This window comes from Actinoplanes regularis (genome assembly GCF_900188005.1).
Lineage (GTDB): Bacteria > Actinomycetota > Actinomycetes > Mycobacteriales > Micromonosporaceae > Actinoplanes > Actinoplanes regularis.
Genome location: NZ_FZNR01000007.1, coordinates 113,344 through 171,014, shown reverse-complemented (window position 1 = coordinate 171,014; position 57,671 = coordinate 113,344). Strand labels below are relative to the sequence as shown.

The following is a 57,671-nucleotide window of genomic DNA, read 5'->3' as shown; positions in this document are numbered from 1 at the left end:
CGCGGAGCTGGTGGCCGAGGGCGTCCTGGAACGCAAGACCATCCTGGACCTGACCGTCGATCGCCTGGCCCGCGGCGGCAAGCCGCAGGACCTGCGCCCGTTCACCGCGCTGCACGAGGCGCTGAAACCGACCCTGGACGAGCTGTCCAGCCACGCCCTCGACTACGCGCGCCTGCTGCCCGGGGCGCCCGGAGCGGTGGCCACGCTCGCGCAGAAGGCGCTGCGCGAGGTCGACGACGCCGGCCGCCTGGAGCTGGAGACCCTGCTCGACGCCGGCGGCCCGACCCTGGTCCGTAAGGAGAAGAGTCTCGTCAAAGCCCAGCTGACCTGGCTGGAGAAGGTGTCTCGCCGGGAGCCCGCCCGGGCCGGCGAGATCCTCGAGACGGTCGCCGCCGCGTTCGGTCATCCCGCGCTGGACGTGCAGGAGCGCGCGCTGACCCTGATCGGCAGGCAGGTCGGCCGCCTCGACCCCGGCACCGTGACCCGGCTCGCCGACGCGGCCACCGTCCTCGCCGGCGACCTGCCCGACCGGGCCGCCGGGCTGTTCGGCACGGTCGCCTCGGCCGGTCCCACCGAGCTTGCCCCGATGCCACCGGCCGCCCCACCGGCCGAGATGCCGCCGCCGCTCACGACCGCCGCCGAACTGGCCGAGGAACTGGTCGCGCTGCGCCACGAGGAGACCGCGATCCGCTGGGAGCGGGTGCTGGCCGGGCTGGTCTCGCTCTACGCGGCCCTCGGCCCGGCCGGGCTGGCAGGCTCGTTGCAACCAGTGCTCGACCGCTATCCCGGCGACTTCACCGAGAACGCCTGGAATCGCGGCACCCCGCTGTTGCACCTGGGCACGGCGATCCGCTCCACGATCGACCCGGCCGGGCGAATCCTGCGGCGCTGGGTGGTCGACGCGGTACGCACCGCCTGGCAGACCGGCCGCCGCGGCGGCGAGGAGTCGATGCTGGCCGCCACCCCCGACGGTGTCCTCACGCTGCGGATCGCCGAGGCGGCGCTCCAGCTCGGTAGCACGATGATTCCGACGATCATGGCGACGCCGACGCACGTGACCGGCAGTCTGCACGCGGCGGTGCTGCTGGAACGGCTGCGCCGGGCGGAGGCCGAGGGCTGGCAGCCGTGGCCGGTCGACTTCGAGCAGGCGCTGCTGCGGCTGCCCCGGCAGACCGATCCGGCCGTCGTCGCCCGGGCCGCGGAGCTGACCTCCCCGGCCGGTCGGCAGTTCGCCGCCTGGCTCACCGGCGGGGGCCTGCCCGACCCGGTCAGCACCCGGTTCGAGCAGCGTCCGACGGCCGCGGACCGGCCCCGCGCGCCCGTCGCCCGACGGGTGGTGGCAGCGCTGCGGCCGGCCCGTGACGGCGGGCTGCGGCTGGAACGTCAGCTGCTCACCATCGACCCGGAGTCGTCCCCGCGGTTGTGGCCGGATGACTTCCGCTGGTGCGGTGACGTGCTCACCATGGTTCTGCCGCACCATCGCGAGGCGGTCGCGGCCTGGGCGCTGTCCGAGCTGGCGGCCACCGCCGACCAGGACCAGCGCGCGGGTTCTGCGATGTTGCCGCTGCTCGCCGAGGGTTCCGGGCCGGTCGGGCCGGCGCTGGCGCACGGGGTGGCGTACACCCTGGGCGCCCGTCACCAGGAGAGCCGGGTCGCCGCCGTCGACGCGTTCCTCACCCTGGCGTCCCGGCCGGAGCCGTTCGCTCCGGCGGTCGGCGCGGCCCTGGCCGATCTCTGCGCCGACGGGGCGGTGAAGCTGTCCCGAGTGGTCCCGGCGCTGGCCGACGCGCACCGGGCCGGTGCGTCGGTCGCGGTCTGGGAGGTTCTGGCCGTCGCGCTGCCGGCGCTGCTGCACGCTGAGCCGCGGGGGCTTCCCGATCTGCTGGAGCTGGCCACTCAGGTTGCTGGGGTGGTCCAGGCTCGTACGGAGGTCGATGGGCTCGAGGAGGCCGCTTCCCGTTCCGGCTCCACCCGCCTGATCAAGGAGGCCAAACGCCTGAGATCCGTCCTGACCCCGTGACCGCCCAGGGGTTTGCTCGGCCTCATGACCTTGGCGGCCTGTTCGGGCCTTCTGGCCCCTGACCGTTCGCCGGGTCTACCGGCCTTGACCGTTCACCCCGGTCTACCGGCCCTGACCGTTCACCCCGGTCTACCGGGACCTGGCCTCCGCCCGCTGGAACCAGCCGGCCTGTCCGCCGCTGTCCGTTCACCCGGGTCTGCCGGGACCTGGCCTCCGCCCGCTGGAACCAGCCGGCCTGTCCGACGCTGTCCGCGCCCGGAACCCGGCTGGTCACCAGGGTCAGGTCAGCGGCCTCGCGCGGGGATGCGAAAGCGCCGCCCGGGCTGGGGGACCCGGACGGCGCTTTCAGGGGGGAGTGAAGATCAGCCGAGCTTCACGTTGAAGATCGGGTTAGCGGCCAGCTTGCGGAAGGACGCGAGCGACTTCGCGGAGCTGTTGATGCTGATGTCGCGGTTGCCCTGGTCGTCCTTCTTCGTGTCGAAGTGCACGATCGCCTTGATCTCGGGACGCTTCTTCAGCTGGGCGACGACGTCGTTGTAGACGGCCGACTTGTCGGTCTTGCGGCCGACCTGGTGGTAAGCGCCCCACTCGGCGATCATGAGCGGCTTGCCGGCGTGCTTGGTCACGGCCCAGTCGTAGAAGCCCAGGGCGTTCTTGCCCTTGGCCTTACGGTCGAGCAGCGTCGCGAAGTCGCCGTAGTGGTAACCCTTCTCCACCGACGAGTACGAGTCGAGACCGATCCAGTCGACGACGTCATCGCCCGGGTAGAGGTCCTTCCACCAGGACTGCGCCATCCACTTCTCGTTCCCCATCAGGGCGACCACATTGATCACGTTGGTCGCGCCCTTGGCACGCAGGCGCTGGATGGTGTGCCGGTACATCGCCGCGTAATCCTTGGCCTCCATGCCGGAGCCGGCCCGCGGCTTCACGTCGTTCTCCGGCTCGTGGTTCAGCGCCAGGAAGAAGTCCTTCCCGTACGCCTTGGCCCGCGCCGCGAACGCGTCGATCCGCTTGTCCTGCTCGCCCCGGGCAACGGCGGCCCAGGTGGTGCCGTATTCGACCTTCCAGTTCGTCAGCAGCACCCGCGGGTTCGCCGACTCGTTGGTCATCGCGATCTCGGCCTTGGTCGGGAACGGCTCGTTCCCCTTGTGGTAGGTGTGGAAGATGGTGGCGGTGCGGCCACTGAGCTTCTCCCAGTTGCGGTGCTCGAGGTCGCGGGGCTTGCCGGTGAAGCCACCGGCGGCGCCGCCCCAGAGCACGCCACAGCTCGGCAACAGCTTCTTGCCGGTCACGCATCCCGCGTCGGCCTTCTGCGTAGCGGCCTGTGCCGGCGTGGCCACCGTCCCGGCGCCGATTCCGACGGCGACAGCGGTCAGCGTCAGTACGGTCTTGCGCAGCGTCGAACGCATCAGTTCTTGATCTCCCCCAAGATCAGTCCGGCGGCCGTGACCACCGGGCGGTCCAGCGACTGTCGGCCGCCGGGCAGATGTCCGGCGGCGGTCGTGGCCCGCCGGGCATGTGAAAGAGATTCCGGGAGGTTCGGTGCGCGACAAGTGCCCGTGCCGGTGCGGGCGAGTTGCGGGCCTACGGCCAGCTCAAACAACCCGGATTCCGCCCTGCGACACCCAGATATGGGCGGTTCATCCGCCTCGTTTCAGCGCGATTGCTTCCGCATCACCACGCAGGCATCCGGCCCGCTTCCGCACCACCACGCGGACGCCCGACCCGCACCCCGACCCCGCGCGAATATCCGACCGCTCCTGCACCACCACCCAGGCATCCCGGCCCGCCTCCGCACCACCACGCGGACGCCCGACCCGCACCCCGACCCCGCGCGAATGCCCGACCGCTCCTGCACCACCCCCCCGGCATCCCGGCCCGCCTCCGCACCACCACGCGGACGCCCGACCCGCACCCCGACCCCGCGCGAATATCCGACCGCTTCTACACCACCGCCCAGGCATCCCGGCCCGCTTCCGCACCGCGGTGCGGCTGTCTGGCTTGCTCCACACCGCCGCGCGGATGCCCGGCTGTTCTCGCACCACCGCCCAGGCATCCGACCCGCTTCCGCGCCGCCGAGCGGGTGTCTGACTTGCTTCCACACCGCCGTGCGGGTAGCCAGAAGCTATGTGGATCTTCGACGGGCACAACGACCTGGCGATGCGCCTGCGGGAGGCGCACGGATCGCGCGTCACGGGGCTCGACCGGGAGCGGCCTGAGCTGCACACCGACCTGCCGCGACTGCGCACCGGCGGAGTGGGTGGCCAGTTCTGGTCCGTCTACGTACCGTCCGACCTGCCCGAGCCGGAGGCGGTCACGCACACCATGGAGCAGATCGATATCGTGTACCGGCTGATCGCGGCGTACCCGGACACACTGGAGGCCGCGACCACCGCCGACGACGTGGAACGGATCGTCGCCGACGGTCGGATCGCCTCGCTGATCGGCATCGAGGGCGGGCACTGCCTGGCACGCTCACCCGGCGTGCTGCGCTCCTTCGCCCGCCTCGGCGTCCGTTACGTGACCCTCACCCATAACCACCACACGGCCTGGGCGGACTCGGCCGCAGCCTCGCCCGCGGTCGGCGGCCTGACGGCCGAAGGACTTGCGCTGGTACGGGAGATGCAGCGCCTCGGCGTCCTCGTCGACCTCTCACACGTCGCCCCGGAGACCATGCGCGCCGCGCTCGACGAAACCACCGCACCCGTGATCTTCAGCCACTCCGGGGCTCGAGCGGTCACCGACCACCCCCGGAACGTGCCCGACGACGTGCTGGAACGGCTCCCTGCCAACGGCGGCGTGGTGCAGGTGCCGTTCGTCGCGTACTTCGTCTCCTCGGCCGTGCTGGACTGGCACCAGGCCGCGGAGGCCGAATGGGCACGGCTCGGGCTGCCGCCGATCGACGAGGACTGGCCGCGCGGCCCGCGAGCCGGCGAGCTCGAACCACCGACCGCGCACCCCGCCGCTCCAGCGGCCGAACCGGCATTCCAGCCTTGGCTGGCGGCGAACCCGCGACCGGAGGCGACCGCCTCCGACGTAGCCGATCACGTCGAACACGCTCGCGCGGTCGCCGGCATCGACCACATCGGGCTGGGCGGAGACTTCGACGGAACGCCGGACGTCCCGGTCGACCTCGCCGACGTGGCCGGCTACCCGAACCTCTTCGCCGAGTTGCGGGCCCGCAGTTGGCCGGACGCCGACCTGCGCAAACTCGCACACCGGAACGTACTGCGGGTCATGCGTGAGGCGGAACGCTGCGCCACTTCCCCGCTCTGGCCCTCACGCTGAACAACCGCCCGCGGACGACCGGCCCGACGACCGGCGAACGGCCGCCGAGAGACCAGCGACGACCCGCCCTGAGACCGACAATGACCCGCCCATAGACCGATATCGACCCACCCAACGACCAGCGGAGACCGCCCGAAAGACAGGCGAACGGCCCACCAGAGACCAGCGACGACCCGCCCGGTCAGGTCGGTCAACTCGCCGGGGGCTTCTCCACCTCCTCGGACAGGGGGCCGGGAGCCGTAGCATCGGCAGCTCCGCCGTTCACGCGCTGCTCCGGGATCTCCTTCTCCGGCGACATCGTCACGCCGACGCTTCCGGACCGCTCCGCAGGCCCAGTTCCGGCGGCACTCTCGGCCTGCCCCGAAGGCTCAGCTTCACTCTCAGACCGCTCCGAAGGCCCAGCTCCAACTGCACCACCGGACCGCTCCGAAGGCCCAGCCTCCGCCTCACTCTCAGACCGCCCCGAAGGCCCAACTCCAGCCGCACCACCGGACCGATCCGAAGGCCCAGCCTCCGCTTCACTCTCAGACCGCTCCGAAGGTCCAGGTCCAGCCGCACCATCGGACCGCTGCGAAGGCCCAGCCTCCGCTTCACTCTCAGACCGCTCCGAAGGTCCAGCTCCGGCGGCACTCTCGGCCTGCCCCGAAGGCTCGGCTTCAGCGGCACTCTCAGACCGCCCGGACGGCCCAGCTCCAGCTGCACCAGCGGACCGCTCCGAGGGCCTCGTTTCGGCTGCGAGGTCGGAGTGCTCCGGGGGCAGGCCGGTGCCGATCGCCGCGTACACCCCGGGCCGGTCGCGGCGCAGGCGCCGGCCCCACCAGACGCCGCCGAGGTAGATCCCCAGGAACGCCGCAGGTGGCAGCCACACCTTGACCGCGTTGTCGGAGTCCATCAACTCGCCGAAGAACGCCACCGACAGCAGCAGCATGAGCGTCAGGAAGACCAACGCGATCCACGGCGCGACCGCGCGGCGCCAGCGTGACTCACCACGCGGGTCGCGCCGGAAGAACCGGACCACGGCGAGAGACGCGATAGTCATGAGCGCGAGGACACCGAGCCCGCCGGAGACGGTGCCGAAGAAGAACAGATCCGTCGTCGGGTTCAGCGCCAGGATTCCGAACACCACCAGGACCACGAAGGTCAGCCCGGACTGGGCGACCGAGGCGGCGACCGGCACGTCGTCGCGGGTACGGCCCAGCACCGGCGGCAGCACGCCCTCGCGGGCGACGGCGAGCGCGTACCGGGCGACCGTGTGATGGAACGCGAGCAGAGCGGCGAAGAGGCTGGTCGCGAAGAAGATCCGGGCCAGGTCGGTCACGGCGGTCGGCAGGTAAGGGTCGGGAAGTACGAAGAACAGATCGTTGAGGTACCGGGCGGCGACGTCGATGATCTGGTCGGGCCCGGCGACGACGGACATCGCCCAGGCGGATCCGCCGTACAGGATCGCCGCGACGCCCAGCGTCATGAAGATCGCCCGGGCCACCGTGCGCCGCGGATCGCGCGCCTCGGCCGCGTAGACCAGCGGCGCCTCGAATCCGACCATCCCGGCGACCGCGCCGACCAGCAGTGACACTCCGCCGGCGGTCGCGATCAGCGCCGGGTTCAGCGTGTCGAGGGCGACCGAACCGCCGGCCGGATGACCGACCATGACCGCGTCGAGGGTGAGCACGATCAACACCTCGGCACAGACCAGGACGGTCAGAATGCGGGCGTTGAAGTCGATCTGCCGCAGGCCGAGGAAGCTGACCAGGGCCCAGCCCAGCAGCGCCCAGACGATCCAGGACATCTTCCACCCGAAGATCGCCGCCGCGTTGTGGGCGGCCACGCCGAACGCGCCGTACAAACCGATCTGCATCGCGTTGTACGCGAGCAACGCCACGAAGGCCGTGCCGACGCCGGCCGGCTTGGTCAGGCCGCGCGCGGCGTAGGCATAGAAGGCACCGCTGTTGGAGACGTGCCGGGCCATCGCGGTGAGGCCGACCGTGAAGATCGCCAGCACCGCGGCCACCACGACGTAGGCAACCGGAATGCCTTTCTCTTTCACCTCCCCGTACCCGAGGGGAAGTGCCCCGGCCACAACGGTGAGTGGCGTCATCGCGGAGACCGCGATCACGAACACGGACCAGGTGCCGAGTTTGTGGGTTTTCTGCTCGGTTAGCCCCGTCTCCGACACGGCTTCTCCTGTCCACAGCGGATCAGTGCCAGACGCCGAAGATATCGAAGTTATACGATCTTGGGGCAGGTTGTTTCCGGTCCGCCCGACACGGGTAGATTCGCGTTTATGCCCATCGGCCCGCAACCTCATGGTCGCCGCGGCACGGTCGAGGAACCGTACAGCCCGCTCAACCTCCGGCTGATCCTGGCCGCGTTCGGTCTGGTGGTCTGCACCATCCTGTCGGTATTGCTGTTCCGGACCGGCTGGACCGTCCCGGGTTGGCTGCTGGCAGCATGGGCGGCGGTCGCTCTCATCGACATCGCGGTGATCCAGTTGCGCCGCCGCGCCCGCTTCCGCGCCGAGGGCAACCGGCACCACAGCCTTTTCGAGTAGCTCCCGCGACGACTCCGCCATCCGAGTCACGCCCGACCTCGATCCCCGGACCCGGGCCTCACCGACCGCCAGAGCGACCCATGCGCCGCCTCGCAAGCCGCCCGGCCCCGCCGAATGCCTCGGGCCCACTCTCCCGACCACCAGAACAGCCCATACCCCGAGTCGCGAACCAGCCGGTCTCGCCCACACCCCGAACTCGGCGTACTCCATGTCGCGACCCAGGCAGTCTCGCCCACACCCCGAACCCGGCGTACTCCATGTCGCGACCCAGCCGGTCCCGCCCACGCCCCATACCCGGCGTGGTCCATGTCGCGACCCAGGCAGTCCCGCCCACACCCCGAACCCGGCGTACTCCATGTCGCGACCCAGCCGGTCCCGCCCACGCCCCATACCCGGCGTGGTCCGCGTCGTAGACCAGGCAGTACCGCCGATACACCCCGGACCCGGCGTAATCCGCGTCGCAAAGCAGCCGAACCTGCCCACACACCCCCGGACCTGGCGTAATCCGCGTCGTAAACCACCCGTTACCGCCCACACACCCCGGGCCCGGCACACTTCGCGTCGCGAACCCGCCGGCACCGTCCACACACCGGACCGGGACCGCCGCCGGGCGCTGTCCCGGGCGGGAGCCCGATCTTGAAGATGCTCATCGCGAGCAGCGCAGGGATGCTTCATGATCGACTGCGCGTGTTGAGGATGTTGGCACCTTTAGGAAGGTAACGTCCGCTTCGTGAATCGCACCGGTTTTGCCAGCTTCACGGCAATCGTGATCATGATCCCGCTCGTCACCAGCCCGGCCGAGGCGCAGCACCGACGGCCGCCCGCCCCCGCCGCACACGGGGACGCCGGGGTCCTGCCGGTGACCGACAGCCGGGAGCTCACCCGTACCCATCTCAGCCTCGACGGCCAAGCCCTGCCGTCGGCGCGTTACCAGCCGCAGCCTTCCGCCCGCAGCGCGCCGGGAGCGACGCCGCCGGTCGGAACCGTGCGTAGCTGGGTAGGGCTGAACGACACCGACCACGACCTCTACCGCAAGGACTACACACTGCGGGCGGTCGGTAAACACATCGAGGTGTGGGTGGCCAAGGACCTCGCGTTCCCGGAGGGAGACTGCCGCAAGGACCCCGTCGAGGTGACCGACGCGCAGGTGGCGGACCTGGTCGACCAGTTCGACAACACCATCTACCCGCTGGAGACCGCGACGTTCAGCACCCCGCCGAACCGCTCGGGCGCCAAGCCGGGGATGGAGGGCGACTTCAGCGGCGACGGCGACAAGACGGTGACGCTGGTCGACAACGTCCGCGACGACAACTTCTACCACTTCCCGGAGCGGCCGACCTACATCGCCGGCTTCTTCTCCGCGCAGCTCAACGAGCTGTTCGACCGCAACGTGATGACCATCGACGCCTACGACTGGAAGCACCGGCTCGGCGCCGACCCGAAGAACGAGCCGACCGACGACCTCTGCACCAGCCGCCCGGCCCGTCCCCGGATGTACGAGGGCACCTTCGCCCACGAATGGCAGCACCTGCTGGAGTACTACATCGACCCGAACGAGGCGGACTGGCTCAACGAGGGGCTGTCCGATTACGCACAGACCCTGACCGGGTACGCGGACGCGCGGATCGGCGTGTACCACTTCGGCTTCGACAGCCACATCGCCTGTTACCAGGGCTTCGGCAACGTCAAGACGATCTACAACGCGAACCCCCGCCAGTGCGGCGGACCACAGAACTCGTTGAATCTGTGGAACGAGGGGCAGCCCAACGAGGTGCTCGCCGATTACGGCATCGTCTACCAGCTGATGATCTACCTGCGAGACCAATTCGGTGCGCAGATCATCACCAAACTGCACCGGGACGCCGAGCACCACTCGCTCGACGCGCTGCAGGCGGCGCTGCCGGAGAAGAGCAAACTGACCGATGTTCTGCATGACTACCAGGTGATGACCCTGGTCGACAAGGAGGTCGGGGAGCCGGGCGGCACGATGCTCGGGATGCCGCGCGAGCGGGTGGTCTCCGCCGGGCTGCGCTCCACGATCAACTTGGGGAACCCGGCGACCTACAACTGGGCGGGGGCGGCACCCAACGGCGCCGACTTCATCCGGCTGCCACGGGGGGCGCTGAAGTCGGTGACCTTCAGCGGGGCGCACACGCTGCCGCCATCCGCGCTGGCCTGGAAGCTCGACTCCGGCCAGCTCTTCTCCGGCAACGAGTCGGGCACCGACGAGACCGCGGCACACCAGGTCGAGGTCCCCGCCGACGATCCGGTCCTGCGCTTCACGACCACTTACGGCCTGGAGAAGGACTTCGACTTCGGGTACGTGACGATCTCCGCCGACGGAGGCGCGACGTACGACGTCGTGGCCGGGGACAACACGGTCAAGGGGCCGCTCGGTCCCGGCCTGACCGGCCAGGCCGCTGACGTCAAGGAGAGCTACGACCTCAAGGCGTACGCCGGGAAGAAGGTCCTCCTGGGCTTCCGCTACGTCAGTGACGCCGCGGTCAACCAGGGCGGCTGGCATGTCCGCGACGTGTCGATCGGCGCGAACAAGATCGTGAGCGACTCGCTGGAGGGATGGAAGTCGCCGACCGAGTGGTATCCGGTGGCGGTGCACGGCTGGCACGTGTCGCTGGTCGGGCTGGGGAAGCGGCGAGCCGCGATCGTGCCGATCGAACGGGCAGCGGAACTGAACGGCTACCCCAAGGTGGTCGCGATCGTGGCGCAGGACGACCCGACCGGGACGGTCAAGCAGTACGCCCGTTACACCCTGACCGTGAACGGCGTGGTGCAGCCCGGCGGCGGTCAGACCCCGGACGGCGACACCGCGGTCGCGTCGCACGGTCAATCCACGGGTGGTAAGACCCCGTAGATGAGCGCGGTCGAGCCGGAGCCGGCTCGATTGATCTGCCCGCCACACAGGACCCATGCGCCGGTGGCGGGCAGATCCGCGAGATGGGCCAGCACCTCCAGGCTGATCCGACGCCGCTGATAGACCAGTTTGGAGACGGTGAACCCGGAATCCGTGCTGACATCCGGGCTGAACGCGTCGGTGCCGGTGCCGCCCCGCTCCCCCAGCCGCCCGGTCTCGACCAGCCACCGCACCGTCTCCGGCGCGAAGCCGGGGTGCCGTTCGAACTCCGCGCATCCGAATCTCTCCTCCCACCCGGTCCAGATGATCACCACGGACTCGTCTGGGATACGGCCGTGGCGCTGCTCCCACGCCTGCAGCTCGGCGATCGTCACCGCATGGCCCGGATCGGCCGCGCAGGCGGCCCGCACGTCGACCTTGACCGCCGGCCGAAACAGGTCGGCCGGCTCCAACTCGTCGGCGAGCAGCGCGCCCTCGGTGAAGTGGCCGGGTGCGCCCCAGTGCGTGCCGGTGTGCTCACCGCCGCGGACCGCCCGTAGGTAGTAGCCCTCCCGGTCGAGCGTGGCGACGGTCGCCAGCTCGAAGGGCGGATCGCCCGGGAAGACGCTGATCCGCGCCGGGTCGTTCACGTGCGACAGGCTCACCAGCCTCAGCCGTTCCAGCATGCCGCCATCCTGCCACGAAACGTTGACACTGTCACGATGACAGTGTCATGCTCTGGTCATGTGGACGATGGAGGAGCTGGTCGATCGGGTGCGCACCGCGCTCGCCGCGGAATATTCCGGCGCTCCCAACGGCCGGGTCCGGGATCTGCCCGACCCCCGCTCGATCCGGTGGTATTCGACGATCGGCCTGGTCGACCGGCCGCTCGGCACGCGCGGCCGGAATGCGCTCTACGGCCCCCGTCACCTGCTGCAACTCGTCGCCGTCAAGCGCCTTCAGGCAGCCGGGCGCACACTCGCCGAGATCCAGGCGGAGCTGAGCGGCGTGTCGGAAGAGGCGCTCACCGAGCTTGCCCGGGTGCCGTCCGAGCTACTCGCCGCCGACCCTCCGCCACCCCCGCCGGCGACGCCCCGAGCACCGTTCTGGAAGGCTCCACCCGCCGCCCCGGCCCCGCCTGAGCTGACCCCCGACTGGTCGTTCCCCGAGGCCGCCGACAGGCTCGAGTCCTCGCCGCCCGGTTCGATCACGCCGACCGGGATAGGACCTCTCACCGGTGCCTTCCCCACTGCACCTCCAGGCATGCCCGAGGTGCCCCCACCCCTTGGTGACCTCGGCGGTCTACCCCTGAACGGGTTGCTCACCGGCGTTCCGCTCGGCGCCGGCGTGATCCTGCTGGTGCCCGGTGCCCTCCATCTCGATTACACCGACCGCGCAGAGCTCGCCACCCTGGCCCGGCCCCTGCTCGACCTGCTCGCGTCCCGTGGGCTCACCGATAGGAGAGAGTCGTGATCATCTACGTCAATCCGATGGGCCCCGCCGAGCTGGAGCGTGTCCGGCAGGTGCCGGAGGCCGGGCTCGGGACGATGCGCACCGACCGGGGCAACCTCCCGCTGGACCGGCTCGACGTGCAGGCCGCGATCAGCGGCCTGATCGCCCGCACCGAGGTGACCGCCGAGTTCGTCAACACGCACGACACCGCGCTGGAGGCCACTTACGTCTTCCCGCTGCCCGACCGGGCCGCGGTCACCGGCATGACGATGACCGCCGACGACCGCACGGTCACCGCCGAGCTGCGCGAGCGCGGCGCCGCCCGCGAGACCTATGACAAGGCCATCACGGCAGGTCAGCGCGCCTCGATCGCCGAGCAGGAGCGTCCCGACGTGTTCACCATGCGAGCCGGCAACATCCTGCCCGGTGAGCGGATCGTCGTCCGGCTGCGACTGGTCGGCCCGATGCCGTTCGAGGACGGCGCCGCCACCTACCGGTTCCCACTGGTCGTGGCCCCGCGATACATCCCCGGCGCTCCCCTGCCGGGGCCCTACGCGGGCGACGGGCAGGCGCCGGACACCGATGCCGTTCCGGACGCCTCCCGGATCTCCCCACCGGTGCTGCTGCCCGGTTTCCCCAATCCGCTGCGGCTCTCCCTCGGCGTGACCGTGGACCCGGCCGGGCTGGAGCTCGGCGACGTCCGTTCCAGCCTGCACATGGTGTCCGAAAAGGACGGCAAGCTCCAGATCGCTCCGGGCGATCGCGCCGACCGTGACTTCGTGCTGCGCCTGGCGTATTCGCCGGGTGGCCAGACCGCCGTCGCGGTACCGGATGATGAGGGCGAGCAGGGGACGTACCAGGTAGTCGTCCTGCCGCCCGTCGAATCCGCGCCACCGCGCCCCAAGGACGTGGTGCTGCTGCTCGACCGCTCCGGCAGCATGGGCGGCTGGAAGATGGTCGCGGCCCGGCGGGCCGCGGCGCGGGTCATCGACACCCTGACCACGGCCGACCGGTTCACCGTGCTGACCTTCGACCACCAGGTGGAGCGGCCGGACGGGTTGGCGGCCGGGCTGAACGAGGCCACCGACCGCAACCGGTACCGGGCGGTTGAGCACCTGGCCCGCGCCGACGCCCGCGGCGGCACCGAGCTGCTCACCCCACTGACCGCCGGGCTCGGTCTGCTCGCCGACAGCACCGGCCGGGACAGGGTGCTGGTGCTGGTCACCGACGGGCAGGTCGGCAACGAGGACCAGATCGTCCACGAGGTCACCCCGCTGATCGGCAGCACCCGGCTGCACACCATCGGCATCGACCGGGCGGTCAACGCCGGGTTCCTGGGTCGGCTGGCCGCGCTCGGCGCCGGCCGCGCCGAGCTGGTCGAGAGCGAGGACCGGCTGGACGAGGCGATGGAGCACATCCACCGGCGGATCGGCGCGCCGCTGGTCACCGGCCTGTCGATCGCCGGTGACGGGTTCACGCCGGTGGAAGGCACCCGCAGCCCGCAGCGACTGCCCGGGCTTTACCCAGGAGTGCCGCTGGTGGTCACCGGGCGATATTCAGGCCCCGCCGAGGGCAGCCTCACGGTGACCGGCAGGACCCGGGACGACAAGGACTTCCGGACCACAGTGGCCGTCCACGAGCGAGCCGAGCCCGCCGTCACCAAGCAGTGGGCGCGGGGACGGCTGCGCGACCTCGAGGACGCGTATGCGGCCGGTGACCACACGCTGGAGCAGCAGATCGTGGACACGTCACTGCGGTTCGGCGTGCTCTGCCGGTTCACGGCGTACGTCGCGGTCGACGCACGGGTGGTGAACGAGGGCGGCGAGGTCCGGCGGGTCACCCAGCCGGTCGAGATGCCCTCCGGCTGGGAGCCACCGATGCCACCGATGGCCGTCGGGATGACCCTGGCCGCTGCCGCTTCGCCGTTCCCGGGCGGGGCGGCGCCCGCCCGGTCCCGGATCTTCCCGCCCACCCCGCCGGCGCCTGGCGCTCCGGCACCCGGTGCTCCGCGCTTCGCCCCGGCCGAGGCTCACAAGACCGGCCAATACTTCCCCGAGACCGCCAGCGCGATGGACCTCGACGCGGCGCCCATCGAGCCTTCCGGCCCGGCAGGCGGCGGCGTTCCGCTGGCCAGTCCCCCTCCCGCCGCAGGGGGCATCGCTCCGCCGGCCGGCTCGCCCGCTTCCTACGTCTCCAGGATCGGCGGACCTGTTCGCGGCTTCGGACGGGCCCGGCAGACGCGCGACAGCGACGCCGGGATTCCGCTCGCCGATGCACGCGACCTGGCGACGATCGAAGCAGGACGGTTGCGCGACGCCGCCGACCGGCCCGACTACGAGCGGCGTGACCTGCTCGAAGATCTGGTCAGCCGGCTCACCGTGCTGCTCGTCTCGCTGAACGGCGACGAATTCGGCCCGCTTCGCGACCTGGTCACCCTCCTCACCGGCGACGCTCCGCTCGACGAGAAGTGGTCCAGCGCTGTTCGCGTCCTGACCGACTTCGGCACGGCGACGCCACCCGCTCGCACCTCGAAGCCTTTCTGGAAGCGCTGACGGACCCCGTCCCGCCACCCGGCGGGACGGGCCGACAGCGCCACAAAGCCTCCGCGAGCAGGGAACCGGTAGACGAAGGCGCAGCACCTCGGACCGCATCGGCCGAGCCAGGCGCGGCGCAGGCAGGCGCGGCGCAGGCAGGCGCGGCGCAGGCAGGCGCGGCGCAGGCAGGCGCGGCGCGGACCGAGCGGCGCGGACCGAGCGGCGCGGACCGAGCGGCGCGGACCGAGCGGCGCGGACCGAGCGGCGCGGACCGAGCGGCGCGGACCGAGATAAAAGTTTGCTGGATGGGTGGGGCGGGGTGGAAGAGGGGGTTTCGGTTGAAATGGCTGGTCGCCCCCGGGTGGGGCGTTGCTCGAACAGGACGGCGGGCGGGCCGGGAGGGCGCCGGGTGGGCGGCACGGACCGCGCGGGGCAGCGGCTGCCGGTAAGTTGGTTCATCGATTGCTTACCCGGGGGGTGGCTCGGTCCGTGAACGACGAGGATTTCGGTGACAACCGAGACCCGCTGCTGGTGCGTCCGTTCATCGTTCAGGACGACGAGTCCGGGGAGCACGACTCCTCCGGCGCCACCTGGCCGGCCGGTACTGCCTCGGATTCGCCGACGCAGGTGCTGCCGGTCTTCTCGGGCACCGCGGCTGGCGAACCGAGACGGGCGCGACGGAAGCGACGGCCGTTGCTGCTGGCTGGAGTCGGGGTCGGGGTCGTCGCGGTGCTGGCGGCGGTCGGATACGCCGCGCTGCGACCGGGCTTTCAACCGGCGCTCTCGTCGGACCTGCCCGACCATCCGCTGCCGGCGGTGACCGGACCGGCCACCGGTTCCCCCTCGGCCGATGCGGGCGTAGCCGCTGGGGCGAACAACGGTGACGGCACCGGGTCCGGTGACACCGGCCAGGGCGTGGGCGGCGCGGCCACGAGACTGCCGACCGCCGCCGCGAGTACGACGCCGACCGGTTCGGCGGCGGCTAGCCCGGCGGGGTCGGTCGAGCCGGATCCGCCCGCGCTGGTGCCCTCCGCACCGACGGTCGGGACCGGGATTCTGGTCAGCGGGAACGGGCTGTGCCTGGACCTGCCGAACGCGAATCCGGTCGATGACAGTGTCATTCAGGTTTTCGACTGCAACCGGTCCGTCGCCCAGGTGTGGACGCTGGCCGACGACGGAACGCTGCGGGTGATGGGCAAGTGCGCACTGCTGGTCGGCGACGACACCGTCCACCTGACCCCTTGCGACCTGCGCACCACCGCCCAGTGGCGTGTCACCGGCGACCGCGAACTGGTCAACGCCGCCAACAGCAACTGCCTCACCGACCCATCCGACGGCGCGATTCCCGGCACCCGTGTTGTGGTCGCCAAATGCGCCGGCCGCTCGAACCAGCACTGGTCCCTCAGCTGACCGAAACGCCGGGCACACCGCGTGCCGCGCCGCTCGACCCATGCCGTCAGGCTCGGCAGGCGATGCCACCAACCAGCCCGACCCGGCAGACCCGCCAGACGAAACCACCAACCGACCCAACCCAGCAGACCCGCCAGGCCAAACCACCAACCGACCCGAGCCGGCGGCCCGGCAGGTAAAAACACCAACCGACCCGAGCCAGCAGACCCAGCAGACGAAAACACCGACCGACCCGAGCCGACAGGCCCGGCAGACGAAAACACCGACCGACCTGGGCGTCAGGCGCGGTGGGCGATGGCGCCGGCGACGAGGGTCAACGCGACCGGGGATTCGGCGAACTCGTCCGGTTCGGCGGTCAGCGGGTCCAGGGCGAAGGCGGTCAGGTCGGCGCGGAAACCGGGTGCGATTCGGCCCGCATCCGGCTGGCCCGCCGCCGCGGCTGCCTGGGTCGTGTAGCCCTCCAGGGCCATCCGTGCGGTCAGGGCCTGTTCGGGCAGCACCGGGTCGACGTCCGGTGAGCCCGCCGGGCGGCGCAGGCGTGCGGCGGCGAGGATGCCGCGCGGGTCGAACGGGGCGATCGGCCAGTCCGAGCCCAATGCCAGCCGGGCGCCCCGATCACGCAGGTCACGCGCGCGAAAGGCGCGATCGGCGCGGAGCTTTCCGAGTCGGCGGGACCAGTTGTCGGTGTGGTCGGCGCGGGTGTAGTGGGTGCAGTGGGTGGGCTGCATGCTCGCGGTCACGTCCAGTTCGGCGAAACGGCCGACCAGGTCGCACGGCATCGTCTCCAGGTGCTCGATCCGGTGCGGGACCCGCAGGCGCGGCAGGCCGGCGAAGGTGTCCAGGACGTAGCGGATACCGGCGTCACCGATCGCGTGCGTCACGATCGGCACTCCGCGACCCGCCAGGAACCGGGCGGCCTCGGCATACTCCTCGGGGTCCGGCCAAAAACAGGCGGTCGACTCACCGTGCGTGTCGGGCTCGTCCAGCCAGGCCGTGCCGCCGTCGATCGTCCCGTCGATCATGAACTTGGCGCCCTCGACCCGCCAGCGTCGCCCGCTCATGGCCTGGAGCGAGACGACATGCGAGAGTTCCGCGCCGGGCATCACGAACGGTGCGCACCGCCAGCGCAGCGGCAAGTCGCCATCGTCCTCGAGAGCGCGGAACAGTTCGAGGGAGTCCTCTTCGAAGTCCATCGCGTTCGCCCCGGTCAGCCCGGTGGCCGCCATCCGCCGCATCAGGTCTTGGAGCCGGGCTCGACGGTCCGCCGCGCAATCCTCCGGGAGGATCGAGCGGACCAGTTCGACCGCTTCGAGCTCGAGCAGGTGCCCGGTCGGGCGCCCGTCCGCGCCGCAGACCACGCTCGCCCCCGACCGGAACGGACGCGGCCCGGTGATCCCGGCCAGCTCCAGGGCACGCGGACTGGCCAGCGCGGAGTGCGCGTCGAACAACCGCAGGAAGACCGGCACGTCCGGCCCGAGCGCCTCGACCAGCGGGGCGAAGGTGACCGGAGCGCCCTCGAAAGCGTTCGGGTCCAGGCCCCAGCCTTCCAGCCAGCCGTCCCGCCTCGCGTTCCGCAGAACATCCTTCAAAGCCGACAGCGTTCGTACGTGGGACAGGTCCACCCCGCGCGTCAGCCCGATCCCCATCACCGGGTGCGCGTGCCCGTCCACCAGGCCCGGGGTGATCGTGGCCGAGCCCAGGTCGAGCACCTCGGTGCCGGGCCCGCACCAGTTACGGGCGTCCGCGCGGTCGCCGACGGCGGTGATCGTCCCGCCGGCGACGGCGAGTGCGGTCGGCTGCGGACCGGCGGCCATGGTGCGGATCCGGTCCGCCATCAGGATCACATCGGCGGCGGTCATGCGGGCACCCCTCCCGGGAGTCACGGAAAGTGCTCGTCTCGTCACTTCTTCCATGACTACCGGCGCGGGCGCTGTCGGGTTCAGTACCGGTTGTGCCCAATTCCCACTTCCGAGCGCGCCAGTTCACCGCTGCCCACACCCGACCCGGTGAACGCACGGGGCGGACGCCGCAAAGTCACGTGGCCCAGGCAGACACAACGAAGTCACGCGGCCCCGCCGGACGCGGCGACGTCACGCGGCCCAGGCAGACACAACGAAGTCACGCGGCCCCGCCGGACGCGGCGACGTCACGCGGCCCAGGCAGACACAACGAAGTCACCTGGCCCAGGCGGACGCGGCGAACTGCAGGCAGCCAAGGCGGACCTGGCGAGGCGCTACGCGGACCGGGTGGATGCGGCGAACCCGAGGCCGCTCAGGACGCCGGGACCATCCAGTCCAGCACCGGCGTCGCCTGCAGCGTCACCAGCACGCACATGAACAGCAGCAGCACCGCACTCCAGAGCACCACCTTCCGGAAGATGTCACCCTCCCGGCCGGCCATCCCGACCGCCCCGGCGGCGATCGCGAGGTTCTGCGGGCTGACCATCTTGCCGAGCACCCCACCGGACGAGTTCGCCGCGGCGAGCAGCACCGGATCCAGGCCGGCCTTGGCCGCGGTCTGCACCTGCAGCGCACCGAACAGCGCGTTCGACGAGGTGTCGGAGCCGGTCACGGCCACCCCGATCCAGCCGAGGATCGAGGAGAGGAAGACGAAGACGCTGCCGGCGGTGGCCAGGAACGCGCCCAGCGTGTTGGTCTGCCCGGACTGGTTGAGCACGTACGCCAGGGCGAGCACAGCCATCACCGTGACGATCGGTTGCCGCAGTTCGACGTACGTCCGGCCGTAGGCTCGCAGCGCCGCGCCCGGCCGGATCCGCAGCACGACCGCGGTCAGCACCCCCGCGATGATCATCAGGGTGCCGGCGGCCGGCAGCCAGCCGAAGGTGAAGTTGGTCGAGGCCAACGGCTTGCCGTTGGCGCCGAGGACGTCCAGGCCCGGCCATTTGAAGACCACGGTCCAGGGCTCGGCGGCGAGAGCCTCCTTGACCGGCCCCAGATTCGCGATCGCGAAGATCACGATGATGATCAGGTACGGCGCATAGGCGCGGACCACCTCGGCGGGCGCGTCCCGGCGCACGACCGCGACGTCACCACTCGAGGAGGAGGCGGGTGGCGTCGGGGACGAGGAGGTGAGCCGGGCTTCCGCAGTAGACATCGGCGGCGTATCAGGCGACCGGGGGCCGGCAAGCTCCGGCGTCTCCGACGGCTGCCAGAAGCGCAGCAGCAGAACCACGGCGGCCGCCGCCGCGAGCGACGCCACGATGTCGGTGAGCGGAACCGAGATGTAGTTCGACGCGACGAACTGCCCGACCGCGAAGACCAACCCCGCGACGACCGCGGCGGGCCAGGTCTGCCGGACGCCGCGACGTCCGTCCACCACAGCGACCAGCACCAGCGGTACGACGATGGCCAGCACCGGCGTCTGCCGCCCGACCATGGCGCCGAGCGTGTCGGTGTTCAGCCGCGGGTCACCGGCCGCCCCCGAGGTCACCGTCCCGAGCGTGACGATCGGCGTGGCCAGCGCACCGAACGCGACCGGCGCGGTGTTCGCGATCAGCGCCACGCACGCGGCCCGGATCGGCGGGAATCCGAGCGCCATCAGCATCACCACGGTCACCGCGACCGGCGTCCCGAATCCGGCGAGCGCCTCGAGCAGTGCGCCGAAGCAGAACGCCACGATGATCGCCTGGATCCGCATGTCGGGGCTGACCCGCTCCATCGACCGCCGCAGCACGTCGAAGTGCCCGCTCACCACGGTCAGGTTGTAGACCCAGATCGCATTGATCACGATCCACAGGATCGGGAAGAACCCGAAGGCCGCACCCTCGGAGGCGGACAGCAGCGCCTGCCCGACCGGCATCGAGTAGACGGTGATCGCCACGATCAGCGCCACCACCAGCGAGATCACGCCGGCCAGCCACGCCCGCACCCGGAACACCCCGAGCAGCAGAAAGAGTGTGAGCAGAGGGAGTACGGCAAAGATCGCCGAGACCGCCACGGAGTCCGCGACGGGGTCGGTCACGATCTGGAACTGTTCCACGAGAACAAGATCTGCCATAGCAGCCATCCAGGAACGTCGATCACCTTATCCGCAATCTAATGGCAAACCTTCCGCAATGAAACCGCTCACGTAGCCGGACCTGACATCCGGCCCGTCAGTTCGCCCGGACGCGCTTCAGCGATCCTCTTGGATGGCCCGCCAGATGCGGTCGGCGGTGAAAGGGATCTCGGTCATCCGGACGCCGATGGCGTCGCGCAGCGCGTTGGCCAGGGCCGGCGACACCGGGTTGAACGGGCTCTCGCTCATCGACTTCGCGCCGAGCGGCCCGATCTCGTCCGACGTCTCCGCGAAGTGCACCTCGGTGAACGGCGTGTCCGCGAACGTCGGCAGATGGTACTGCCGGAACGTCGTCGTGGTGACCTCGCCGCGCTCGTCCAGGTCGACGTGTTCGGCCAGGGTCGCGCCGAGCGCCTGCGCCACCCCGCCCTCGATCTGGCCGCGCAGCTGCATCGGGTTCATCACCGTCCCGGCATCCGCGCTGTGCACGCTGCGCAGGATCCGCAGCTCCCCGGTGTCCGGGTCGACCGCGACCCGGAACCACTGCGCGTTGAACGCCACCGACCGCGGCGTCCCGTCGAAGTGCCCGTGCGCGATCTCCCCGCCGGAGGCGCGCAGTGCCCGCGCCGCCCGCAGCACCGCCTGCCCGGCCACCACCACGCCGGTGGACGCGAACGCTCCGGTGTCGTGCGGCACCAGGTCGGTGTCCGACTGCCGGATCACGATCCGGTCGGGGGTGGTGCCGAGCTCGTCGGCGGCGATCTGGGCGTGCACGGTCGTACTGCCGTTCCCGAACTCCGCGGTGCCGACCGACAGTTCGTAGCGGCCGTCACCCAGCGACCGGATGGTGGCGTCGGCGAAGTGCCCGCCGGGTGGCCCGGCGGCGATCATCGCGATCGCCATGCCCTCCCCCGTCAGCCAGCCCGCCGGGGCCTCGTCGACGGTCGCGTACGCCGATCGCATCCGGTCGAGGCACTGGTCCAGGCCGTAGCTGGCGATGCCCAGGTCGTCGACGTGGTCGCCGGGCGCGGTCAAGGCGTCCCCGGGCCGGACCACGTTCAACTCGCGGAACGTCACCGGGTCCATCCCGATCCTGCGGGCCACCTCGTCCAGGACCGATTCGAGGGCGAAGGTGACCTGGCCGAGGCCGTAGCCACGGAACGCCCCGGCCGGCACGGTGTTGGTGTAAACGGCGTGCGCGTCCACCCGCACGGTGTCGCACTTGTACACGGCGATCGACTCGTGGCAGCTGTGGTACATCACCGACGGGCCGTGGTTGCCGTACGCCCCGGTGTCGGCCAGCACCTCCAGTTGCAGCGCGGTGATCGTCCCATCCCGCCGGGCGCCGGCCTTCACGGTCACCCGGAACGGATGCCGGGTGGTCGCGCCGCAGAACTGCTCGGACCGGGTGAACTCCCACTTCACCGGCCGTCCGGTGCGCAGTACGGCGAGCGCGACGAGGTCCTCGGCCAGCATCTCCTGCTTGCCGCCGAACCCGCCGCCGACCCGGCCGGTGAACACCCGCACCCGGTCCGGCGGCAGGTCGTACAGGGCGGCGACGGCCCGCCGGGTGAGGAACGGCGTCTGCGTGCTGGACCGGATCACCAGCCGCCCGTCGTCGTCGAGCCACCCGAGGGCCCCGTGGGTCTCGAGCGCGGCGTGCTGCACGCGCGCGGTCCTGAAGGTCGCCTCGTACACCTCGTCGGCCGCGGCGAAGCCGGCGTCCACGTCGCCGAGCGCGGCGTGCAGCTCGCCGATCACGTTGCGGTCGAACTTGTCGCCGTGCACCAGTGGCGCGCCCGGGGCCAGGGCGAGCGCCGGGTCGAGCACGGCCGGAAGCACCTCGTACTCGACGCGCAGTCTGCGACAGGCGTCCTCGGCCGCGGCCTCGCTGGTCGCCACCACCGCCGCGACCCGCTGTCCGACGAACCGCACCACGTCGTCCAGGACCCGGGTGTCGGCCGGGTCCTCGGCCACGTTCTCGTGCTGGGCGGTGGAGAAGAGCCGGTCCGGCGCGTCCTTGTGGGTCAGGATCAGTTCGACGCCGGGCACCGCGAGCGCCGCCGAGGTGTCCACCGCGACCACTCGGGCGTGCGCGTGCGGCGAGCGCAGCACCTTGAGGTGCAGCAGTCCGGGCACGTCCACGTCGAAGGTGTACCGGGCGGTGCCGGTGACCACCTGCGGACCGGCCGGCGCGCCCACCGCCGCGCCGACCGCCGCGCCCGGCCGCGCCCACACCTGGGCCGGGATGCCGGCGACGGCGTCCGCGACGGCGCGGTACCCGGTGCAGCGGCAGAGGTTGCCCTTGAGCGCACGGGGCAGGTCGGCGCGCTGCGCGGGGTCCAGCGCGGCGGTGGTCATGATCAGACCGGCCGTACAGAATCCGCATTGAAAGCCTTGCGCCTCGAGGAACGAACGCTGCACCGGGTGCAGTTCGTCGCCGTTCGCCAGCCCCTCGATCGTGGTGACCCGGTGGCCCTGGGCGCGGAAGGCCGGGTAGACGCAGGAGTGCACCGGCTCGCCGTCGACGTGCACGGTGCAGGCGCCGCAGTCGCCGGCGTCGCAGCCCTTCTTGACCCCGAAGCAGCCCTCTTCCCGCAGGTAGGTGCGCAGGCACTGACCGGGCCGGGGCGCACGCTCGTGGGGCGTTCCGTTGATCTCCACGCTCACGCCGCCACCTCCGCTGCGCTCCGGCGTCGCCGTGAGCCTTCGACTGAGCTGACCGATTCGCTCGCAAGCTCGCTCACACGCTCAACTCCGTCCTGATCTGTTCCGCGTAATGCCTGGTCAGGTGCGCGCGCCAGGCGGGCCGGCCGTGGACGTCGTCGACGTACTCCGCCGGCGGGATGGTGGCCAGGGCCGCTTGCAGCCGCTCCGCCCGCGGCGGCTCGGCGAAGCGGAAGACCCAGGGCCGGCGGGTCGCGGCGGTCACGGTCAGCGTCCTTCCGCCGCCGGGCGCGGTCCGCCCGATCAGCAGCACCGCGCTGCGCCCATACCGATGCAGGGATCCTCGGCGGTACGACGTACGCGCCGCGAGGGCCGCCCCGGGCAGGAAGATCGACCGCAGCAGCTCCCCGTCCCGCAGCACGGTCCGGCCCTCCCCGGTCACGAACTCGGCGACCGGGACCTGACGCTGCTCGCCGGCGGGCCCGATCAGCGTGCACACCCCGTCGAGGGCGGAGCCCAGCGAGATCATCGGCCCGGCCGGCAGCGCGGCGCAGAGGTTGCCGCCGACGGTGGCCACATTCCAGATCTTGAACGAGGCCAGCAGCGCCTCGCAGCACTGCCGGACGATCGCGTACCGGTCGAGCAGCGTGGCGAGTTCGGCGATCGTGCAGGTGGCCGCGATCTCGACACCGTCGTCCCGCGCGGTCAGCGCGGGCCAGCCGGCCGACGGCAGGTCGAGCAGCCGGGAGATCCCCGGGCGCGGCTCGCCGAAGAGCGCCGTCCCGCCGCCGAGCCAGGCGTCCCCGGGCCGCCACATCCCAGGCCCGGCCGGACTGATCACTGAGGTCACAGTGTGCAGATCCACGGTCGTACGCTACGCGCCGCGTGTTTCCGATCCTGCCCTTCTTTCGGGCCTGTTCCGATCGGGACCTTCCGCCCCCGACAGTCGGTACTTTGAGCCCTGATCAACAAATATCCGCTGGTCAAAGCTAACGTGACGCTTGCGGAAAGGGACCCCGGATGGATTCAATCGATCTGTCGAGGTGGCAATTCGGAATAACGACCGTATACCACTTCATCTTCGTTCCGATAACGATCGGACTCTCCGCCCTGGTCGCCGGGTTGCAGACCGCTTGGGTCCGCACCGGCAAGGACGCCTACCTTCGGGCGACCAAGTTCTGGGGCAAACTCTTCTTGATCAACTTCGCGATCGGGGTCGTGACCGGCATCGTGCAGGAGTTCCAGTTCGGGATGAACTGGTCGAACTACTCGCGGTTCGTCGGCGACATCTTCGGCGCCCCGCTCGCGATGGAGGGCCTGCTCGCGTTCTTCCTGGAGTCCACCTTCCTCGGGCTGTGGATCTTCGGCTGGGAGCGGCTGCCGAAGCGCCTGCACCTGGCCACCATCTGGATCGCCTCGATCGGCACCATGCTCTCGGCGTACTTCATCCTGGCCGCCAACTCCTGGATGCAGCACCCGGTCGGCTGGCGGATGGGTGACGGCCGGGCCGAACTGGCCAGCATCTGGGCGGTGCTGACCAACAGCACCACGCTGGTCACCTTCCCGCACACCCTGACCGCCTGTTTCATGGCCGGTGGGGCGCTGCTGCTCGCGGTCAGCGCCTGGCATCTGCGCAAGGGCAACCAGGAGGAGGTGTTCCGGCCGTCGCTGCGGCTCGGCGCCTGGGTGGTGCTGATCGCCGGGCTGGGCGTGCTGATCACCGGCGACCTGCAGGCCCGGATCATGACCCAGCAGCAGCCGATGAAGATGGCCGCCGCCGAGGCGCTCTACAACACCACCGACTCCGCCTCGTTCTCGCTGTTCACCATCGGTTCGCTGAACGGCCGGGAAGAGGTCTGGAGCGTACGGATCCCGTCGCTGCTCTCCGTCCTGGCCACCGGCGACCCGGACGGCGAGGTCGAGGGCATCAACAACCTGCAGGCCGAATACCAGCGGAAGTACGGCCCGGGCGACTATCGGCCGGCCATCCCGGTCACCTACTGGTCGTTCCGCCTGATGATCGGCTTCGGTGCGCTGGCCATGCTGGTCGCGCTCGCCGCGCTCTGGTCCAACCGGGGCGAACGCCGGGCGAGAGGCCGCTGGCTGTGGATCGCCGCGACCACCACCGTGGCGATGCCGCTGCTGGCGAATTCCTTCGGATGGATCTTCACGGAGATGGGGCGTCAACCGTGGACGGTGTTCGGCCTGTTCAAGACCGCCGGGTCGGGCAGCCCCGCGGTCTCCACCGGCGAGGCGGCCACCGGCCTGATCGTGCTCACCGTGCTCTACGGCGTGCTCGCGGTGATCGAGGTCGGACTGTTCCTGAAATACGCCCGGGCCGGTGCCCCGGAGATCCCCGCCGACACCGGTGAGCCCGGGGACCGGCCGCTCGCCTTCGCGTACTGAGGACGGACCCCTGATGGAGCTCACCACTTTCTGGTTTCTGCTGATCGGCGTCCTCTGGGCCGGCTATTTCCTGCTGGAGGGCTTCGACTTCGGGGTCGGCATCCTGCTGCCCGTGGTCGGCGTCGACGACCGCTCCCGCCGGCTGGCGATCAACACGATCGGGCCGGTCTGGGACGGCAACGAGGTATGGCTGCTGGTCGCCGGCGGCGCGACCTTCGCCGCGTTCCCGGAGTGGTACGCCACCCTGTTCAGCGGCTTCTTCCTGCCGCTGCTGCTGATCCTGGTCGCGCTGATCGTGCGCGGCCTGGCCTTCGAGTATCGCGGCAAGCGGGACGGCGTGGTCTGGCGCCGCCGCTGGGACACCTCGATCTTCGTCTGCAGCCTGGTCCCGGCGATCCTCTGGGGCGTCGCGTTCGGCAACATCCTGCGCGGGGTTGAGCTGGACGCCCAGCACGAGTATGTCGGCGGCTTCTTCAACCTGCTCAACCCGTACGCGCTGCTCGGCGGTCTGACCACGCTGGTCCTGTTCACCCTGCACGGCGCGGTGTTCCTGGCGCTGAAGACGGACGGCCCGATGCGGGAACACGCCGGCCGGCTCGCCGCGCGCCTGGCGCTGCTCGCGGTGCCGGTGGCGGCCGCGTTCCTGATCTGGACCGCGATCACCCACCGGGACGGCTGGGGCATCGCGCTCTCGGCGGTGGCCGCGGCCACCCTGGTCGCGGCGATCCCGCTGACCCGGGCGCGGCGGGAGGGCTGGGCCTTCACGGCCACCGGGGCGACCCTGCTGATCGCCGTCGCGGCGCTCTTCGTGACCCTCTTCCCGGACGTGATGCCGTCGACCGTCGACCCGGCGTACAGCCTGACCGTGCACAACGCGTCCTCGACGCCGTACACGCTGAAGGTCATGTCCTGGGTGGCGGTCTGCTTCACCCCGATCGTGCTGCTCTACCAGGGCTGGACGTACTGGGTGTTCCGCAAGCGGCTCAAGCTCAGCGACATCCCGGCGTGAGGCCCCTCGACCCTCGGCTGCTCAGGTACGCCCGGACCACCCGGGCGTACCTGGCCGCCACCGTCGCGCTCGGCGTCGTGCACGCGACGCTGCTGGTCGCGCAGGCCACCCTGCTCGCGCAGGCGATCACCGCGGTCTTCCTGGACGGCGTTCACCCGTCCTGGGGATGGCTGGCCGTCGTGCTCGCCGTCCGGGCCGGGGTGGCCTGGCTGCAGGAACTGGCCTCGGTGCGCTCGGCGGCGGCGGTCAAGAGCGAGTTGCGCGACCGGCTGCTCGGGCACCTGGTCGCCCTCGGTCCCGGCGGGCGCCGCCCGGCCGGCGAGGTGGCGGCCCTGGTCACCCACGGTCTCGACGCGCTGGACGACTACTTCGGCAAGTACCTGCCCCAGCTGGTGCTGGCCGTCCTCGTCCCCGGCATCGTGCTCGCCCGGCTGCTGCCGGCCGACCTGGTCGCGACCGTCACGATCGCGGTCACCCTGCCGCTGATCCCGCTCTTCATGGCCCTGATCGGCCTGCACACCGAGGAGCGCAACCGGCGCCAGTTCCGTCTGCTCGCGCGGCTGAACCACCACTTCCTGGACGTGGTCGCGGGACTGCCCACGCTCAAGCTGCTCGGCCGGGCCAAGGCCCAGGCCGGCATCATCCGCCGGATCAGCGCGCAGCAGCGCACGCAGACCATGCGAACGCTGCGGACCGCCTTCCTCTCCTCGCTCGTGCTGGAGCTGCTCGCCACCCTGTCGGTGGCGCTGGTCGCGGTCGGCATCGGGCTGCGGCTGGTCGCCGGCGACCTGGACCTGACCACCGCGCTGCTGGTGCTGATCCTGGCGCCCGAGGCGTACCGGCCGCTGCGCGAGATCGGCGCGCACTACCACGCCAGCGCCGAGGGGCTGGCCGCCGCCGCGGAGGTCTTCGCGATCCTCGAGACCCCGGCCCGGGCGAACGGGACCCGGGCACCGGTCTCCGGCCCGATCGTCTTCGACGACGTCGAGGTCCGCTATCCGGGCCGCGCCGAGCCCGCCCTGCGGCTCTCCGCGACGATCGAGCCCGGTGAGGTCGTCGCCCTGACCGGCCCGTCCGGCTGCGGCAAGTCGACCGCGCTCGCGGTGCTGCTCGGCTTCGTCCCACCGAGCGGCGGCCGGGTCACCGTCGGCGGCGTCCCGCTCGACGAACTCGACCTGGACGCCTGGCGCCTCCGGGTGGCGTGGGTGCCGCAGCGGCCGCACCTGTTCGCCGCGTCGCTCCGCGACAACATCGCCCTCGGCGCGGAGTTCTCCGAGGCCGCGGCGGTCGCGGCGGGGGTCGCCGGCTTCGCCGCCGGATTGCCCGAGGGGTACGACACGATGCTCGGCGACGCCGGGACCGGGCTCTCCGCCGGGCAGCGGCAGCGGGTGGCGCTGGCGCGGGCGTTCCTGCGGGACGCGCCGGTCGTGCTGCTCGATGAGCCGACCGCCAATCTGGACAGGGAGACGGCGGCCGGCGTGATGGCCGCGATCCGGGATCTGGCGCGCGGGCGGACGGTGCTGATCGCGGCCCACCGACCGGAATTGATCAGCCTCGCCGACCGGGTGGTCGCGGTCGGCGACGAGGCCGGCCTGATCTCGGCGGTCCGGGCATGACGACGATTCCGGGACGACGGCACGGTCTTCGGGCGTACGCCGTGATCCGCCCCGCCTGGGCAGAGCTCACCCTGGCCGTTCTCGCCGGAGCCGGCGCCGCGGGCTCGGCGGTGGCGCTCGCCGCGGTCTCCGCGTGGCTGATCTCGCGCGCCGCGCTGCACCCGCCGATCCTGCACCTGATGGTCGCGATCGTGGCCGTCCGCGCCTGCGGCCTCGGCCGTGGCGTGCTGCGCTACCTGGAACGGCTGCTCGGGCACGACGCCGCGTTCCGGGTCCTCGCGGACGTCCGGGTCCGGCTCTACCGGCGCCTGGAGGTGCTCGCCCCGGCCGGGCTCGCCGACTTCCGGCGCGCGGATCTGGCCCGGCGGCTCGCCTCCGACGTGGACGCGGTCCTCGACCTGGTCACCCGGGTGCTGCTGCCCTACGCCGTGGCCGTGCTGGTCGGGAGCGCGTCGGTGCTGGTCGTGGGCGCGCTGGTGTCGGTCGCCGGGCTTACCCTGGCGATCGCGCTGCTGGTCACCGCGGTCGTGGTGCCGCTGCTGCAGCGGGCCGCCGCGCGCCGCGCGGACGGGCGGCTGGCTCCGCTGCGCGCCGAGCTGGCCGTCGGCGTGGTCGACCTGGTGCACGGCATGCCGGACCTGGTGGCGTTCGGGGCGACGGCCGGCCGCCGGGACCGTCTCACGGATCTCGACGCCCGGCTCACCTCGGCCGCGCGCCGCTCCGCGGCGACCGCGGGTCTGGGCAGCGCGGTGACCGCGCTCTGCACCGGCGCCTGTGTGCTGGCGGGACTGCTCGCCGGGGCCGCCGCGGTGCGCGCCGGGAGTCTGCACGGCGAGCTGCTCGCGCTCGTGGTCCTCACCCCTCTGGCGGTCTTCGAGATCGCCGGGCCGTTGCCGGCCGCCGCACAGCGGTACGCGGCCGCGCGCGCCTCGCTGCGCCGGCTCGCGGAGATCCGGTCCGCGCCGCACGGAAAGGACGCGACGGTCCCGACTGATCCGCCAGACAAGCCCGCTGAGATCCACGCTGCGGGGCCAGAATCGATGATCGGTACATCTATTCCGCATCTACAAATGGAAGCCGTCACGGCCGTCTGGAGCGCCGACCGTACCGCGGTCGCCGATTTCGATCTTGCGCTGCCACCCGGCGCGCGGGTCGCGCTGACCGGTCCGAGCGGCTCGGGCAAGAGCACGGTCGCCGCCCTGCTGGTCCGCTTCCTCGATCCGCGCTCCGGTCGGATCACCCTGGACGGCACGGAGCTGCGGGACCTCCCGGCGGACCGGGTCCGGGAGATCGTCGGCTACCTGCCCGAGGACGCCTACCTCTTCGACACCACGATCGGCGCGAACCTGCGCATCGCCCGGCCCGGGGCGAGCGACGCCGAGTTGCTGACCGCGCTGGCGGGTGCACGCCTGCGCGACTGGGTGGAGTCCCTGCCGGACGGGCTGGAGACGCTGGTCGGCGAGCACGGGATGGCGCTCTCCGGCGGGCAGCGGCGCCGGCTCGCGCTGGCCCGGCTGCTGCTCACCGACGCCCGGGTGCTGATCCTGGACGAGCCGGGTGAGCACCTGGACGACGCCACCGCCGGCGCGCTGGTCCGGGACCTGCTCGCAGCGGCCGGTGAACGGACCGTCCTGCTGATCACCCACCGCACCGCCGATCTGGACGGCCTCCGGGTGGTCGGAATGCCGGCCCCGCCCGCGGGGTGAGGCGTCGGCCGTTCGGCGGAGATCAACATCATCCAGAGCGGCGAGTCAATCTGCCGAATGGGCAGGGAAAGCGGTTGCTGAGAAAACTCTGGATTTCGTTACTTATCCGTGACCGACAATGCCACGTATACCTGTGGTTACCAACACACTCGAATGTTGCGGTCGATTGTCTGGTTTACGGACGGAATTTCGGACTCTGCGCGGAGCAACATCACTCTACGTAGGCGTGATCAAGTGATGTGGGTTACTGACTGGTAGCCACCGCACTTGTAGTCACCGTGCGGGACCGGCAACATTTCCCGGACGTAACGAGGACGGCATCGACTTGCCTCACTGCCGACGGTTGGCTGAAGTGTCGCCCGTCGATGCGAGCCATCGGCAGTGTGGCCAGCACGGTCGTCACCACTCAAATAGGAGGATCCGTGGAGGATTCGCAGAGCGTTCCGGCCGCCGGCCGTACCAACTGGCGCCGGTTCGCCGTGGCCGTGGGCGTGCCCGCGGCTGTCGCCGTTGGCCTCATGGGTGCCCTCGCGCAGGGTGCCCTTGCCGCGAACATCACGGTGTCGGGCACGCAGTTCAAGCTGACGGCTGACCACCTCGAGGGTCGGGGCTTCACGCAGTACAGCGGGGGCCTCAACGGCACGATCCCGGCCGCGATGTCGGGCATCAACCACGCTGACCTGTACAACCTGTGCCAGTCGGTTGCCGCCGGACCGATCGTCCTGCAGATCACCGCGGCCAAGGACGCCAAGTACGACGGCTCGGACAGCGCCGCTGCCAAGTCCGTGCAGGCGGACGAGCTGCTGATCGGGATGTCCGAGCTGGGTGGCGACGCCACCTTCAAGAACATCCAGATCGGCGTGGACGCCTCCACCCTGTCCGCTGACGGTGCGGCGACCCACGGCGAGCCGAAGGGCTTCGGCCAGCAGGCGTCGAACGTCAGCATCGACAACCTGAAGCAGAAGGCGTACCTGACCACCGCCTCCAGCTTCAAGCTCCGGGGCATGAGCCTTAAGCTGCTCGTCGGCCAGGGCGGCGAGTGTTTCTGATCTAGCTTTACCGGGGCTCGTGGAGCGATCCGCGGGCCCCACCCCTTTGTTTAGCTGCAAATAACATGGAGGACGAGTGGCAACGGACAACTTCGGGGGCAAATTCCGCCGTTGGCGGCGGAATCGGCCGTTCTGGGGCGGCCTGTTCCAACTGCTGTCTGGTCTGTTCCTGCTCCTCAGCTCCAACCTCTCGGTCCTCACGGACATGGTGGTGCAGATCCATGTAGGGCCGCAGGGCTTCCTTTCGTACGTGCTGCCGGGCCTGATGTTCGTCTGCGGCTTCCTGGTCTGGTTCAGCCCCGGCCAGCGGATGTTCTACGGCATCGTCGGCCTGCTGACCGCGCTCTACTCGTTCATCGGCCTCAACTTCGGTGGCTGGTTCCTCGGCATGCTCTTCGGCATCGTCGGTGGCGCGCTGGCCGTCTCCTGGCAGCCGCCCGTCGCCCGCCCGGGCACCGAGCCGCAGGGTCCGGCCGACGGTTCCGGCCCGGGTCAGTCCGCGGAACCCGGCGTCCCCGGTGAGGCGACCGAGATCATCCAGCTCGCGGGGCACGACGACCGCCCGCACGAGACCGCCCAGCTGCGCCCGCCCGCGGTCAGCGACCCCAGCATCCTGCCCGGCTTCGAGCAGCGGCCCGGCTCCGGGGAGCAGCCCGGCCGCGGCGGCGGGATCAACCGCAAGGCGCTGGCGCTCATCATCATTCCGGCCTTCCTCGGTGCCACCGTGCTGATCAGCAGCCGCCTGCCGGCCAGCGCCGACGACTGCCCCGCCGGTCTGCCGACGAATCCCGCCACGGCCACCTCGGCGTCGGCGACGAAGACGGCGACGACCGAGCCGACGACCACCGAGAAGCCGGCCGGCACGCGCACCGTCGCCCCGGCCGCGCAGACCACGACCCCCGCCGCGACTCCCACCACGACCACGCCGGCCGCGGAAGCCGCGGAGGAGGACAGCTCGCTCCTCGAGGAAGTGGTCGACGGCGTCGGCAACCTGCTCGGCCTCGGCGACGACGAGTCGCCCTCTCCGAGCGCGTCGCCGTCGGCATCGGCGTCGACGGCCACCTCGGCGGAGCCGACCGCCACCGGGTCCACCACCCCGACGGCCGACACCACGACCACCAGCACCGCCGCCACGCCCACCAGCGCGGCCGCCAGCACCGACCCGGACGTGATCCCCTGCCTCGGCCCCCGCCTCGAGGGCCTGGTCGCCGACCCCGACGGGATCCCGACCTCGGCGATCAAGCCCGGGATCATGAAGGTCGGGTCGCTGACCATGGAGGGCACGACCTACGAGGGTGTCGCCGACGTCCCCACCAAGGACGGCGTGGTCAAGGCGCTCAAGTTCAACATGACGAAGGCGGTCAACAAGCCGTTCAGCCTGACCGTGGACGAGGGCGCCCACGGGGTCACCACGGTCAAGAGCAACGAGCTGACCACCAGCGGCAACGTCCGCTTCTACACCACGAAGATGACCGGCAACCTGTTCGGCGTCATCCCGGTCACCTTCACCCCGGACGCGCCGCCGCCGCTGACCCCGTCGACCGTCTGGTTCACGAACGTGACGATCAACCTGAACTTCGTCCGCTGCGACACCCTGACCGGCGACCCGCTCCAGATCGTCCAGAGCTGACCGGCGTCACCGACGCGGAAGAACTCGAGAGCGGCCCGGCGGATTTCCGCCGGGCCGTTTTTGATCAGTACGCTCCCTACGCGGAGGCGGGCCAGGTGTCCGGCTGGTGCCAGCGGATCGCGCCCTTGCCGGAGGCCTTGGCGGCGTACATCGCGGTGTCCGCCTGGCGGAGCAGCGCACTGACGCTGCCACTCCGCCCGGGAGGCAGCGCCGCCAGGCCGATGCTGCCGCCCACCCGGACCACGGCGTCGTGCACCGTCATCGGCTCGGCCAGCCGGTCCAGCAGGCGCTGCGCGACCGCGGCGGCGTCCGCCTCGCTCAGCTCGGTCACCAGGATCGCGAACTCATCGCCGCCGAAGCGGCTGAGCAGGTCGCTCTCACGCAGTTCGGCGGCGAGCCGGCGACCCACGATGATCAGAACCTCGTCGCCGGCCGCGTGGCCGAAGGTGTCGTTGACCGGCTTGAAGCCGTCCAGGTCCAGCATCATCGCGCAGACGCCGGTGCGCTGCCGGGCCAGGACCTCCGCGGCCCGGCTGTGGAACGCCACCCGGTTCGGCAGCCCGGTCAGGCCGTCGTGGTGGGCCTGGTGGTCCAGGGCCAGCTTCTGCTCCTCCAGGATCACGGTCATCCGCCCGACCGTGACCAGGGTGAGGAACTGCCGGAGCAGCACCAGGGAGAAGCTGGACAGCAGCAGCCAGACCAGGATCGGGCTGAGCCGGCCGTCCTGGGCCTCACGGACCGCCGCGATCCCGACCGCGATCACCACCGGCACGTACGGCAGCAGCGCCCACGGCCCGAAGACCAGCCGCTCCACCAGGTCGCCGCCGGGGCGGGAGATCCGCAGCCGGCTGGAGACGGCGACGACCCAGGCGCTCAGGACGTAGCCGGCGCCGGCGCCGTTCCCGTACCAGGCGTGGCCGGTGACGCTGTTGTGCAGCGAGATCAGCACGGTGGCGGACTGCAGGAGCGCGGCGCCGGCCAGGAACTGCTGGGCGGTCAGGCCGCCGCGCGGGGAGGACTCCGAGAGCGTCACCAGCGCCACCGCCGAGCCGACGACCAGCACCGCCACGATGGTGGTGGTGACCAGCCGGTCACCGGGCAGGCCGGCCTCGTCGGAGAGCACGTACTCCCAGGCCAGGACGAAGACCGCACCGGAGACGGCGGCGACGTCGATCGCCCGGCGCGCCGAGGCGATGCCGCGCAGTCGGGGGCCGGCCAGCACCACGGCGACCGGTAGCATGGCCGCGGCGATCATGGAGAGCAGCACGCCCAGCCGGTCCAGGACCGGGAAGGCGAGCACGCCGATCAGCATGAGCAGGTTGGCGAGGCTCCAGGTCGTACAGGAGCAGGCGCCGAAGGCGTATCCGACGCGGATCGATCGCGAATCGCCGCGCCGGCGCGACCGCCGCCAGTAATGCCATGCGGCGTAGCCGCTGGCGGACGCGACGATCAGGTCGGAGAGGGCGAATCCGGCCGGTCCCGGCAGGACCGGATAGAGCAGCTGAGCCACTGCGGCAAGACCGACGCCCGCCGCCAGCACCGTCCGCAGTCGCATGCCCACCTCGCGTTCCGCTACCAGCGATATTACGGCAATCCGGGCAGCCGTACGGCGGTCGAGAGGTACTCCTGGCTGCGTTGACGGGCGGGCTTGGCATAGATTTCCAACGACATATGGTCACCGCGAAGGAGCCGGACATGTGCCGCAACATTCACCAGTTGCACAACTTCGAGCCGCCCGCGACGGCGGATGAGGTGCACGCCGCCGCCCTGCAGTACGTCCGCAAGGTGGCCGGCACGACCCGGCCGTCGCAGGCGAACCAGGCGGCCTTCGACCAGGCGGTGGCGGTGATCACGGCGGCCACCCGGGAGTTGCTGGACGCGCTGGTCACCAGCGCGCCGCCGAAGGACCGGGCGGTGGAGGCGGCGAAGGCGCGCGCCCGGGCCGAACGCCGTTACGCCTCCTGACCCCTCGAACGGACGTGGGTCCGGGCCGAGGCCCGGACCCACATCACGCTTTGGAGGTCACTTCGCGGCGGGCTCGCTGTCCTTGGCGGCGGTCACGGTGACCTCCGGCCGACGGCCCGCTTTCGCGTACGCCAGAGCGGCCAGCACCAGCGCGATCAGCCCCGCGACGAGGCCGGCGAGCGCGAGCCCGGAGCCGCTGCCCGAGTCCTCCTCGGCCGCCGGAGCCGCCGCGACCGCCGGCGAGGCGGCGCCGGTGGCCGCGGCCGGAACGATCTTCAGGATCGGCGCCGGGCTCTCCGGCTCCGTGCCGTCGGTGGCCGGCTCGTCGATCCAGCGCACCACGTTCCCGTCCGAATAGGTCTGCAACGCCTTGAAGACGAGCTGGCCCGACTCGGGCAGGGCGCCCATCGACACGTCGAACTCCTGGAACTCGCCCGGCTTAATCTCCGAACCCTTCGCCGCGGTCCAGGTGATCTTCAGGACCGCCTCGGTGATCTCGGTGCCGTGCGCCTTGATCGGGGTGGCCAGCTTGCTCTTCTCCGCCACCGCGGTCCAGCCCGGGACCGGCTTGACCGAGACCGACGCGATCGGCTGGTCAGCGGGGAGGTTCACCTCAAGCTTGGTGGTGGAGGCGCTGTCCGACTCGTTCGGTACGCGGAACGACACCTTCGCGTAACCGCCGGCGGTGGCCGTGTTCGGGTTGACCGTCACGTGCGCGGAGGCCGGGCCGGCGAACGCCAGGGTCAGCAACCCGGCAGCGGCGGCCACCACCGCGGAACGCTTGAGCAGCGACATTGTGGGGGGAACCTTCCGTCGAATCGTCGCCCGTCGCCGGGCACGCTCCTTGGTCGGCCCGGCGGAGTGAAAAGTTCCCGGCGATGTCCGCGATTCCGGCGCCGGTCACTCCTTCGTGATCACGTCCGCGGGCCGCGCCTCCCCGGGGCGGCGCACCCGCTCGCGTCGCGGGAGGCGCACCTCGACCCGGAGGCCCGGCCCCGCGTCGCCGAGCGTGACCGAACCGCCGTGCCGGCGTACCAGCTCCTGGACGATGGCCAGGCCGAGCCCGGAGCCACCGGCGTCCCTGGCCCGGGCGTCGTCCAGCCGGGTGAACCGGTCGAACACCCGCTCCCGGTCCTCCGCCGGAATGCCCGGACCGTCGTCGGTCACCACCACCAGCAGGTCCGGCCCGGCCGCCGCGGTGCTCACGGTCACCGACGACCGCCGGTGCCGGCACGCGTTGTCCAGCAGGTTCGCCACCACCCGGGCGAGCGCGTCCGGCTCGGCCACCAGCGGCAACGGCTCGGCGGCGTCCACGTGCCGGACCTCCGGGTAACGTGCCGCCACCTCCCCCACGAGCTGGCCCAGGTCGACCTCCTCCAACCGGCGGGAGACCCCGCGGCCGGCGCCGTCGTCCGAGCGGGCCAGCAACAGCAGGTCGTCCACCAGCCGGGAGAGACGCTGCACGTCGGCGAGGAGATCGTCGGTGAGCGCCGGCCAGTCGGTGTCGTCCGGAAGGCGCTGCGCCACCTCCAGCTCGGTGCGCATGTTGGTGAGCGGGCTGCGCAGCTCGTGCGCCGCGTCCGCGACGAACGCCCGCTGCCGCGCCCGCGCGGTGTCCAGCCGGTGCAGCATGTCGTTGAGGGTGATCGCGAGCCGCCCGATCTCGTCGCGCGAGTCCGGCACCGGCAGCCGCCCGGCCCGGGTCCCCCCGGTGATCTCCTCGGCCCCGGCCCGCAGCGCGTCGACCGGCCGGAGCGCCGCCCCGAGCGCTCGCCACAACCCGGCCGCCAGCAGCGCCACCAGCAGCGGGAACGCGATCAGCAGGGTGACCCGCAGCAGGTGTACGCCCTGGGTGAGCTGGCTGGTGGAGCGCGCCACCAGGATCCGCCAGGGCTGGGTCGGCGGTCCGGCGGTGAGCTTCACGACCCAGGCCCCGCCGTCGAAACCGATCCGCTTGCCCGGGATCATCACGCCGTCGCCGTCGGGCAGGTCGCGCAGTTCGTCGTCGTACAGAATGGGAACCAGCCGGTCCGCGGTCGCGGAGACCGCCCGCACCCGGCTCTGTTCGTCGATGACCTGCACCTGGACGCCCGGCGTGACCGGAATCGGGTCGGTGAGCTGATTCTGGTCGACCAGCCGGGCCACGCCGCGCGCCGTCTCCAGCGCCTCCGCGTGCACCGCGCGGCCCTGCGCGAAGGTGAGCACCGTGAGCAGCAGCACTCCACCCGCGGCCAGCCCGAACGCCAGCGCGGCCGCCGAGATCAGCAGCAGCCGGGCGCGCAGGCTGAGCTCCCGCAGTCGCCTACGCATCCATCACTCCGGCGCTTGGCGGGTGCTTCCCCGGCGCCACGGCCACCAGCCGGTATCCGGCGCCGCGGATCGTCTCCAGGCGGTCGCGGCCGATCTTGCGACGTAGGTAGCCGATGTACACCTCGACCGCGTTCGGCGCGGTGTCCAGCGCCGCGTCCCAGACGTGATCGAGCAGCTCGGTCTTGGAGACGACCTCGCCGGGACGGCGGATCAGGTACTCCAGCAGCGCGAACTCGCGGGTGGTCAGGGTGACCTCGCCGCCGGCCACCAGCACGCGTTTCTCCGCCGGGTCGAGCTCGACGTCGCCGCACGCGAGAACCACCGGGCGGGCCTGGGTGCCGCGCCGCAGGAGGGCGCGGAGCCGGGCCAGCAGCACGACGTACGAGAAAGGTTTGGTCAGATAGTCGTCGGCGCCGCAGTCCAGACCGTCGGCCTGGTCGTACTCACCATCCTTGGCGGAGAGCATCAGCACCGGCAGCCAGTGCTGCTCGGCACGCAACTGCCGCACCACGCGGTAACCGGAGAGCCGGGGCAGCATGATGTCGAGAATCATCGCGTCATATCCGCCGTGCCGGGCCATCTCCAGACCCTCTTGACCGTCATGGGTCACGTCGACCGCGAACCCCTCGGCCTGCAAGCCGCGTCGTAGCGCGGCGGCCAGCCGTTCCTCGTCCTCCACCACCAGCAACCGCACCAGCCCACCTTGACACGACGTCGTTGATGTTCGATACCGGCTCTCAGGCATCTCTCAGCACACAGCTCCGTCCGGGCCCACCGTTCAGCCTGGTCACAGCGGCGTGAACCCGCACGGGTCGGCCCCTACGGGTCATTCTCAGGCTGGTCACAGCGGCACTGAAGCACGATTGCGGCATACCAAGGGGAGGTGGACATCGTGTCCGTGTGGAAATCCAGGCCGGCCCTACGCTGGCTGGTACCGGGGGCCACCGCGGTCGTCGTCATCGGGGGCGGCGCGGCGGCCGGCACGATCGTGGCGAGCGCTGACCCGTCGCTGCCGGACCGCAGCGCGGCCCAGTTGCTCGTGGATCTGCAGGGCGCCGACCCGGACGGCTTCTCCGGCACCGTCGTGCAGAGCGCCGACCTCGGCCTGCCCGGCATCGCCGGGCTGGCGAGCAGCCTCGGCGGCTCCGCCGGCGGAAGCGGGCTGACCAGCCTGATCTCCGGCTCCAACACCGCCCGGGTCTGGTACGCGGGTGAGGACAAGGTGCGGTTCGCCCTGCAGGGGACCCAGGGCGAGACGGACGTGATCCGCAACGGGTCGGACGTGTGGCAGTGGAGCAGCGCGGACAACGCGGGCACGCACCTGAAGCTGCCGGCCGACAAGGGCTCCGCGACCGAGCACTCGCTGCCCGGCGCGGTGCCGTCCACGCCGCAGGAGGCGGCGGACGCGGCCCTCGCCGCGATCGACCCGACCACCAAGGTCGCGACCACGGGCGCGGCCAAGGTTGCCGGGCGTGACGCCTACGAACTGCTGCTCAGCCCGCGGGACGCCGAGTCCCTGGTCGGGCAGGTGCGGCTGGCGATCGACGCCGAGAAGCACATCCCGCTGCGGGTCGAGGTTTACGCCAAGAACGCGTCGAAGCCGGCGATCCGGGTCGCTTTCGACTCGATCAGCTTCACGGTGCCGGACGCGGAGCAGTTCAAGTTCAACCCGCCGCCGGGCGCGAAGGTCGACGAGGCCGGGACGCCGTCCGCCGGCTCCTCGCCTTCGTCGTCGAAGAAGGACGGCGTCCCGCCGCACCTGTTCGACGGCAAGAAGGGCAAACCCTCTTCCGACTCCGAGAAGTCGGAGACGAAGGTGATCGGCAAGGGCTGGACCTCGATCGTCTCCGCTGACGTGCCGTCGGGTGCGCTCGCCGAGCTGGCCAAGGCCGGCAAGGGCACCGGCGAGGAGGCGCAGCAGGCCCAGGCGCTGCTGGGTGTGCTGCCGGAGGTCAGCGGCTCGTGGGGCAAGGGGCGGCTGCTGAGCGGTTCGCTGTTCAGCGTGCTGATCACCGATGACGGCCGGGTGCTGGCCGGGCTGGTGACCCCGGAGGCGCTCTACAAGGTCGCCTGACCCTTCCGAAATAGTTATAGAACTCTGCCGCCCGGCATGGCATGCTTGGGCGGCAGAGTTCTATAACTTTGGAGGGCGACATGAACGCAACGGCACCGGGTGCGGTGATCGGCTCAGTGATGGGTGAGCCGAGTGCGACCGGTCGGTTCGGTCAGTTCGGTGGGCGCTATGTGCCCGAGTCTCTGGTCCCGGCCTGCGCCGCCCTGGAGGCGGCCTTCCGGGACGCCTGGGCCGACCCGGCTTTTCACGAGCGACTGGCCCGGCTCCGCTCGGAGTTCGCGGGGCGCCCCACCGCTCTCACCCCGGCGCTCAACCTCTCCGCTCAGCTCGGCGTGACCCTGCTGCTCAAACGCGAAGACCTCGCGCACACCGGCTCCCACAAGATCAACAATGTGCTAGGTCAGGCCCTGCTGGCGCAGCGGATGGGCAAGACACACCTGATCGCCGAGACCGGCGCCGGCCAGCACGGTGTCGCCACCGCCACCGCGGCGGCCCTGTTCGGCATGCGGGCCACCGTCTACATGGGTGAGCGCGACATCGCGCGGCAGCAGCTGAACGTCTTCCGGATGGAGCTGCTCGGAGCCGAGGTGATCCCGGTGACCAGTGGCAGCCGCACCCTGAAGGACGCCACCAACGAGGCGATGCGCGCCTGGGTCGCGGCGGTCGACGAGGCGCACTTCTGTCTCGGATCGGTGGGCGGGCCGCACCCCTACCCGTGGCTCGTCCGCGAGTTGCAGCGGGTGATCGGCGAGGAGGCCCGCGCGCAGGTCCCGGCCACGCCCGACGTGGTGGTGGCCTGCGTGGGCGGCGGCTCGAACGCTGCCGGTACGTTCGCCGGCTTCGTGGACACGCCGGCACGACTGATCGGGGTCGAGGCGGCCGGCGGTGCCGCGATGACCGACGGGAGGCCCGGGGTGGTCCACGGTTACCGCTCCCTGGTGCTGCAGGACGACGACGGTCAGGTGCTCGAGGCGGAGTCGATCGCGGCCGGGCTGGACTATCCCGGAGTCGGCCCCGAGCACGCGCATCTGGGCACGACCGGGCGCGCGGAATATCGCACGGTCACCGACGGCGAGGTGCTCGATGCCGTACGACGGCTGGCTCGGAGCGAGGGGATCATCTGCGCGCTGGAGTCGGCACACGCCGTGGCCTGGGTGCTGCGCGCGGCCGGCACTCCCGACCTGCCGACCGGCTCGACGGTGCTGCTGACCCTGTCCGGGCGCGGCGACAAGGACATGGCGACGCTGGCGGGTGAGGTGCGGTGAAGCGGCTGAACCCGTACCTGACCGGTGGCATCACGCCCGACTGGATCGACTACCTGATCGCCTTCCAGGAGGCGGGCGCCGACGCGGTGGAGATCGGGCTTCCGTTCTCCGATCCCATGCTCGACGGCGCGACCATCCAGCAGGCGTCCGACCAGGCGCTGCGGCGCGGCGTCACGGTCGCCTCGATCCTGGCCGACCTGACCGCCGCCCGGGATCGCATCCGGATCCCGTTGATCGCGATGACCTACGCCAACCTCGTCTTCCGCGGAGCCCCCGCGCACGGCGGCGGCCCCGAGGCGTTCTGCCGGCGGCTCGCCGATGCCGGGGTCTCCGGGTTGATCGTGCCCGACGTGCCGGTCGACGAGGCCGACCGCCTCGACGAGGCCGCCGCGGCGGCCGGGATCGACCTGGTCCTGCTGGCCGCACCGGTCACCCCGGCCGACCGGCTGGCCGAGATCGGCAGGCGCAGCCGGGGCTTCGTCTACGCGGTGAGCGTCATGGACACCACTGGCGAGCGGGCCCTGCTCGCCGAGACGGCGGCACCGCTCGCCCGCCGGATCAAGGAGGTAACCGACCTGCCGGTGCTGATCGGGTTCGGCATCTCCACGCCCGCGCAGGCCGCCGCGGCCGCCCGGACCGGGGACGGGGTCGTGATCGGCGCGGCCCTGATGCGTAGGGTTCTTGACGGCGCGTCACCCGACGACCTGCGAGCCGAGGTCGCCGCGTTCCGCACCGCCCTCGACCAGGTCGACCAGGAGATGCCCGTTGCCCGCGCGCACGCCGAAATATCAGGTGATCGCCGATGACCTGACCAGCAAGATCAAGGACGGCGAGTGGCCGCCCGGGGCCGCACTGCCGCCGCAGAAGGAACTCAGCACGCGGTACGGCGTGACCCTGGCGACCCTGCGACAGGCCCTCAAGCAGTTGGAGGACGAGGGTCTGCTCTCGCAGGAGCCCGGTCGGGGAACGTTCGTGTTCCCCCGAGCGAAATACCAGCTCACGTCTCTGCACGGATTCGCCGAGGACCTGCGCGCTCAAGGCCAGACCGTGACCACGGAAATCCTCGACCAGACGGTCGGAACGCCACCGGACTGGGCCGCCGCGTTGATCGGCGCTGAGCCGGCGCTGCGCCTGGAGCGGTTGCGGCTGGTCGCCGGGCGGCCTGCGGTGCACCAGACTTCCTGGGTGCGTGGCACTGGCCTGGCCTCGACGGATCTGAGCGACACCTCGCTGTACGCGGCGCTGATCGATCGTGGGCACTTGGTGCACCGAGCCTCCGAGATCGTGCGGCCCGGCCTGCTCGAGGAACCGGTGGCCGGGCTGTTGCGGCGACCGGCGGGCGAGCCGGTGCTGCTGTCCGAGCGGGTGACGTACGCACTGGACGGGACGGTGCTGGTAGCGGACCGGGCCACGATGCTCGGTTCGGCGATGGAGATCCGGACCGAGCGGGCGGCCAGCGGGCTCTCCGTCCAATGGAGCCGCGCCAGCGCCTGATCGGCTCCTACGCTCGCCGCTGGACGACGCCACACACACGGGGGCGCGTCATCTCCGTCGCTGACGGCTTTGGGGCAGCCTCCTGTGCTGGTTGGCTGGTCCCTGTTGGTCGCCGGGCGGCCGGGCCTCGCGACCGCGGCTGCTGCCACCGGCCGTGGTCACTCGAGGTTGCCACGACCGGACCCAGCTGGGCGGGCCAGGACTGACCGCTTGGGCGGCCTCTCATGCTGGTTGCCTGCTCCCTGCAGGCCGCCGCGCAGCTGGGCCTCCCGATCGCGACTACTACCACCAGTCGCAATCACTCGAGGCTGCCACGACCGAACCCAGCCGGGCGGGCCAGGACTGACCGCCTTTAGGCGACCTCTCATGCTGGTTGCCTGCTCCCTGCAGGCCGTCGGGCGGCCGGGCCTCCCGATTCGCGGCTGCTGCTACCAGTCCCGGTCGTGGTCACTCAGGGTCGGGGTTCCCACTACCAGCCCCAGCCGGGCCGGCCAGGCTGATTTGCATGTTGCAGTCCGCGCCGGGGATGCCACCAACGGATCCAGCTTGCGGCAGTGGGCTGGGTTTGGGCCTGGTGTCGCGGGTGCTTTGAGGACGGTGGGCCCCAGCGGGGAGGTCTCACGGGCTACGCCGACCGCCAGGAGCGGGCTGCGCCAGTGGCCAGGGGCGGGCTGCGCCGGTGGCCAGGGGCGGGCTGCGCCGGTGGCCAGGGCTTGTCGGGATCGTGTCGAGTGGGTGGTTACTGCTGGTGGTCGGGGTGGCGTAGCCATGGGGTTAGGGCGACGGCGACTGCGACTTCGAGGGCCTGCTGGACGGCGGCGGGCTCGATCGGGTCGTCGCTGTCGCCCAGGAGGACCTGGAGTGCGCCGGTGACGGCGCCGACGAAGGCGCCGGTCAGGGCGCCGGCACCGACCTCGTCGAGCTGATCGGGGAAGGCCGCCGCCAGGTGGCGGACGATCTGGCGCTGGGCGTCCTGTTGCAGCTGGAGGCCACGGCCGCGGACCGCGGGGACCGTGCGGATCAGGCGTAGCCGGAGGGCGGCCAGCCGGCCGGACAGGTCGTCGCTGTCCTCGCCGATCTGTCGCAGGGCACGTAGCAGGACCTCGGCGGGGCCCTCCTCCGGGCCTCGGGCGGCGATGGCGTCCAGCCCGGCCTGGACGCGGACGTCGGCCTCAGGGAAGAGCAGGTCCTCCTTGCTCGCGAAGTAACTGAAGAACGTGCGAGTGCCGATCTCCGCGGCCGCCGCGATCTCCGCGATCGTGGTCTGGTCGTAGCCACGGGACTCGAACAGGTCGGTTGCGGCGTCGACCAGGGCCTGGCGGGTGCGGGTGCGCTTGCGATCGCGGAGAGACACGGTCCGCACGTTACCGCATCAAATGCAAAACCGCACTCATTGCCAATCTGCACTGAGTGCGGTTTTCTGGAGGCATGACGAAGCGAACAGCACTCGTGTCCGGCGCCGGGATCGCCGGCGTCACCCTCGCCTACTGGCTGACCCGCGGCGGCTGGCAGACCACGCTCGTCGAGCGGGCGGGTGACCTGCGGTCCAGCGGCAACCCGGTCGACGTGCGAGGTCCGGCGCTCTCCGTGGCCGAGCGGATGGGGATCCTTCCCGAACTGCGCGCCGTCGCCACCCATGCGAAGGCGATCCGGGTCCTCGACTCCACCGGGCGGTCCGTGGCCCGGATCCCGATGTCGTCCCGGAACGGTGACATCGAGGTGCTCCGCGGTGACCTGGCCCGGGTGCTCTGGTCGGCGGGGCGCGACGACGCCGAGCTGCTCCTCGACGACACGATCACCGACCTGCGCCAGGATCCGGACGGCGCGGACGTCACCTTCGAGCGGGCCGCGCCGCGCCGGTTCGACCTGGTCGTCGGGGCGGACGGGCTGCACTCGACAGTGCGGCGGATCGTTTTCGGGCCGGAGCGGGAGTTCAGCGAGTACCTGGGGCTCTATGTGGCGACGGTGCAGCTCGGTGGGGCGCCCGCCGAGCCCGACGAGGTCGTGCTGCTCAACGTGCCGGGCCGGCTGCTCGCGCTGCACCCGGCGCGCGGTGAGGCCGGAGCGGCGTTCATCTTCCGGCACCCGGAGATTCCCGGCCTCGAGCGGGGGGACGCGGGCCGGCAGAAACAGGTGATCACGGCCTCCTACCAGGGCATCGGCTGGCGCGTACCGGAGCTTCTCGATCGCCTCGAGGCCGCCGACGACCTCTACTTCGACGCGGTCAGCCGGATCAGTCTCGACAGCTGGTCGCGCGGGCGGGTCGTCCTGCTCGGTGACGCCGCGTCCTGCGTCTCCCTCCTCGGTGACGGTTCGACCCTCGCGATGGCCGGCGCGGACCGCCTGGCCGCCGCCCTGGCCGAGACTCCGGCGGACCTCGGGGCCGCCCTGCGCCGCTACGAGTCGGGGCATCGCAGGCTCACCGGCCCGAAGCACCGTCACATCCACCGCGCCGCGGGCCTGCTGGTCCCGGCCAGCAGGTTCGGGCTGGCCGCCCGCAACAACATCGCCCGGTACGTTCTCGGCCGCTGAGCAGTAGCCGCTGAGCAGTAATTGTGATTGGCCGGTGACCGCCCGGCGCCGGCGGTCTGATTCGCCGATGGAATCCGCGACACCGACACCGACACCGGAGCCGGAGCCGGAACCGGAACCGGAGCGCTGCCGGCCGCCATCGCGCGGAACCTTACGACCATCTGCCGAGGCTCCTGCCTGGATTTGCCTGAGCCGGCCGACATCGGCCGGGCCACTGCGCCCCCAGCCACCAGCCGGGCCTCCCCGAGCCAGCCGGCATCGCCGGCGAAACCTCAACCACCCACGCAGCCACCACCCGGGCCTTCCTGGGTCGGCCGGCGACCTCCACACCCGACTCTCCATCACAGCCCTGCACTGCTGAACGGAACGAGTGCTTCCGCGCTCACGCTGCGGGGCAGGGCCTGCGCGACGCCGCGGACACGACAAGACGTGGACGAGATCAGCGCGGTTGCCGCGCGCGGACACGACAAGACGTGGACGAAATCGGCGCGGTTGCCGCGCGCGGACACGACAAGACGTGGACGAAATCGGCGCGGTTGCTGCGTAATGAATGTCATTTCCAATAGCATCGAGGGGCCATGACGTACGTCGAGAAGGAGTGAGCATGTCGCTCAACGTGTCGCCGGACCTGCTTGACCTCGCGGAACGCGGCGAGGTGACCGATGCCGAGTTCGTCGCCTGTGTGCGGGAATCGTTGCCCTACGCCTGGGAGGTGGTCAGCAGCGTGATGACCGATCTGCGGGCGGACGGGGCGGACTTCGCCGATCACGAGGTGCCGCCGCCGTCCGAGGTCGAGCGGGGACAGCTGCTGCGGGCGCTCGCCAGCGACGCCATCAGGGGTGGCCTGGAACGGCACTTCGGGGCCAAGCTGGCGTTCCAGAACTGCCATCGGGTGGCGGCGTTCGACTTCTCGGCCGTCGGCGGCGAGCGCTACCAGCGCTTCGTGTCGCCTCGCGGGCAGCTGCTGAACCAGTCGCCCGAACTGCGCAACTGCTGAACGACGCAAACGGCCGGGCGGCGAACCCGCCCGGCCGGTTGGCCCGGACGGGCAGCGCGACGGGCGTGGCGGGGCTCGCGAGTGGGTGGGAAAGATCGCGGGTCGGCAACGATGTGCGAGACTGCGGCGGTTTGAGGCGCCACGGACGGGCGAAATGACCCAGAATGCCCCGCGTGACCGTTGAGAATGTGGCGGAGCATGTCCGGCTGCTGGCTGGGCTGGGGGCGGGTGGGCGACTCGTCTATGAAACGGTGCTGACCCGGACCATCGAGCCGGAGCTGCACATGGTGCTGGGCACGCCCGCGTTCGTGGAAGGCATCGCCGCCGGGGATCAGATCCGGGTCCGGGCGGGTGGCGGGTTCGAGGTGGTACGGCGCGGTGGGAACATCTGCCTGCTGGTCGTGCCGAAGACACCACCGGAGCCGGACGACCTGGCACCGTTGCGGGACGCCTTCGAGGAGCTGGGCGGGATCACCGAGCTGCCGCCGGACCGCCGGTTCATCGTGATCACCGTGCCGGCGGCGGCCGGGTTCGGTGCGGTGGAGGCGGCGATCGACAACTGGGCCGGGCCGCGCGGGCATCACTGGGAGTACGGCAACATCTACGACACCGACGGCGCCCCCCTCAACTGGTGGTAGTCGGTTGGGTTGGGCTGGGTAGCCGCATCGGGCGCTTTCTGATCCCCCACGAGGCCCAGCCGGGGCGCGGCCAGCACCAGCCATGACAGGCGCGGCGCAGCAGGCGCGGCGCAGCAGGCGCGGCGCAGCAGGCGCGGCGCAGCAGGCGCGGCGCAGCAGGCGCGGCGGGATCCGGCGGCGACGCGACGGGTGCGGCGGATGGTGTTGCTAGAGGCGTAGGGCGGGTTCGTCGAGCGGAGTACGGGGATGTGGCAGCGCGGCCGGGAGCGGCTCGGGGAGCTGCGTCGCCGGGTATTGCGGGCGCATCACCAGGTAGGCGACGGCGAGCAGGGCGAGGGCCGCGATCGCGTCCAGCCAGTAGTGGTTTCCGGTGGCGACGACCACGAGCAGGGTGATCACCGGGTGCAGCAGCCACAGCCCGCGCCACCGGGACGACGTCACGGTGATCAGCACGACCGCGATCACGACGGCCCAGCCGACGTGCAGGGACGGCATCGCGGCGTACTGGTTGGAGAGGTGGTCGGTCTCGGGCGCGCCGTAGACGGCCGGGCCGTAGATGCGGGCGAGGTCCAGCATGCCGGTCTCGGTGAGCATCCGGGGCGGGGCCAGCGGATAGCCGAAGTGCACGAGCAACGCGGCGCCGGTGAGCAGGGCCAGGACGTTGCGGGTCCAGCGGTAGTGCGCCGGGCGGTAGACGTACAGCCAGATCAGGACGCCTACGGTGGCGGGGAAGTGAACGTACGCGTAGTAGCTGTTCGCCACCCCGACCAGCCCGGGCCAGGACAGCAGCCGGTGCTGGAAGCTCAGCTCCCCCGGCAGGTGCAGCCAGCGTTCCAGATCCCAGAGCGTGTGCGCGTTGCTGAACGCCTCACCGACGTGCCCCGTCGCCGCGACCCGACCGATCTTGTAGACCACGAACAGGATCGCGACGAAGCCGAGCTCGCGGAGGGCGGCGAGCAGGCGGGACGGCGTGGCAGCGGGTGGGACATCGACGCGCACGGGCAGCTCCTCGATGAGCCGGCCGGCGTGCAGGTGCGCGCACCGACCACGATAAAAAACGAAAAAAGGTCACATGACGTGACGTCGGCGCAACTCTAGTGTCAAACCGCAACACCAGCCCCGAGCTGCGGAAACACAGAGCCCGTGTCTGCCGGATGTCAGCCGGTCAAGCGGAGCCTGAACGAAACATGGCGCACAGCATCCGGCGATCTTGCCGCACAGACAAGTTTCAGCTCGCGTTTAGTGATGTAACGCGCACCCGGAACACACCCGAGAGGATCAGCACCCCGGCCGCGGCGACGGCGAGCAGCAGCGGCGGCCAGAGGGCGGTCACCGCGTAGGCGACCAGCAGCGCGACCGAGGCGGCGGCCGCGACCAGCTCGGTGATCACCGCGCCTCGGGGCAGCGAGGCCAGGCACCGCCACGGCAGGCGCCCGGCCGGCAGCAGCACCCGGGCCGCGAACGACGCCGTCACCACGGCCACCACCAGGGCGATCGCCTGGGCGAACAGGCCGGCTGAGCTCCACCACCCGGTTGCCAGGCGCACCGAGAGGACCAGCGGCACCCCGGCCGCGAGTCCGCTCCGCAGCCCGGCCAGCACGCCGACGATCGGCCAGGCGAAGGCCTCGCCACGCAGCCGGGCGGGATGGTCGGCGGCCAGCTCACGCAGTCCGCGCATGGCGTCACCGACGTGCAGCCGCTCCGCGTTGAGCAGGGCGATCAGCCAGCGTCCGGCGGGATGGCCCGGGTCCTCGGCCAGGGCCGCCCGGGTGGCCCGCGCGGCGGCCCGGGTGCGGCCGGAGACCCGTTCCACCTCGGCGAGGGTGAGCAGGCTCGGCACCGATCGCGGGTCGAACGCGAGGGCCCGCCGGGCCGCGGCGCGGGCCTGGGCGAAATCCCGGTGGGCGGTGTGGGCGCGGGCCAGGACCCGATGGACCTCGGGTTCGGCCGGCCGCAGGCGGGCCGCCGCACTCGCGGCTTCGATCGCTTCCCGGGTACGGGAGAGGGCGACCAGAGTCTCGGCGCGCTCCGCGTGCGCGCTCGCCGATCCGGGGGCCGCCTCGATCGCGGCCTCGGCGGCGGCGAGGGCGTCGTGGTGCCGCCCGCTGAGCCGCAGCACCGCGGCGAGCAGCGCGAGCAGGTCTGGATCGCCGGGCCGGGCCAGCAGGCCGTTACGCAGCTCGGTCTCGGCCTGGTCGAAGCGGCCGAGTTCGGCGAGCAGTCGCGCGCGCGACGCCGCCGTCGTCACCGGGACTTGCGCTTCTTGAGGTACGCGGCCAGGTCGTCGTATTCGCCGCTCTGGTTGGCGAACATGGCGACGTTGCGGGCGGTGGTGAACCAGGCGTCGGTCGACGGCCGGACCTCGCGGGCCGCGGCGAGCATGTCCGCCTGGTTGATCATGCGGATCTCGCCGGTGGCGATGGAGTCGCGCATCGCGTACTCGGCGGCGGTCTCGCAGAGGTGGGCCAGGTCGGCGCCGGAGAAGTTCTCGGTGGCCGCGGCGACCGCGGCGAGGTCGATGCCCGCCACTGGACGGTCCCGCAGGTGGTACTCGAGGACGGCGGCCCGGGCCGGACCGTCCGGCGGCAGCACCAGCACGGTCCGGTCGAGTCGGCCCGGCCTGCGCAACGCGCTGTCCACGTCCCACGGGGCGTTCGTCGCCGCCAGCACGAAGACGCCCTCGTTGCCGCCCTGCACCCCGTCCAGCTCGGTGAGCAGCTGGTTGACCACGGTCCGCATCGCCGACGAGTGCAGCTGGCTGCGCTTGTGCCCGAGCGCGTCGATCTCGTCGAGGAACAGCACGCACGGCGCGTGCCCGCGGGCCGATTCGAACAGGTCGTGCAGGTTGCGCTCGGAGCTGCCCACCCACATGTTCAGCACGTCGGTGATGGAGAGCGAGATGAACGCCGCGCCCATCTCGCCCGCGACCGCCCGGGCCAGGAACGTCTTGCCGCAGCCGGGCGGGCCGTAGAGCAGCAGGCCGCCGCGCAGGCTCTTGCCGAACAGGCTGCGCAGTTTCGGATTGCGCAGCGGGCCGAGGAAGGAGACCTCGAGGCGCTTCTTGACCTCGGCCATGCCACCGACGTCGGCCAGGGTGACGGTGGAGCGCTCCACGTCGAAGGAGCGGTCGGCGTCGCCGGCGACCGGCTCCGGCTCGTCACCGGCCCGGGCGAACCGGGGCGGAACCACGTCACCGAACTGCTGCTCCATCGCCGTCCAGTCGACGCCACCGGGCTGTGCCGGGGTCGCCGCGGGCGGGGCGGGCGTGGCAGGCGGGGCGGGCGCTTCGGCCGGACCGGACGGCTCCGCCGCGGTGCCCGTCTCCGCGGGCGAGGCCAGCGCCGACGCCATCAGCCCCCGCGCGGCCGCGTTGTCCGGGTCCCGGCTCAGCACCTGAGCGACGTGCCCGATCGCCTCGGCGCCCCGCCCGGCCGCGACCAGCAGCTCGGCCAGGTGCAGCCGCAACGGCAGGTCGTCAGGGCGGGCCTGCACCGCCGCGGTGAGGCTGTCGATCAAGGCGTCGCTCATGACACGCGATTATGCCCTGACGGCGCGCCACGGCCCGGGGCCGGACGGGCCTCGCGCGAGGTTCTCACGGGACGTGGCCCGCGAGGGCCGGCCACGGGACTCCATCGGTCGTACCAGCGAAGGGGTTGAAAAAAGGCCGCTTCCGGCGAACCGGAAGCGGCCTTGCTCACCTGGACTCCAGGCCTAACCCGGCCGGCGGTAGCCGGCGATGGGACCGCGATCGATCGTCGCCATCCGCACGTGGTCGCCCGTGTGCGGGGCGTGCACCACCATGCCACCACCGATGTAGATGGCCACATGGTGTACGTCGGAGTAGTAGAAGACCAGGTCACCCGGCTGCAGATCGCTCCGGCTCACCGACCTTCCGGACTTCCACTGATCCTTCGTGTAGTGCTCGAGGTGCACACCGACGGCCGCCCACGCCGCTTTCGTCAGACCCGAGCAGTCGTAGCTGTTGGGGCCCTCGGAACCGAAGACGTAGGGCAGGCCGACCAGGTCACACGCGCGCTGAGCGGCCCGGCCGCCCTTGTCGTTCGTGTATTCGACCGGGCACGGCCCCGTCTTGTACGGCCCGTCGCTGGCTCCCGCCGCGCCGTACGCCTGGATCCGCAGTTTCTGCAGGGAGTTGATCTTCTTCTCGATCGCCGTCTTCTTCTGCTTGAGGTCGGCGTCTCGGGTGGTGATCTCGGACGCCAGGGCGTCCACCTTCTGCTTGTCTGCGGCGTACTTGTCGCGGAGCTTCACGACGTCCCTGATGGATTCCTGCCGGTTGCTGGCCAGCTGTTCGAGAAGCGAGAGCTTCTCGGTCAGGCTGTTCGGATCGCCGCTCAGGATCGCACCGAGAGTGCTCGGCGGACCCTGCATGTAGGCGTCCACCGCCAGGACCCGCACCTCTCCCAGCGCCGAGTCGACCTTCTTCTGCAGCGGAGCGAGCGTCTTGGTCAGATCCTTCTGCTGCTTCTGCAGCTTGAGGAGCTTCCCGTGCACGTCGTTGTAGTCCTCGATGACGGGCTCGAGCTGGTTCCACTGCTTGTCGATCTGGTCCTCGACGCTGGACGGCGAAGGTGCGGCGTGGGCAACGACAGGTCCGGTGAGAACGAGTCCGGCAGCGACGGTCGCGCAGAGCAGACTGCGCAGGACGCCGCGTGCGCCTATCCGTTTCACGTAGGAGCGTTGTCCTTTCTTCCCACTCGGCCGCCGACCGGGTTAGCTGACGGGTTCGGGCGGGAAGCTCGCCCGGCCGCTGGTTCACGGCTTCACCCCGGGTACCTGGGTCCCCGGCTCGCCTCGCGACGATTAGGCGGTGGCTCGTCAGATCGGCCGGTTGGACGATGGGGGGCTGCCGAACCGGGGACCACCGTACCCGGATCATGTGGGCAAATGAAGCGTGCGTCCGGCGGGAAACTACCCGCACAGTCCTCAGTACTCAGAGTGACCGAAACGGCCAGGCGTCGAGGGCCTGACCTAGCCAGGGCACGACCAAGATCACAGTCGGTAACACGAACAGGCCGGCCGCGGCGACGCCGGCGACGACCGACAGACCGGCCGAGTTGGGCGCGGGAGCGGCCAGCCGGTCGAGCCGCCGGCGCCGGGCGTCACCCGCCGGGTCGTGCGGCGTCTCCTCCGCGAGCGGCACGGCGTCCGACAACCGGGCCAGCGCGGCGCGCAGCGGCTCCGGGCCCACCCGGCGGCGCGCGGCGTCGTCCGACACCATCTCCAGCAGCAGGTGTACGGCGTCGAGCGGTGCCCGGGACCGCAACGGGGGCGGGACCGCCTGGTAGAAGGCGGTGAACGACTCCATCACCAGCTCGTGCCGGTGCCGCAGGTGCGCCCGCTCGTGGGCGAGCACCGCGTCCACCTGCGCACGGTCCAGAACCCGCAGCACCGCGTCGCTGAGCACCACCCGCGGCTCCCGCCCCGGCACGCAGTAGGCCAGCGGCAGCGCCCCGTCCAGCACCCGGACCTCCGCGCCGCCCACCTCGCGGCGCCGCTCCACCCGGTCGAGCAGGTCGACGAGGATCCGGTGCCGTTCACGCCGGGCCCGGGCCCGGGCACTCACCCGGATCAGCGAGATCAGCAGCCGGATCACGATGGTGGCGGCCACCGCCAGGGAGAACAGCAGCGCCGCGACGGTCCACGGATGGTTCGCGCCGGCCGCCCGGGTCAGCTCCTCGGGCGCGGCCAGGACCACACCGAGCGCGCAGAGCACCGAGGTCAGGGTGAGGGCCTGCCAGAGCAGGACGGCGGCGACCGGGGCGCGGCCCGGCCAGCGGGCGCCGGCCAGAAGGCCCGGGACGACCAGCGAGAGGGTCAGCCCGAGCGCGCCGAGCAGGAGTGCGGTCACGTCTCTTTCGGGGTGGCTTGCAGGGCGGCCTGGATCGCCCCGGGTGGCAACTGACCGAGAAAGTATGCCAGCGCGGCGTCCCGATCGGGAGTGGCGCTCAACGCGTCGAGCATCAGGCCGGCGGTCATCTCCTCGCGGGTCTGCGCCGGGGCGTAGCGGTAGGCCCGGTCCGCCCGCTGCTGGACGACCAGCTTCTTCTTGGCGAGCCGGTCGAGGACGGTCATCACGGTCGTGTAAGCCAGGTCCCGATTCGCGCTCAGGAGCTCGTGGACCTGCCGCACGGTCAACGGGTCACGCGCATCCCACAGCTGCGTCATGACCTCACGCTCAAGGTCGCCTAGTGCCATGTGACCCATCCTACTAGGGCCGGTCGTACTACGTCTCGTAGTATCTACTACGAAGAGTCGTAGAAGGGGACACCCGATGGACGTGCTCGACCTGACCCGGCTGCAGTTCGCGGTCGTGACGATCTATCACTACCTGTTCGTACCGCTGTCGATCTGCCTCTCCGCGACCGCGGCCGGCCTGCACCTGGCCTGGCTGCGCACCGGCTCCGCCACGCACCTGGCCCTCACCAAGTTCGTCGGGAAGCTGCTGATCGTCACGTTCGCGGTCGGCGTGGTGACCGGGCTCGTGCAGGAGTTCCAGTTCGGGCTCGGCTGGAGCGCGTTCGCCAAGTTCTACGGCGACGTGTTCGGGCCGACCCTCGCGATCGAGGGGATGCTCGCGTTCTTCCTGGAGGCGACGTTCCTGGCGCTCTGGTACTTCGGGTGGGGACGGCTGCCGCGCCGGGTGCACGCGGCCACCATCGTGACCGTGGCGGTGGGGACGCTGCTGTCGGCGTACATCATCCTGGCCGCCAACTCGTTCATGCAGAACCCGATGGGGTACGCACTGGACCCGGTCACCGGGCGGGCCCACCTGACGAGCTTCTGGACGCTGCTGACCAACGAGGTGGTGCTGGCGTCGTTCCCGCACACCATGGCGGGAGCGGCGATGGCCGGCGGCGGCCTGCTGCTCGCGATCGGTCTGTGGCGGCTCTCCGCCGACACCGCCTTCCGGACCCTGTCCCGGCTCGGCGCCTGGCTGATGCTGATCGGCGGGGCGCTGACCGCGGTCACCGGGGACCACCTCGGGAAGGTGATGACCGCGGTGCAGCCGATGAAGATGGCCGCCGCGGAGGCGCTGTACGAGACGACCACCGGGGCGCCGTTCTCGGTCTTCGCGATCGGGAAGCTCGGGCACGAGAAGCCGTTCCTGACCGTGGAGATCCCACGGCTGCTCTCCTTCCTGGGGACCGGATCGTTCGACGGGACCGTGCAGGGGATCGACGACCTGCAGGCCCAGTACGTCGCGCAGTACGGGCCGGGCAGTTACGTGCCGATGATCCCGGTGGCCTTCTGGACGTTCCGGCTGATGATCGGCGCCGGGGTGCTGGGCATGGCGTTCGCCGCCTACTACCTCTGGGCCACGTCCAACCGTCGCCTCCGGATTCCGTTGCTGCCCGCGTTCCTGCAGATGGGGGCCGGCGTGCCGGGCTGGATCAAGCGGATCCTGCTGCTCGCCCCGCTGCTGCCGGCCGCCGCCAACACGTTCGGATGGGTGTTCACGGAGACCGCGCGGCAGCCGTGGCTCGCCTTCGGGATCTCCAAAGTGTCCGACGGCATCTCCCCCGGGCTGACCGGCGCCGAGGTTCTGCTCTCCCTGGCCGGCTTCACGCTCGTCTACGGGCTGCTGGCGGTCGCCTGGTACAGGCTCGTCGTCCACCTGGCCCGTCAACCGCTCTCCGGCACTTCCGAGAAGACGCCCGCTGCTGAGCCCGTCCCGGCCTACTAGGAGACCGCCCTCATGATCACCTTCTGGTTCGCGATCCTCGTCCTCGCCTGGGTGCTCTACTTCGTCCTCGAGGGCTTCGACTTCGGTGTCGGTGTCCTCGCCCCGTTCCTCGGGCGTGACGAGCACGAACGGGGTGCGGCGATCCGTACGATCGGACCGTTCTGGGACGGCAACGAGGTCTGGCTGGTCGCCGCGATCGGGGTCACCTTCGCCGCCTTTCCGGACTGGTACGCCGTCCTGCTCTCCGCGCTCTACCTCCCGATGGTCGGCATTCTGCTGCTGCTCGCGGTGCGTGGTGTCGCGCTGGAGTTCCGTGGCAAGCATGACTCGCCGGCCTGGCGGCGGCGGTGCGATCGGCTCCTCGCCGGGTCGTCCGCAGGGGTGGCTCTGCTCTGGGGGGCCCAGCTCGGTGTCTTCGTCGATGGCCTTCCGCTCGGGGCCGACGGCGTCGTCAGCGGTGGTGGGATCGGCCGCAGCCTCTCCCCCCTGATGACCCCGGCCGCCGGGCTCGGGGCGCTGGGTGGGCTGTTGGGGGCGGTTCTGCTCGGGGCGACCTTCCTGGCGCTGCGGACCACCGGGCCGGTGCGTCGCCGGGCGGTGGCCCTCGCCCGTAACGGGGGGAATCTCGGTACCGTCGGCCTGCTGCTCGTCGGGGTGGCAGGTGGGTCGCGGGTTGTACTGGTCGCGGCGGTGGCCTGCTTCGTGGTGGGGATGCTCGCTCGGCAGGGGCGCGAGGGTGGGGCGTTCGCGGTTACCGCGGCCGGGGTGGCCGGGGCGGTGGTGATGGTGTTCACCGCGCACGGGTCGGTGGTGCTGCGGAGCACGATCGATCCGATGTGGTCCCTGACCCGGGCCGGGGCTGCGGCCAGTGCCTCCGCGTTGGAGTTGATCACGGTTGCCGGGGTGATCGTTCTGCCTGGGGTGCTGGCCTATCAGGCGTGGTCGTACTGGGTGTTCCGGCGGCGGATCGCCAGTGAGCGGGTGCCGTCGTGAGGGTGGGCGAGGCGGAGCCGGGCGGCCCGGAATCCGGTGCGCCGGGCACGCGGCGAACCACCAAGGGGCCCATCGATCCACGGCTACTACGCCACGCCCGGAGCGCCCGGGCCGGGATCGCCCTGCTGGCCGCGATCGGAGCCGGTCAGGCGGCGGCCACCCTTGCCATCGCGGTCGCGCTGACCTGGATCGTCGCGCCCTCCCTCTCCCGATCGGTGCTGTTCGGCGGCACCCGGGCCGAGGCGATCCTGCTGCTCGCGGGCGCTTTCGCCGTACGGGGACTGCTCTGCTGGGCCGAACAGGTGACGGCCCGGCGGGCAGCGGCCCGGGTCACCGACGAACTACGCCGGTCGCTGCTGGCCGCCATCGTGGGACGCGGCCCGGCCTGGGTCGCCTCCTACGGGGCGGGACGGCTCACCACCATCCTCGGCACCGGGCTGGACTCGCTGCGCCCGTGGTTCTCCGGATACCTGCCGTCCCTGGTCCTCGGCGTGCTGCTGCCGCCCGCGGTGATCGTCCTGATGGCCCTGGTCGACCCGGCGTCCGCGGTGATCGCCCTGGTCATGCTTCCGCTGGTGCCGCTGCTCGGCACGCTGATCGGCTGGGCGACCCAGGCCCGCGCCCGGCAGCGGTGGGCGGCGGACGCCCGCCTGGCCGGGCACTTCCTCGACGTCGTACGCGGTCTCGGCACCCTGCGGATGTACGGTCGCGCCGAACGCCAGGTGGAGGTCATCGCCGATCTGACCGACCGGCACCGTCGCGCCACCCTCCGGGTGCTCCGCGTCGCGTTCCTCTCCTCGACCGCGCTGGACCTGGTCGGCACGCTCTCGGTCGGCCTGATCGCGGTCCAGGCCGGGATTCGGGTGGCCGGCGGGTCGATGTCCCTGGCTCCGGCGCTGCTCACGATCCTGCTCGCCCCGGAGGCGTATCGGCCGCTGCGTGAAATGGCCGCTCGGTATCACGCATCCACGGACGCCTCCGCGGTGATCGCCGACGTCGATGAGATCCTGACCGCCGCGCCTGTCGGTGCGATGTCGAGCACCGGTCGGCCGGATCGGGTTCCGCGGAGCGCCGAGTGGGCGGCCCGCGTCACGGAACTTCCCGCTGACCGCCCGACCGGCGTTACGACCACTGGAACCAGCTACGGGACGACGGCCGGTTCCCTCAGCCCCAACGACACCAGTCACACAACAACAGCTCGCCCCAACAGCCCTGACAACCGCACCGAAGCCGCCAGCGGGACCAGCCAGGACGCGGTGACCGCCAACGCCGCCTTCGATGCGATCTTGGCAAGTTGTGGCTGCTATGTGGGCGTAGGTCGCCAAGATCGCGGCGGGGTGGGTGATGCGGCGCAGGGCGCGGCGCGGTGGGGGGTGCTCGCAGCGGGGCTGCGGGCGAGCTATCCGGGTGCGGGCGTCGGGGCGTTGCGGTTGGACGAGCTGGCGGTACGGGCCGGGGAGATCGTCGCGCTGCGGGGGCCGTCGGGGGCCGGGAAGAGCACCGCGTTGCGAGTGCTCGCCGGGCTGCACCCGGCCGAGGCGGGAGCGGTCGCGGTGGGGAGGGCCTTCCACCTGTCGCAGCGGCCGGCGCTGCCGCACGCTCGAACGGTGGGCGAGGCTTTCCCGGCCGATGCCGGCACCGCCGAGATCCGGTCCGCTCTGCGCCTGGTCGGCCTGGACACCGAGGTCACCGCGAAGACGCCACTCGGCGAGCACGGAAACGGCGTCTCCGCCGGCCAGCGGCAGCGCCTGGCCCTGGCCGCACTGCTGCACCGAGCCGGCCGGGCTGCCGCGCTGACCCAGCGGGCGGGCCGGGCCGTCGCCCTGAGCCAGCGGGCAGGCCAGGCTGTCGCCCTGAGCCAGCAGGCAAGCCGGGCCGCCGGTCTGAGCCAGCGGACCAACCGGGTCATCGCACGAAGCCAGGGAGTCAGCCAGGCCGCCGCCTTGACCCAGCGGGCCGGCCAGGTCACCGCACTAGGCCAGCGGCCCGACCACGTCACCGCCCTGACCCAGCAGGCCGACCACGACACCGCACCAAGCCAGCGGCCCGACCACGTCACCGCCCTGACCCAGCAGGCCGACCACGACACCGCACCAAGCCAGGTCACCACCCTGACCCAGCGGGCCGGTGCCCTGAGCCGGCGGGCCGACGAGCGGCCGTACCGTGACGAGCCCGGCCCGCGGCGCCGCCCGCTGCCGGTGGTCACGCTGCTGCTCGACGAGCCGACCGCCCATTTGGATCCGGCCGCCGAGGCCCTGGTTGTGACCCGGTTGCGTGAGTTCGCTCAGCGCGGCTGCGCGGTTCTGGTGGTCGCCCATCGACCGGCTCTCCTCGCCGCCGCCGACCGTGTTGTTGACGTCCACCCACCCACGAGCTCGAACGACGCCAGCCCCGAAACGGTGGGCACGGATTCCGGGACACAACCGGCGGGCAAGGACACCGCAACGCGAGCGGTGGACACAGACACCTGCACGCGCGCGGTAGACACCGACGCTGACATGCGAGCGGTAGACACGGCCGCCAGAACACAAACCGTAGACACAGACACCTGCACGCGCGCGGCAGATACCGACGCTGACACGCGACCGGTAGGCACGGACACCCGGACGCGGGTGGTAGGCACGGATGCCGGGACGCGGGCGGTGAGCAGATGGCGGCGGCCGTGGGTGGCGGTGGCGCTCGGAGCCGGCTCGCTGCTGGCCGGGATCCTGCTGACCGGGTCTGCGGCGTGGCTGCTGGTTCGGGCGGTGAGCCTGCCGCCGGTGCTCACGCTCTCGACGGCGGTCGTTCTGGTCCGTGGGAGCGCCGTGGCTCGGCCGTTGCTTCGGTACCTGGAACGGCTGGTGGCGCACGACGTGGCGTTCGCGCGGCTGGGAAGCAGACGGGCCAGGGTGTACGCCGACCTGATCCCACGGGTGCCGGGGCCCCGGCTGCACCGGCGGGGAGACCTGCTCACCCGGCTGGTCGACGATGTGGACGCCCGTGTCGACGGGCTGCTTCGCGGGTGGTTGCCGGCGCTGGCCGCGGGGGTCGCGGTCGTGGTGGCCGGGGCAGCCGCGATAGCGGTCGCGGGCGCCGGAAGCGCGGCGGGGATGGCCGGAGCGGATGCCGGGAGCACGGCGGGGACGGCCGGCGTGGGCGCCGGGAGTGCGCTGGGGATAGCCGGGGCGCTCGTGCTCGGGGTGCTGATCTCCGGGGTGGTCGCGCCCATGGTGGCCGGGTGGCAGGCGGATCGGCAGGACACGGCGACCGGGGCGGCCCGGGCCGCGCTGCGGGACGCGATGGTCGAGACCGTCGACGGCGTGGAGGAGTTGGGCGCGGGGGCCGGGCGCGCCGGCGTACCGGAGGAACGCAGCCGGGCCCTCGCCGTCCTGGAGGCGCGGGCGGCCCGGACGTCGGGTATCGCCGCCGCGATCGCGCATCTCGGGTGGGCGGTGGCGGCGGCCGGGACCGCGCTGGCGCTGGGCGGCTCCGCGATCTCGGCGGAGTGGA

The 57,671-nt window shown here is 71.4% G+C and carries 42 protein-coding genes and 1 riboswitch (2 of these 43 only partly in view); of the genes, 24 read left to right on the top strand and 18 right to left on the bottom strand.

Annotated features, from left to right (window positions below):
• Positions 1-2,020, top strand: the 3' portion of a protein-coding gene (locus CHC09_RS20285; RefSeq protein WP_089294725.1) for a DUF6493 family protein. Its footprint begins 677 nt before the window's first position; the window shows 2,020 of its 2,697 coding nt (coding positions 678-2,697); its start codon lies beyond the left edge, outside the window; it ends in the stop codon at positions 2,018-2,020.
• Between the two features lie 362 nt (positions 2,021-2,382).
• Here CHC09_RS20285 and CHC09_RS20280 read toward each other — a convergent pair whose 3' ends face one another.
• Entirely contained in the window at positions 2,383-3,429 is a 1,047-nt protein-coding gene (locus CHC09_RS20280; RefSeq protein WP_089294724.1) for a glycoside hydrolase family 26 protein, read from the bottom strand.
• Between the two features lie 718 nt (positions 3,430-4,147).
• Between CHC09_RS20280 and CHC09_RS20275 the strand changes: the two genes are divergently transcribed.
• The gene (locus CHC09_RS20275) at positions 4,148-5,308 is read left to right on the top strand and encodes a dipeptidase (RefSeq protein WP_089294723.1); all 1,161 of its coding nucleotides are present in this window, start codon (positions 4,148-4,150) and stop codon (positions 5,306-5,308) included.
• Positions 5,309-5,498: 190 nt separating this feature from the next.
• Here CHC09_RS20275 and CHC09_RS20270 read toward each other — a convergent pair whose 3' ends face one another.
• Positions 5,499-7,481 carry an amino acid permease gene (locus CHC09_RS20270; protein WP_239138377.1) on the bottom strand — a complete coding sequence of 661 codons (1,983 nt, stop codon included), beginning with the start codon at positions 7,479-7,481 and terminating at the stop codon, positions 5,499-5,501.
• A gap of 108 nt (positions 7,482-7,589) precedes the next feature.
• On the opposite strand from CHC09_RS20270, the gene CHC09_RS20265 reads away from it, so the two are divergent.
• Entirely contained in the window at positions 7,590-7,856 is a 267-nt protein-coding gene (locus CHC09_RS20265) for a hypothetical protein (protein WP_089294722.1), read from the top strand.
• 730 nt (positions 7,857-8,586) lie between these two features.
• Positions 8,587-10,728 carry an immune inhibitor A domain-containing protein gene (locus CHC09_RS20260; protein ID WP_307833937.1) on the top strand — a complete coding sequence of 714 codons (2,142 nt, stop codon included), beginning with the start codon at positions 8,587-8,589 and terminating at the stop codon, positions 10,726-10,728.
• On the opposite strand, the gene CHC09_RS20255 is transcribed toward CHC09_RS20260, so the two are convergent.
• The gene (locus CHC09_RS20255; protein WP_089294721.1) at positions 10,701-11,393 is read right to left on the bottom strand and encodes a cyclase family protein; all 693 of its coding nucleotides are present in this window, start codon (positions 11,391-11,393) and stop codon (positions 10,701-10,703) included. The two genes, CHC09_RS20260 and CHC09_RS20255, sit on opposite strands and share 28 nt — an antisense overlap.
• Positions 11,394-11,451: 58 nt before the next feature.
• Here CHC09_RS20255 and CHC09_RS20250 point away from each other — a divergent pair, with 58 nt between their 5' ends.
• From CHC09_RS20250 to CHC09_RS20240, 3 genes are all read left to right on the top strand, one after another.
• Positions 11,452-12,180, top strand: coding sequence for a helix-turn-helix domain-containing protein (locus CHC09_RS20250; protein ID WP_089294720.1), 729 nt, complete (start codon positions 11,452-11,454; stop codon positions 12,178-12,180).
• Positions 12,177-14,711 carry a VIT domain-containing protein gene (locus CHC09_RS20245; RefSeq protein ID WP_089294719.1) on the top strand — a complete coding sequence of 845 codons (2,535 nt, stop codon included), beginning with the start codon at positions 12,177-12,179 and terminating at the stop codon, positions 14,709-14,711. The genes CHC09_RS20250 and CHC09_RS20245 overlap by 4 nt, the downstream gene beginning before the upstream one ends.
• A 471-nt stretch (positions 14,712-15,182) precedes the next feature.
• Positions 15,183-16,103: an RICIN domain-containing protein gene (locus CHC09_RS20240; protein WP_143232435.1), complete on the top strand. Its 921-nt coding sequence runs from the start codon at positions 15,183-15,185 to the stop codon at positions 16,101-16,103.
• A gap of 278 nt (positions 16,104-16,381) precedes the next feature.
• Here the strand turns inward: CHC09_RS20240 and CHC09_RS20235 are convergent, their stop codons facing one another.
• From CHC09_RS20235 to CHC09_RS20220, 4 genes are all read right to left on the bottom strand, one after another.
• Positions 16,382-17,962 carry an amidohydrolase gene (locus CHC09_RS20235; protein WP_089294717.1) on the bottom strand — a complete coding sequence of 527 codons (1,581 nt, stop codon included), beginning with the start codon at positions 17,960-17,962 and terminating at the stop codon, positions 16,382-16,384.
• A 412-nt stretch (positions 17,963-18,374) separates the two neighbouring features.
• The gene (locus tag CHC09_RS20230) at positions 18,375-20,129 is read right to left on the bottom strand and encodes an L-lactate permease (RefSeq protein ID WP_373871916.1); all 1,755 of its coding nucleotides are present in this window, start codon (positions 20,127-20,129) and stop codon (positions 18,375-18,377) included.
• Positions 20,130-20,237: 108 nt separating this feature from the next.
• Complete coding sequence (locus CHC09_RS20225; protein WP_089294715.1) at positions 20,238-22,790, bottom strand: molybdopterin-dependent oxidoreductase; 2,553 nt, start codon at positions 22,788-22,790, stop codon at positions 20,238-20,240.
• 73 nt (positions 22,791-22,863) lie between these two features.
• Positions 22,864-23,652, bottom strand: a complete 789-nt coding sequence (locus CHC09_RS20220) for an FAD binding domain-containing protein (RefSeq protein WP_179277200.1) — start codon at positions 23,650-23,652, stop codon at positions 22,864-22,866.
• A gap of 155 nt (positions 23,653-23,807) precedes the next feature.
• Here CHC09_RS20220 and CHC09_RS20215 point away from each other — a divergent pair, with 155 nt between their 5' ends.
• The 6 genes from CHC09_RS20215 to CHC09_RS20190 all read left to right on the top strand — a co-directional run bounded on the left by CHC09_RS20215 (position 23,808) and on the right by CHC09_RS20190 (position 32,203).
• Positions 23,808-25,193 carry a cytochrome ubiquinol oxidase subunit I gene (locus CHC09_RS20215; RefSeq protein ID WP_089294713.1) on the top strand — a complete coding sequence of 462 codons (1,386 nt, stop codon included), beginning with the start codon at positions 23,808-23,810 and terminating at the stop codon, positions 25,191-25,193.
• A gap of 13 nt (positions 25,194-25,206) precedes the next feature.
• Positions 25,207-26,202: a cytochrome d ubiquinol oxidase subunit II gene (cydB, locus tag CHC09_RS20210; protein ID WP_089294712.1), complete on the top strand. Its 996-nt coding sequence runs from the start codon at positions 25,207-25,209 to the stop codon at positions 26,200-26,202.
• Positions 26,199-27,818: a thiol reductant ABC exporter subunit CydD gene (gene cydD / locus CHC09_RS20205; protein ID WP_089294711.1), complete on the top strand. Its 1,620-nt coding sequence runs from the start codon at positions 26,199-26,201 to the stop codon at positions 27,816-27,818. The genes cydB (CHC09_RS20210) and cydD overlap by 4 nt, the downstream gene beginning before the upstream one ends.
• The gene (gene cydC / locus CHC09_RS20200) at positions 27,815-29,524 is read left to right on the top strand and encodes a thiol reductant ABC exporter subunit CydC (protein ID WP_089294710.1); all 1,710 of its coding nucleotides are present in this window, start codon (positions 27,815-27,817) and stop codon (positions 29,522-29,524) included. The genes cydD and cydC overlap by 4 nt, the downstream gene beginning before the upstream one ends.
• Positions 29,525-29,946: 422 nt before the next feature.
• Positions 29,947-30,573 (top strand): DUF6230 family protein, encoded by a 627-nt coding sequence (locus tag CHC09_RS20195; RefSeq protein ID WP_089294709.1) that lies wholly within the window; start codon positions 29,947-29,949, stop codon positions 30,571-30,573.
• A 76-nt stretch (positions 30,574-30,649) separates the two neighbouring features.
• Positions 30,650-32,203 (top strand): DUF6114 domain-containing protein, encoded by a 1,554-nt coding sequence (locus CHC09_RS20190; RefSeq protein WP_089294708.1) that lies wholly within the window; start codon positions 30,650-30,652, stop codon positions 32,201-32,203.
• Between the two features lie 76 nt (positions 32,204-32,279).
• Here CHC09_RS20190 and CHC09_RS20185 read toward each other — a convergent pair whose 3' ends face one another.
• Complete coding sequence (locus tag CHC09_RS20185) at positions 32,280-33,758, bottom strand: GGDEF domain-containing protein (protein ID WP_143232434.1); 1,479 nt, start codon at positions 33,756-33,758, stop codon at positions 32,280-32,282.
• Between the two features lie 140 nt (positions 33,759-33,898).
• On the opposite strand from CHC09_RS20185, the gene CHC09_RS20180 reads away from it, so the two are divergent.
• Entirely contained in the window at positions 33,899-34,168 is a 270-nt protein-coding gene (locus CHC09_RS20180) for a DUF2277 domain-containing protein (protein WP_089294940.1), read from the top strand.
• 57 nt (positions 34,169-34,225) lie between these two features.
• Here the strand turns inward: CHC09_RS20180 and CHC09_RS20175 are convergent, their stop codons facing one another.
• The 3 genes from CHC09_RS20175 to CHC09_RS20165 all read right to left on the bottom strand — a co-directional run bounded on the left by CHC09_RS20175 (position 34,226) and on the right by CHC09_RS20165 (position 37,172).
• Entirely contained in the window at positions 34,226-34,963 is a 738-nt protein-coding gene (locus CHC09_RS20175; RefSeq protein ID WP_089294706.1) for a YcnI family copper-binding membrane protein, read from the bottom strand.
• A 105-nt stretch (positions 34,964-35,068) separates the two neighbouring features.
• Positions 35,069-36,478 carry a sensor histidine kinase gene (locus CHC09_RS20170; protein WP_089294705.1) on the bottom strand — a complete coding sequence of 470 codons (1,410 nt, stop codon included), beginning with the start codon at positions 36,476-36,478 and terminating at the stop codon, positions 35,069-35,071.
• Positions 36,471-37,172 carry a response regulator transcription factor gene (locus CHC09_RS20165; protein ID WP_089294704.1) on the bottom strand — a complete coding sequence of 234 codons (702 nt, stop codon included), beginning with the start codon at positions 37,170-37,172 and terminating at the stop codon, positions 36,471-36,473. Before CHC09_RS20165 ends, CHC09_RS20170 begins: the two co-directional genes overlap by 8 nt.
• Before the next feature lie 198 nt (positions 37,173-37,370).
• Here CHC09_RS20165 and CHC09_RS20160 point away from each other — a divergent pair, with 198 nt between their 5' ends.
• From CHC09_RS20160 to CHC09_RS20145, 4 genes are all read left to right on the top strand, one after another.
• Positions 37,371-38,552 carry a LolA family protein gene (locus CHC09_RS20160; RefSeq protein WP_089294939.1) on the top strand — a complete coding sequence of 394 codons (1,182 nt, stop codon included), beginning with the start codon at positions 37,371-37,373 and terminating at the stop codon, positions 38,550-38,552.
• Between the two features lie 80 nt (positions 38,553-38,632).
• A complete protein-coding gene (gene trpB, locus CHC09_RS20155) occupies positions 38,633-39,817 on the top strand; it encodes a tryptophan synthase subunit beta (RefSeq protein ID WP_239138380.1) in 1,185 nt (394 codons plus the stop codon).
• Positions 39,814-40,623: a tryptophan synthase subunit alpha gene (gene trpA / locus CHC09_RS20150; RefSeq protein WP_089294702.1), complete on the top strand. Its 810-nt coding sequence runs from the start codon at positions 39,814-39,816 to the stop codon at positions 40,621-40,623. The genes trpB and trpA overlap by 4 nt, the downstream gene beginning before the upstream one ends.
• Positions 40,583-41,311, top strand: coding sequence for a GntR family transcriptional regulator (locus CHC09_RS20145; protein WP_089294701.1), 729 nt, complete (start codon positions 40,583-40,585; stop codon positions 41,309-41,311). Before trpA ends, CHC09_RS20145 begins: the two co-directional genes overlap by 41 nt.
• A 739-nt stretch (positions 41,312-42,050) precedes the next feature.
• On the opposite strand, the gene CHC09_RS20140 is transcribed toward CHC09_RS20145, so the two are convergent.
• Positions 42,051-42,665: a TetR/AcrR family transcriptional regulator gene (locus CHC09_RS20140; protein WP_089294938.1), complete on the bottom strand. Its 615-nt coding sequence runs from the start codon at positions 42,663-42,665 to the stop codon at positions 42,051-42,053.
• A 74-nt stretch (positions 42,666-42,739) separates the two neighbouring features.
• Here CHC09_RS20140 and CHC09_RS20135 point away from each other — a divergent pair, with 74 nt between their 5' ends.
• The 3 genes from CHC09_RS20135 to CHC09_RS20125 all read left to right on the top strand — a co-directional run bounded on the left by CHC09_RS20135 (position 42,740) and on the right by CHC09_RS20125 (position 45,478).
• Positions 42,740-43,843 carry an FAD-dependent monooxygenase gene (locus tag CHC09_RS20135; RefSeq protein ID WP_089294700.1) on the top strand — a complete coding sequence of 368 codons (1,104 nt, stop codon included), beginning with the start codon at positions 42,740-42,742 and terminating at the stop codon, positions 43,841-43,843.
• A 604-nt stretch (positions 43,844-44,447) separates the two neighbouring features.
• A complete protein-coding gene (locus tag CHC09_RS20130; RefSeq protein ID WP_089294699.1) occupies positions 44,448-44,840 on the top strand; it encodes an SCO5389 family protein in 393 nt (130 codons plus the stop codon).
• Positions 44,841-45,013: 173 nt separating this feature from the next.
• Positions 45,014-45,478, top strand: a complete 465-nt coding sequence (locus CHC09_RS20125; RefSeq protein ID WP_179277199.1) for a DUF4265 domain-containing protein — start codon at positions 45,014-45,016, stop codon at positions 45,476-45,478.
• Between the two features lie 207 nt (positions 45,479-45,685).
• Here CHC09_RS20125 and CHC09_RS20120 read toward each other — a convergent pair whose 3' ends face one another.
• The 6 genes from CHC09_RS20120 to CHC09_RS20095 all read right to left on the bottom strand — a co-directional run bounded on the left by CHC09_RS20120 (position 45,686) and on the right by CHC09_RS20095 (position 51,697).
• The gene (locus tag CHC09_RS20120; RefSeq protein ID WP_089294697.1) at positions 45,686-46,477 is read right to left on the bottom strand and encodes a phosphatase PAP2 family protein; all 792 of its coding nucleotides are present in this window, start codon (positions 46,475-46,477) and stop codon (positions 45,686-45,688) included.
• A 229-nt stretch (positions 46,478-46,706) separates the two neighbouring features.
• Positions 46,707-47,726 (bottom strand): tetratricopeptide repeat protein, encoded by a 1,020-nt coding sequence (locus CHC09_RS48450; protein ID WP_179277198.1) that lies wholly within the window; start codon positions 47,724-47,726, stop codon positions 46,707-46,709.
• Positions 47,723-49,006 (bottom strand): tetratricopeptide repeat protein, encoded by a 1,284-nt coding sequence (locus CHC09_RS20110; protein ID WP_089294695.1) that lies wholly within the window; start codon positions 49,004-49,006, stop codon positions 47,723-47,725. Before CHC09_RS20110 ends, CHC09_RS48450 begins: the two co-directional genes overlap by 4 nt.
• A gap of 183 nt (positions 49,007-49,189) precedes the next feature.
• On the bottom strand, positions 49,190-50,170 hold the full coding sequence (locus CHC09_RS20105) for a C40 family peptidase (protein ID WP_089294694.1): 981 nt from the start codon (positions 50,168-50,170) through the stop codon (positions 49,190-49,192).
• 16 nt (positions 50,171-50,186) lie between these two features.
• Positions 50,187-50,319, bottom strand: a riboswitch (cyclic di-AMP (ydaO/yuaA leader).
• 113 nt (positions 50,320-50,432) lie between these two features.
• Positions 50,433-51,350 carry a M56 family metallopeptidase gene (locus CHC09_RS20100; RefSeq protein WP_089294693.1) on the bottom strand — a complete coding sequence of 306 codons (918 nt, stop codon included), beginning with the start codon at positions 51,348-51,350 and terminating at the stop codon, positions 50,433-50,435.
• A complete protein-coding gene (locus CHC09_RS20095; protein WP_089294692.1) occupies positions 51,347-51,697 on the bottom strand; it encodes a BlaI/MecI/CopY family transcriptional regulator in 351 nt (116 codons plus the stop codon). Before CHC09_RS20095 ends, CHC09_RS20100 begins: the two co-directional genes overlap by 4 nt.
• A gap of 76 nt (positions 51,698-51,773) precedes the next feature.
• Between CHC09_RS20095 and CHC09_RS20090 the strand changes: the two genes are divergently transcribed.
• The 3 genes in view from CHC09_RS20090 to CHC09_RS47680 are tightly spaced (at most 12 nt apart) and all read left to right on the top strand, a layout consistent with a single transcriptional unit that may run on beyond the window.
• Positions 51,774-53,186: a cytochrome ubiquinol oxidase subunit I gene (locus CHC09_RS20090; RefSeq protein ID WP_089294691.1), complete on the top strand. Its 1,413-nt coding sequence runs from the start codon at positions 51,774-51,776 to the stop codon at positions 53,184-53,186.
• Positions 53,187-53,198: 12 nt separating this feature from the next.
• A complete protein-coding gene (gene cydB, locus CHC09_RS20085; RefSeq protein WP_089294690.1) occupies positions 53,199-54,179 on the top strand; it encodes a cytochrome d ubiquinol oxidase subunit II in 981 nt (326 codons plus the stop codon).
• A gap of 2 nt (positions 54,180-54,181) precedes the next feature.
• Positions 54,182-57,671, top strand: partial view of an ATP-binding cassette domain-containing protein gene (locus CHC09_RS47680; protein ID WP_239138386.1) — the 5' portion only. It continues 842 nt past the right edge of the window; 3,490 of the gene's 4,332 nt are visible here — the first part of the coding sequence; its start codon is at positions 54,182-54,184; its stop codon lies off the right edge, out of view.

Coding starts and splice junctions, on each gene's coding strand:
- CHC09_RS20280 (WP_089294724.1), bottom strand. CDS start 3,429: ATGCGTTCGACGCTGCGCAAGACCGTACTGACGCTGACCGCTGTCGCC.
- CHC09_RS20275 (WP_089294723.1), top strand. CDS start 4,148: ATGTGGATCTTCGACGGGCACAACGACCTGGCGATGCGCCTGCGGGAG.
- CHC09_RS20265 (WP_089294722.1), top strand. CDS start 7,590: ATGCCCATCGGCCCGCAACCTCATGGTCGCCGCGGCACGGTCGAGGAA.
- CHC09_RS20255 (WP_089294721.1), bottom strand. CDS start 11,393: ATGCTGGAACGGCTGAGGCTGGTGAGCCTGTCGCACGTGAACGACCCG.
- CHC09_RS20250 (WP_089294720.1), top strand. CDS start 11,452: ATGTGGACGATGGAGGAGCTGGTCGATCGGGTGCGCACCGCGCTCGCC.
- CHC09_RS20235 (WP_089294717.1), bottom strand. CDS start 17,962: ATGACCGCCGCCGATGTGATCCTGATGGCGGACCGGATCCGCACCATG.
- CHC09_RS20230 (WP_373871916.1), bottom strand. CDS start 20,129: ATGGCTGCTATGGCAGATCTTGTTCTCGTGGAACAGTTCCAGATCGTG.
- CHC09_RS20215 (WP_089294713.1), top strand. CDS start 23,808: ATGGATTCAATCGATCTGTCGAGGTGGCAATTCGGAATAACGACCGTA.
- cydB (WP_089294712.1), top strand. CDS start 25,207: ATGGAGCTCACCACTTTCTGGTTTCTGCTGATCGGCGTCCTCTGGGCC.
- cydC (WP_089294710.1), top strand. CDS start 27,815: ATGACGACGATTCCGGGACGACGGCACGGTCTTCGGGCGTACGCCGTG.
- CHC09_RS20185 (WP_143232434.1), bottom strand. CDS start 33,758: ATGCGACTGCGGACGGTGCTGGCGGCGGGCGTCGGTCTTGCCGCAGTG.
- CHC09_RS20180 (WP_089294940.1), top strand. CDS start 33,899: ATGTGCCGCAACATTCACCAGTTGCACAACTTCGAGCCGCCCGCGACG.
- CHC09_RS20175 (WP_089294706.1), bottom strand. CDS start 34,963: ATGTCGCTGCTCAAGCGTTCCGCGGTGGTGGCCGCCGCTGCCGGGTTG.
- CHC09_RS20170 (WP_089294705.1), bottom strand. CDS start 36,478: ATGCGTAGGCGACTGCGGGAGCTCAGCCTGCGCGCCCGGCTGCTGCTG.
- trpB (WP_239138380.1), top strand. CDS start 38,633: ATGAACGCAACGGCACCGGGTGCGGTGATCGGCTCAGTGATGGGTGAG.
- CHC09_RS20135 (WP_089294700.1), top strand. CDS start 42,740: ATGACGAAGCGAACAGCACTCGTGTCCGGCGCCGGGATCGCCGGCGTC.
- CHC09_RS20130 (WP_089294699.1), top strand. CDS start 44,448: ATGTCGCTCAACGTGTCGCCGGACCTGCTTGACCTCGCGGAACGCGGC.
- CHC09_RS20110 (WP_089294695.1), bottom strand. CDS start 49,006: ATGAGCGACGCCTTGATCGACAGCCTCACCGCGGCGGTGCAGGCCCGC.
- CHC09_RS20095 (WP_089294692.1), bottom strand. CDS start 51,697: ATGGCACTAGGCGACCTTGAGCGTGAGGTCATGACGCAGCTGTGGGAT.
- CHC09_RS20090 (WP_089294691.1), top strand. CDS start 51,774: ATGGACGTGCTCGACCTGACCCGGCTGCAGTTCGCGGTCGTGACGATC.
- cydB (WP_089294690.1), top strand. CDS start 53,199: ATGATCACCTTCTGGTTCGCGATCCTCGTCCTCGCCTGGGTGCTCTAC.